This is a genomic window from Paeniglutamicibacter selenitireducens (assembly GCF_051550675.1).
GTDB lineage: Bacteria > Actinomycetota > Actinomycetes > Actinomycetales > Micrococcaceae > Paeniglutamicibacter.
In genome coordinates this window covers 1-57,671 of the sequence record NZ_JBPULF010000014.1, presented here as the reverse complement: position 1 = coordinate 57,671, position 57,671 = coordinate 1, and the positions used below count along the sequence as shown (strand labels likewise).

Sequence of the window (57,671 nt, the reverse complement as noted above, 5' to 3'; positions counted from 1 at the left end):
TCGTCGCCCAGAGCGACTTCCACGAGCCTGTTGGACCGAGCTACTGGGAGCGTGGAAAGAACTAATGAGCACCACTACTGAATACACCCCGAAGACCAAGACCGGCCGCATCGCCAACTTTGTCGACGAGCGCACCGGTGGCTCCGCCATGGTCAAGGAGTTCGGTCGCAAGATCTTCCCCGACCACTGGTCCTTCATGTTCGGCGAGGTGGCCCTGTACACCTTCGTCCTGCTGCTGATCTCGGGAACGTTCCTCACGTTCTTCTTCGATCCGTCGATGACCCACGTGATCTATGACGGTTCCTACAACCCGCTCAAGGGCATCGGCATGTCTGCCGCATACTCTTCGTCGTTGGACATCTCCTTCGACATCCGCGGCGGTCTGTTCATGCGCCAGGTCCACCACTGGTCGGCACTGCTCTTCGTTGCTGCCGTCTCGGTGCACATGCTCCGCGTGTTCTTCACCGGTGCATTCCGCAAGCCCCGCGAACTGAACTGGGTTGTCGGCGGCGTTCTGCTCATCCTGGCGATGGCTGCCGGCTTCACCGGCTACTCGCTCCCCGATGACCTGCTCTCCGGCAACGGCCTGCGCATCATCGACGGCGTCATGAAGTCGATCCCGGTTGTCGGCACGTACATCTCGTTCTTCCTCTTCGGTGGGGAATTCCCGGGTACGGCCGTCATCCCGCGTCTTTACTCGCTGCACATCATGATCGTGCCGGCAATCATCCTCCTGATGGTCGCACTGCACCTCTTCATGGTTGTCGTGCACAAGCACACCCAGTACCCCGGCCCGGGCCGCACCAATGACAACGTCGTAGGCTTCCCGGTTGGCCCGGTGTACGCGGCAAAGGCCGGCGGCTTCTTCTTCATCGTCTTCGGCATCGTTGCCTTCATCTCGGGCTTCTTCACGATCAACCCGATCTGGAACTACGGACCGTACGACCCGTCGCCGGTTTCCGCAGGTACCCAGCCTGACTGGTACATCGGTTGGGTTGACGGCGCCTTGCGCCTGATGCCCGGTGTGCTTGGCAACTTCTCCTTCGAGTGGAACATCCCGTTCCCCTGGGGCTCCAACACCCTGGTGCTGAACGTGTTGCTTCCGGCACTGGTTCCGGCCGGCATCATCTTCACCTTGATGTTCACCTGGCCGTGGATCGAACGCTGGATCACCAAGGACAACCGCGAACACCACCTGCTGGACCGTCCGCGCAACGCTCCGTTCCGTACGGCAGTCGGCGTTGCCGGCGTCATCTCCTACTGCGTGATGTGGGCTGCGGCTTCCTCCGACTTGATCGCAACGCACTTCCACGTGGCATTGAACGACGTGACGTACTGGCTGCGGACCCTGTTCGTGGTCGGCCCGATCATCGGATTCATCCTGGCCCGCCGCATCGCACTGTCGCTGCAGCGCAAGGACCGCGAGATCGTCCTGCACGGCCGCGAAGCCGGCATCATCGAAATGTCGCCTGAGGGCGGCTTCTCGGAGAAGCACGAAGAGCTCGACGTGTACAAGCAGTACCACCTGGCCACCTTCGAAGACCGCAAGGTCATTCCGGCCCAGCCGGACGCAGCAGGCCACATCTCCCGCAAAGAGAAGCGCCGTGGCGCACTGTCCAAGTTCTTCTTCGAGGATCGTGTCGCTCCGGTGACTCCGTCCGAGTTGGCTGCCGCAAAGGCTGCACACGGACATGCAGAGGTCGAGGGATCCGAACAGGATTCCATCGGTCACTAGGTTCCGGCAGGAACCAGCCCAAGCTGTGGGGCCCGTCTTCGGACGGGCCCCACAGCCGTTAACGGACAGTTCCCGTAAGCGTCGCAACCTTGCTGCGGCGGCCGGTGCAGCGCACGGCAGTTCACCCATGGCCACTCCCCCGCCCTGCTGGCTTCCCTGCCGAGCGATGTCGCCGAAGTGTCCTTTGGCCAATGACCATGCCCGGTGGCGGGACAGCCGGCACGCCGCCAAGCAGGAATCCGCCTGTTGCATCGAAAATGGGTATTTGCCACAGGCGGATGCGCTGGCGGGAAACCGTTGTGGCATTCTCCACAAATTGGCCGTCGCGCCAGGAGCCGCCGCGGCACTGCCGGCGGCTTTGATTGACTTCGCTCTTGGTGGGCAACCGGCTTCCCGACCGAGCGCCTCCAAACAGCAGGCATCTGTTGACCCGGGGAGCTCACCTCCACGCACGCGTTCTTTTCCCCGCCGGGCGCCGACATGCTGCCTCAGCGGTGTGAAGGAATGTATGTGGCATCGTGGCGACCGTGCCCGACTTCCCACTCGGCCAAGGTACTCTCGGAGCCGGTAGACACCGTGACCAGTTGGGTGGCGGGCTCCCACAGTGCGGTATGGGCTTGGTGCGCATGGTCGGACATGAGCACCAGCGATTCCCCGTCGCGGCGTGCGAGCCACACCGGGTGGTCTTCTACGGCTGCGAAGACGTCGGACGATGATCGACTCAACTCCACCGATCGGAAAACCTTGCGTCAACAATCCGATGCGCTCATGAAACAAACCATCTTCAGAACACGTTCCGAAGTCAGGTAGTGGCGGAACAGCCTGGGGACATCAGGTGCCGTCTATTGCAGCCATGGCCCCCTCGAGTTCCAGGCCGGCCCCACGGTCCTCTCTCGACCGTCTTAACTCCATCACCCGGGATCTCCCACGCGTCTGCATGCTCTAAAACGCCACTGAACGGCCGGCTAAGCGCCTTGAACGACTAAAGGGTGGTGTAGCGCGGCGTCCGGCTTCCCTGGCGCTGCAAGGGCACGAAGAGCTTGTAGCGATCCGATCGGTACAGCGACACCGAATAGTCGACCAGCCCATCCCCCACGAAGGCATACCTGGTGATCTTCAGCAAGGGGAAGCCCACTTCGACCTGAAGCAGGTCGGCGTTCACTGCGGTGGCGGCAGTGCTCTCGATCTGGTCTTCGCCCCATTCAAGGACCAGGCCGTAACGCTCGTGCAGCGACTGGTAGAGGGAAATGGGCGGCGGGTCGTTGAGGAAGCCAGGGACAAGGTCGCTGGGCATGAAGTTCTCATCGAGGCTCATCGGCTTGCCATCGGCGAGCAACAGGCGACGGAACCGTATGACCGGGGCGCCTTCGTCGATTTGCATGTGCCGTGAGAGGGTGCCGGTGGCGGGAACCTCGTCGAAGCGCAGCACATGCGCGTCGGGAACCATGCCGCGCCTGATCATTTCCTCGCTGTAGGAGTTCAGACGGACTTGCAGGTCCACCTTGGGGTGCGCGACAAAGGTTCCCACGCCGACGACCCGCTTGAGGACCTGGTCTTCGACAAGAGAATCTATCGCCTGTCGCAGCGTCTTCCGGGCCACGCCGAGCGTGGCGGCGAGCTCGCGCTCGGGAGGTAGCTTGAATCCGGGCTCGCACTCCGTCTTGGCGTGCGTGCGAAGGATCTCCCGGATCTGCCGGTACTTGCCAAGGGGTGAATCCTCAATGATGGCACCGAGAACCGGCGGCTGTGGCGCATAGGGTTTCACGTCTACTCCAAGTGTTTACGGCCCGAGAACTGCCTGCATCAATTCTCGCGCATGATGGGCAAGGTTTGTTAAAAGAAAGAGTCGGTGTCCCCCAATGGGGAACACCGACTCTTCAGAAACTGCGGTTACCGGGCGACACGATTAGTGTGCGTGGTCACCGCGGCTGTATTCGTAAACCCAGCCAACGAGACCAACGATGGTCACGCCTACACCGATGTACAAGACCCACCAGCCGACAGCCAAACCGGCGAAACCGGTAGCGGCACCGATTGCCAGGAACAGCGGCCACCAGCTCCACGGGGAGAAGAGGCCGATGGTTCCGGCGTTCTCGTGGATGTCGCCATCGACGCGGTCCTCGGGACGCGGGCCAACGCGGCGGGCGGTGTGCAGCAGGTACCAGCCGACCATCATCGACAGGCCGGCGAGCATGAACAGGCCGAGGAAACCGACAGGTTCTTCCCAGTTGACCATGATGCCGTAAACGATTCCTACCGGCGTGAAGAAGAAGATTCCGCCGAGGAAGAGCCAGGACTCAACTTTCATCGTTACTTGTCCTTCTGGTCAGCCGGGCCGAAGATCTTGGCCACTGCGTTCTCCGGGGTCGAGCGTGCGCTCAGTTCCGGGTGGTGCAGGTCAAGAGCCGGGCGCTCGGAACGAATGCGCGGGATGGAGTGGAAGTTGTGGCGCGGCGGCGGGCAAGAGGTTGCCCATTCCAGCGATGCACCGAAGCCCCACGGATCATCCACGAGAACCTTCTTGCCCTTGCGGTGGGTCGTCCAAACGTTCCAGAAGAACGGAATCATGGACATGCCGAGGATGAAGGAGAAGATCGTCGAGAACTGGTTCATGGTGGTGAAGCCATCTTCAGGCATGTAGTCGGCGTAACGACGCGGCATGCCGATGACACCCAGCCAGTGCTGGATGAGGAAGGTGCCGTGGAAGCCGATGAACAGAAGCCAGAAGTGGATCTTGCCCAGGCGCTCGTTGAGCATCTTGCCGGTCCACTTCGGCCACCAGAAGTAGAATCCGGCGAACATTGCGAACACCACGGTGCCGAAGACGACGTAGTGGAAGTGGGCAACCACGAAGTAGGTGTCCGAAACGTGGAAGTCCAGCGGCGGAGCCGAGAGGATGATGCCGGTCAGGCCACCGAAGAGGAAGGTCACCATGAAGCCGATGCTCCAGAGCATCGGGGTTTCGAAGGTGATCGATCCGCGCCAGAGGGTGCCGATCCAGTTGAAGAACTTCACACCGGTCGGTACGGCGATGAGCATGGTCATGAAGCCGAAGAACGGGAGCATGACGGAGCCGGTGACGTACATGTGGTGCGCCCAAACCGCCACGGAGAGTGCCGCGATGGAGATGGTTGCAAAGATCAGGCCCTTGTAGCCGAAGATCGGCTTGCGGCTGAAGACCGGGAAGATTTCCGACACGATGCCGAAGAACGGCAGCGCGATGATGTAGACCTCGGGGTGGCCGAAGAACCAGAAGAGGTGCTGCCAGAGAACCGGCCCGCCTGCTTCGGGGTCAAAGACGTGCGCCCCGAACCTGCGGTCCGCACCCAGTGCGAACAGCGCAGCTGCCAGCGGCGGGAAGGCCATCAGGATCAAGATGCCCGTGATCAGCGTGTTCCAGGTGAAGATCGACATACGCCACATGGTCATGGCCGGTGCGCGCAGGCAGATGATCGTGGTGATGAAGTTGACGGCGCCGAGGATCGTGCCGAAGCCCGAAAGTGCCAGGCCGAAGACCCAGAGGTCGCCACCCACGCCGGGGCTGAAGGTCGTGTTCGACAGCGGTGCGTAAGCGAACCAGCCGAAGGAAGCAGCACCCTGCGGGGTCAGGTAACCCGAGACGGCAATGATCGAGCCGAAGCAGAAGAACCAGAAGGCCAGCGCGTTCAAACGCGGGAAGGCCACGTCGGGGGCGCCGATCTGGAGCGGCATCATCACGTTTGCGAAGCCGGCGAAAAGCGGCGTTGCGAACATCAGCAGCATGACGGTGCCATGCATTGTAAACAGCTGGTTGTACTGTTCCTTGGTCTGCAGGATCTGCATACCCGGTTCAAACAGCTCGGCACGGATGACAAGCGCCATCACACCGCCGATGCAGAAGAAGATGAACGACATGATCAGGTACATGTACCCGATGGTCTTGTGGTCCGTGGAGGTGATCCAGTTGACGAAAAGACGTCCCTTGGAGACCGGGACCACGCGCGGTGCGAGGCTCTTCGCCCCGTCGGTTGCGTACTCGTAGGTAGTCACGGTGGATTACTCCCCTTCCGTCGCGTGGCCGACGGCCTGGTTAACCGTGCCCGGCTGGCGGTCGTATTCCTCGCCCAAGTGGCCGTCCTTCAAGGTGGCCAGGTGCGCCTGGAATTCGGCTTCGGAAACTACCTTGACGTTGAAGAGCATCTCAGAGTGGTACTCACCGCAGAGCTCTGCACACTTGCCGTCGAAGTCACCTTCGACCTGAGGCGTCAGGTAGATGTAGTTGGTCTTGCCCGGAATCATGTCGAGCTTCTGCAAGAACGCAGGGACCCAGAACGAGTGGATGACGTCGCGGCTGTTCAGCTCGAGCGTGACGGTCTTTCCAACCGGCAGGTACAAGGTCGGCAGGGTTTCGCGAATGCCTTCTTCACCGGTGAGGTGCGCCTGGACGGTTGCGTCGTACTTCTCCTGGCCCTTGTAGGTGTAGTTGTAGTCCCATGCCCACTGCTTGGCACGGACATCAACCACGAGCTCGGAGTCGACCTTGGTGTTGATCGACTTTTCTGCCTGGTCTGAGAACGTGAAGAACGTCAAGACCAAGACCAACGGCACGGCCGTGTAGAAAATTTCGATTGGCAAGTTGTAGCTAAGCTGGCGCGGGTAGCCAGTATCGCCCTTGCGGCGGCGGTAAGCGATGATGCACCAAAGCATCAGGCCCCACGTTAAAATGCCGATGACAAGCGCTGCAATCCACGAGTTGACCCAGAGATCCTGGATCATACCGGTGTGGTTGGTGGTGTCACGTTCGACGTTTGGGAGCCAACCTCGCTGGGCTTCCGCTGAACATCCCGTCAACAACAACGCGCCAGCGCCAGCAATAGCCAAGACTTTGGCTCTGCCTTTGCGGCGGCTGCTGGTTCGGTCTTGCGAACTCACAGACGGCCCTTCCTCTTTGTTGGTGCTGAATGAGTCTTCGACGCTCAGCGGCCGGACTCAAGTGAATCAACGCTGATGAGGTCGAAGAAAACCATAGTTTTACTACTTATCGTAGAGCTTACCCTCTCGGGCGCCCGAATGCCGACCAAAACACCGCCCACGCGTGAAGATGTCTCAACGCGTGGGCGGTGTATTTGGTTCCGACTTAGTGGAAAGAATCTCCACAGGCGCAAGAGCCGCCGGCGCTCGGGTTGTCGATGGTGAAGCCCTGCTTGGCAATGGTGTCTTCGAAGTCGATCGAAGCCCCTGCCAGGTAAGGGACGCTCATCTTGTCCACGACAACTTCTACGCCGTCGTACTCGTTGACCGCGTCGCCCTCGAGCAGGCGCTCGTCGAAGTAGAGCTGGTAGATCAGGCCCGAGCATCCCCCTGGCTGAACGGCGACGCGCAAGCGGAGATCCGTGCGGCCTTCCTGTTCAAGCAGTGAACGGACCTTGTCTGCAGCGACGTCCGAGAGCTTGACCTCGTGGGTCGGCAGCTCGGTGGCGTCGGCGGTGGTTTCGTTGGGTGCAGCTGTCATGCTTGATCCTCCATTTACTGCTCAACTTGGGCGACGCCTCAAGCGTGGCCCCTCATCTTCTATGGTACGTCGATGCCGCAAGCGATGTCGCGGCGGCCCCTGTGACTTAGAGCCCGTGGTTGTTCAAGCGTGCCAAGAGCATCGCCTCGGCCAAAATTGCATGACGGAAATCACCCAAATGAAGCGACTCGTTTGCCGAGTGGGCGCGCGAATCAGGGTCCTCGACGCCGGTGACAAGGATCTGCGCCTTCGGGAAGACTTCAAGCAGGTCCGAGATGAACGGGATGGATCCGCCGATGCCGGTTTCCACGGCCGGAACGCCCCAGGCCTCGCCCAATGCCCAGAGGCTGGCCTGTGCGGCCGGAGCGGAGGTGTCGGTGGAGAATGCCTGGCCCGCCTCGTCGGATTCGAAGCTGACCTGTGCACCTCGCACGTCCTGGGCCATGATGTGGGCCCGGACTGCTTCGACCGCTTCCTGCGGGTTCTGCCCCGGGGCAAGCCGCAGGCTCAGTTTGAAGCGCGTCGAGGGGATCATCGTGTTCGAGGAAACCGCAACGGTCGGGATGTCCATGCCGATGATCGACAGGGCAGGCTTGTGCCAGAGGCGGTCGGAAATCTTCCCGCTTCCGGCAAGCACGACGGAGTCCAGCACCGAGGAATCCGCGCGGAAGTCCTCCTCGGGGTACTCGACTTCGGCCGACTCGTTGGCAACCAGGCCGGCGATGGCCACGTTGCCTTCGGCGTCGTGGAAGGTGGAGATCAGGCGGGCGGCAATCGTGGGGGCATCAAGGACCGGTCCCCCGAACATGCCCGAGTGTACGGCGTGGTCCAGGACGCGTACCTCAACTACTCCCCCGGCCATGCCACGCAGCGAGGTGGTCAGGGCGGGGACCCCGACCTTCCAGTTGCTCGAGTCGGCAACCACGATCACGTCGGCGGCCAGGCGGTCCCGGTGGGTCTCGAGGAACCGGCGGAAGCTTGGCGATCCCGCCTCTTCCTCTCCCTCCAGGAAGAATGTGACACCCAGCCCGAATTCCTCGACCTTGGCCAGGACCGCACGCAGCGCGGCGATGTGGACCATGATCCCGGCCTTGTCATCGGCCGCGCCACGGCCGAAGAGCCGTCCGTCGATCTCGGTGGCTTCGAACGGCTTGGTGTTCCAGAGGGCCTCGTCGCCCGGGGGCTGCACGTCGTGGTGTGCGTAGAGCAGGATCGTCGGCTTGCCGTCGCGGGCGGGGCGGTTGGCGACGATGGCGGGTCCGCCCATGGCGCCGGACTCGGTGGGCACGCGCAGGATGTCGACCTGCTCCATGCCGGCATCGCGCACCAGCTGCGCCACGGCCTCGGCGCTGCGGTCCAGCTGGTTTGCGTCGAAGGATTCCCAGGCGATCCCGGGGATCGCCACAAGGTTGCTCAGCTCGGAAACGATTCGGCCGAAGTCGCTGTCGATGTGCGAGCCCAGTGCGTCGCGATCGACACCGAACGACGCCGAATCGGAGGTGTTCTTGGTAGTCATACCCGAAAGCCTACAACCGCCCCGTGTCACACGTGGGGCAGGCAGGCCGCGCGCGGGTAGACTGTACGGGTGTTTGGACGCAAGAAAGATCAGGCAGCTTCCGTAGAAGCGCCCACAGAAGAGACCATCAAGCCCGTCGGCAAGAACGCCCCGACTCCCAAGCGTAAGGCCCAGGAAGCAAGCCGCCAGCGGCCGCTGGTTCCCACGGACCGCAAGCTTGCGCGTGAAGCGGAGCGCGCCCAGCGCCTCGAGGCACAGAACCGCATGCGCCTGGCCAACGAAACGGGCGACGAGAGGTTCATGGCCGCGCGCGACCGTGGCGACCAGAAGCGCTTCGCCCGCGACTTCGTGGACCGCCGCTTCATGATCGGCGAGTTCCTGATGTTCGCCGTCTTCGGCTTCCTGATCATCTCATTGACCATGTCCAAGTTCCTGCAGGTTCAGGTGTACGTCACCTTTGCGCTGTGGATCCTCGTCGCCTTGGTGTTCGTCGACTCGTTCATCATGTCGCGCGGCCTGAAGAAGGGCCTCGTGGCCCGCTACGGCACCGTTGAGCGCGGCGTCGTCTGGTACGGCGTCATGCGCGGCATGCAGTTCCGCAAACTGCGCCTCCCCAAGCCCCAGGTACGCCGCGGCGACGACCCGCGCTAGACGCACCAGCGTTCAACAATCCACACCAGGTGTGTGGTGCACCGGAAACGGCGCACCACACACCTTTTTCATGGCCGTTTGGCGGGGACAAGACAAGGATCCGGCCAGGTGGACGCGTCGTGGACGCAGCGACCCCGCCGGACCCGTTGGCTTTAGCCTTGCGTCAGCCTACGCATGGTGGCGCAGGCTGATGCCCTTGGCAACCGCCTTGGCCAGCGTCTTGTTGATGCTGCGTGCCCACAACGGTCCTTCGTAGAGGAACGCGGTGTAACCCTGCACCAGGTCGGCTCCGGCCTGCAGGCGCTCGATGACGTCCTCGCCGGTGGTCACGCCGCCGACGGAAATGATTGCCATGCCCGCCGGGACCTTGGCGCGCAGCACCTTCAGGACCTCCAGCGAGCGTGCCTTAAGCGGTGCACCGCTCAAGCCGCCGGCGCCGATCTCCGCCACCTTGAAGGCATCCGCGGTCAGGCCCTCGCGGGAGATCGTGGTGTTAGTCGCGATGATGCCGTCAAGCTTCAGTTCCTGGGCCAGGGTCGCGACGTCGGCGATGTCCTCGTCGGTCAAGTCAGGGGCGATCTTCACGAGCAGCGGGATGTGTCGCCCGGCCACGCGGTCGGCCTCGGCACCGACGGCGCTCAGCAGTGGGCGCAGGGACTCGACGCTCTGCAGCAGGCGCAGGCCGGGAGTGTTCGGCGAGGACACGTTGACCACCAGGTAGTCGGCGTTCGGTGCAAGTTCGCGCGTGGAAACCAGGTAATCCTCCACCGCATCCTCGAGTTCGACGACCTTGGTCTTGCCGATGTTGATGCCGATGACGGGTCGGTGTGCCCCGAAGCGGCGGTTCAGCAGCGAGCGGGCGTCACGGGTGCGCGGGGCCACGGCGTGGGCACCGTCGTTGTTGAAGCCCATGCGGTTGATGACGGCTTTGTCCTCAACCAGGCGGAAAAGCCGGGGCTGTTCATTCCCGGGCTGCGCTGCACCCGTGATGGTTCCGACCTCGATGTGGCCGAAGCCCAGGTCGGCAAGGGACGTGATGCCGGCGCCTTCCTTGTCGAATCCCGCGGCCAGGCCGAAGGGCGACGGGAAGTCGATGCCCATGACGGTTCGGCGCAGGGAGGCATCCGGGGAGCAGACCATGCGGGCCAGGCCGGAAAGCCCGACCTTTTCGGCACGGCGGATGGCGTTGAAGGCAAAGTGGTGGGCCTTTTCGGGGTCCATGCCCGAGAAAAGCACACGGAAAATCGTGGGATAGATGCGCATGCTCTCCAGTCTTCCCCCTGCGGTCCGTCCAAACAACTTCAACCCGGTTATGCTCATCACATGTCGCATGCGTCTTCACAAACCTCGAGGAATCCCGAAGCCCCTGAGTACGACTTGGCCGCCACATGGCCCGATTACTGCGAAACGACGCTTCCGGGCCAGTGGCTCCCGGACATCCTGGGCACGGGATTCTCCTACACCACCTTGCCGATGGGCACCGATGAAGAGGGCGAGCTTTGCGCCACGCTGGTGCGCTACCGGCCCCAAGAGCACCCCCGGCACCTCGTGGCGCCCAAAGGCTGGATGGGCCGGCTGAGCGACCAGCTGGCCCCACTGAGGGAAGACCTCAAGCGCTTCCTGACGGACAGGAAGGCGGATCGCACCACTTCCAAGGGCTTCGTGCTGGCCATCCACGGGTGGAGCGACTACTACTACAACACGGAACTGGCCGTCTACTGGGCCTCGCGCGGCTACTCCTTCTACGCTTTGGACCTGCGCCGCTACGGCAGGAGCATGAGGGCACACCACCAAAACCCCGGGTTCGCCAACAACCTCGAGGAGTACGACGCGGACCTTGCCGCCGCCCTCGCCGCGATCCGCGACCTGGAGGGCGGCGGGGCACCCGGGATCTGCGTGGCACACTCCACCGGCGGGTTGATTGCGAGCCTGTGGGTCAACCGCAACCCCGGGGCGTTCTCCGCGTTGATCCTCAACAGCCCGTGGTTGGAAACCCAAGGCAGCTACCTGGTGCGGTACGCAACGCAGGGGGTGTTCGAGCCGATCGCCAGGGTCAGGCCGCGCGCCAAGCTGCACCTGCCCGAGTTCGACCACTACTGGCGTTCACTCAGCCGTCTCTCCCACGGGTCGTGGGACCTGCATCCGGTGTGGCGGCCGCCGGTTTCCTTCCCGGCCACCGCCGGATGGATCACCGCGATCCTTGCCGGGCACCGCGAGGTCGCCCGCGGTCTTGACGTTAAGATCCCGATCCTCGTGCTGACCTCACGCTCCACCCACCTGGGCACGAGCTTCGACGAATCAATGCTGCACACCGATTCGGTCATCGAGGTGCAGGTGGTCCGTGAACGCAGCCTGGGCCTGGGCTCGGAGGTCACCAATGCCATCATCGACGGGTCGATGCACGACGTGTTCACCTCGCTGCCGGCCCCGCGCGCCGCCGCCTACGCCGCCATCGACCGCTGGGCCGCCGGCTACCTTCCGGGCGGAGCGAACGCGGGGTAACGTGGGACGGGGCTCAGGCCCCTGCCTCCGGCTTGTCCACGGCTCCCCCGTAACGGCGGTCGCGGCGTGCGTACTGCTCCACGGCCGACCACAGCGTCGCGCGGTTCACGTCCGGCCACAGCTCGTCGATGAAGACCATTTCGGCGTACGCCGACTGCCAGAGCATGAAGTTCGAGGTGCGTTGCTCGCCGCTGGTGCGCATGAACAGGTCCACGTCCGGCAGCTCGGGCTCGTCGAGGTACTTCGCGACGGTCTTCTCGCTGACCTGGGACGGCTTCAGGCGCCCGGCCTGGACCTCAGCGGCGATGGCCTGCACGGCGTCGGCGATCTCGGCCCGGCCCCCGTAGTTCACGCACATGGTCAGCTGGCAGGTCTCGTTCCCGGCCGTCACTTCCTCGGCGGCCTTGAGCTCGTTGATGACCGACTTCCACAGGCGCGGTTCACGGCCCGCCCAGCGGATCCGCACGCCCCACTCGTTGAGGGTGTCGCGTTGGCGGCGCAGCACGTCGCGGGAGAACCCCATGAGGAAGCGGACCTCCTCGGGGCTTCGCTTCCAGTTCTCGGTGGAGAACGCATACACGGAGACGTGCTTGATGCCCATCTCGATGGCACCGGCCATCACGTCCAGCAGCGCCGCCTCCCCCGCGCGGTGGCCCTCGGTGCGTGGCAGCCCGCGCTGGTTGGCCCAGCGGCCGTTGCCGTCCATCACGATCGCCACGTGCTGCGGCACGAACTCGGCGGGGATCTGCGGCATGGCAAAGCCCTCCGGGTGCGGTGCCGGGTGGCTGCGTCCGGGGTTCCCGGTGATCTGGGTGGGTTTTCTCATCTTCTCTCCACGAGCTTGAGGGACTTGACGACACGTTCGAGGTGCCACTGCAGGTAACTTGTCACGATGCCGGCGGCCTGTGTCCGGGCCGCGACGTCGCTGGCGTTCACGGTGTCCCAGTCCCCGGCCAGCAGCGCCGCCAGCAGCTCGACGGTCTTGGGCGACGGGGACAGCGACCCCGGGGGCCGGCAGTCGTGGCAGACCACGCCGCCGAGCGGGATGTTGATGGCCTGGTGAGGGCCAACGGCGCCGCAACGCACGCAATGCGTGAAGCTCGGCGCCCAGCCGGCGGTGGCCAGGGCCCGCAACAGGTAGGAGTCCAGCACGCTTCCGGGTTCCAGGCCGCCGCGGGCCAGCGCCGCGATGGCCCCGTGCAGCAACCGGTACTGCGGCGCTATCGACTCCGCCTCCGAGTCGGTGAGACGCTCGGCGGTCTCCACCATGGCGTGGGCCGCGGTATAGGCGGCGTAGTCGGCCACCAGCGCCTGGCCGTAGGGGTTGCGCAGCTGCGCCTGGATGATGGTGTGCAGCGACTTTCCCTCGACGATCTGCGCATCGACCTCCATGAAGGGCTCAAGGGTCGCCCCCATCTTGGAGCTGGTGCGCCGGACGCCCTTCGCTGCGGCGCGAATCACGCCGCGCTCGGGGCTGAGCAGCGTGATGATGCGGTCCGCCTCGCCGAGTTTCTGGGTGCGCAGGATGATCCCGCGCGTGCGGTAGCTCCTGGCGGCAAATCCTGATCGTGACACGCTACCCATCATCTCAAACAAAAGCGCGGGTCCGGTGCATCAACCCGATGCACCGGACCCGCGCACGCCCCCGGGGGGCGGGTTGCTACTTGGTGTCGCGCACCGCGCGGTTCACCGCGGAGATGACGGCCTTCAGCGAGGACATGGTGGTGTTGGTGTCCACGCCGACGCCCCAGAGCACGCGCTCGCCCACGGCGCACTCGACGTAGGCCGCTGCCGCGGCGTTGCCGCCCTCGGAGAGGGCATGCTCGGTGAAGTCCAGCACCCGGACGTCGACTCCCTCGGCGGAGAGGATGTTCACCAGGGCGTTGATCGGGCCGTTGCCGCTGGCCGAGCGGCGGTGCGGGACGCCGTCGATGACCAGCGTGGTGGTCAGTTCGAACCGGCCGTCCTCGGCGGTGTCGGCGGTGGCCGAGCCGAGCTTGAAGCGGCCCCACGGCTCGTGGTCCGAGCCCTCGGTGACCGGCAGGTACTCGTCCTGGAAAACGTTCCAGATCGCGGCGGCGGAGATCTCCCCGCCCTCCCCGTCGGTCTTGCGCTGGATGACGCCGGAGAACTCGATCTGCGCGCGGCGCGGCAAATCCAGCGAGTGCTCGCTCTTGAGCAGGTAGGCGACGCCGCCCTTGCCGGACTGCGAGTTCACGCGGATCACTGCCTCGTAGGAGCGGCCGATGTCCTTCGGGTCCACGGGCAGGTACGGCACGGCCCACTCGATCTCGTCGACGGTCTTGCCCGCGGCGGTGGCGTCGGCCTCCATGGCCTCGAAGCCCTTCTTGATGGCGTCCTGGTGGGAGCCGGAGAAGGCGGTGAAGACCAGGTCGCCGCCGTACGGGGAGCGTTCCGGGACGGGCAGCTGGTTGCAGTATTCGACGGTGCGGCGGATTTCGTCCATGTCGGAGAAGTCGATCTGCGGGTCGATGCCCTGGCCGAACAGGTTCATGCCCAGGGTCACGAGGTCGACGTTGCCGGTGCGTTCGCCGTTGCCGAAGAGGCAGCCCTCGATGCGGTCCGCGCCGGCCAGGTAACCGAGCTCGGCGGCCGCGACGCCGGTGCCGCGGTCGTTGTGCGGGTGCAGGGAGAGGACTATCGAGTCGCGGTTCTCCAGGTTGCGGTGCATCCACTCGATCGAGTCGGCGTACACGTTGGGGGTCGCCATCTCCACTGTCGCCGGCAGGTTGAGGATCATCTTGTTCTCGGGGCTGGCCTCGAGGACCTCGGCCACAGCGTCGGAGATGCGCTTGGCGAACTCCAGCTCGGTTCCGGTGAAGGATTCCGGGGAGTACTCGTAGGTGATCTTGGTGCCAACCAGCTGCTCCTCGTACTTCTTGCACAGGCGCGCGCCGGTCAGCGCGATGTCCATGATGCCGTCCTGGTCCTGGTTGAACACGACGCGGCGCTGCAGCACGGAGGTGGAGTTGTAGAGGTGGACGATCGCCTGCTTGGCCCCGACGAGCGATTCGTAGGTGCGCTCGATCAGGTGTTCGCGGGCCTGGGTGAGCACCTGGATGGTGACGTCGTCCGGGATGCCGCGTTCGATCAGCTGGCGCACGAAGTCGAAGTCGGTCTGCGAGGCGGACGGGAAGCCGACCTCGATCTCCTTGAAACCCATCTTCACAAGCAGGTCGAACATCTTGTGCTTGCGCTCGGGGCTCATCGGGTCGATCAGCGCCTGGTTTCCGTCGCGGAGGTCCACCGCGCACCAGCGCGGAGCCTGGGTGATGTACTTGTCCGGCCAGGTGCGGTCCGGCAGGGAGATGTTGATCTGGTCCTGGAACGGCACGTATTTGTGGATCGGCATTCCGGAGGGCTTTTGCATGTTCTGCATTTCACTGGGCCTTTTCTATGTGGTGTGAGAAAGGGGGCCGGGACGTTGGTTGACTCCGCAGCGAGGGGTCGGCCGAAGGACGCTTAGAGTCCTGTCTGGGTCTCGCCGCGGCGGCTTAGTAGTAGTAGTCCGAAATGCATTTCTCCAAGATAGCACCGCGCCCGCACCGGCCGTGATTTGTTGAACAAACTGTGTCACATGGTGGACATCTTCCGTGCCGTGCGCGCCCGGAGCGGTTCCGCCAGGGCCCCGAACCCGAGCTCACGGCCGAGGATGTTCACGGCGGCCCGGTGCCCCGAGCGCAGCGCGGCAGTCACCGTCGCCGGGTCCTCGCCCCAGGTGGCCTCGCCCGCGAGGTGCAGCACGCCGGCGACCGGCGTGGCCAACAGGTCGTGGTCCTCGGGCAGCGAGCCCGGTTTCAGGTATGCGTAGGATCCGCGGGAGTGGGGGTCGTCCTGCCAGTTCGTGACAAGGACGTGCTCGGGCTGCCCGACCTTCTCCCCGTAGATGCCGCGCAGGGCATCGAGCACCGATTCCGCGATGCGGTCCGCGCCCCACCCGCGGGTTTCGACGGCGCTGGGCCCGGCGGCGAAGGTCAGCAGGGTCGGCACCCCGTGCACTTCCGTGAGGTCGTACCACGAATGCCACCACCTGCCGGCCTCGCCCTGCTGCCGGATCGCGTAGACGCCCTCGTCCCAGAACCTGGCGGGGAAGCGCAGGAACACCTTTTCGAAGTTGTTCATCCCGAACCCCTCGATCGCGTTGGCGTGGGCCTCGGGCAGGGTGGGGGAAAACTTGAACTCGCCGGATTTCAGGATCCCGACCGGAACCGTGACGACCGCCCGGGCAGCGGCGAATTCCTTCTGCCCGGCGGTCACGAGCACCCCGGCGGGCGACCACTCGACGCGCGTGACAACGTGCCCGAGCCTGATGTCCAGCCCGGCGGACAGGTGTTCGGCAAGTTCGCCGAAGCCGTCGGGGAAGACGACCTCGTCGCCCTGGACCGAATCGTCGTCCAGTCCGTGTGCATCGAGGTGTCCGGCCGGCACCCCGTACTGTTCCTCGGAGCGGTGGTGGAGGAATTCCCTCACGCGTTCGGCACGAGCCGTGTCCCAGTCCAGCGCGGCGAGGGCTTCCTCGATGGCGTCCGCGTACGTGCTGCCGGGCACCGATGCGTCGATCGCGGCGGCCAGGCGAATGTCGGCCTCGCCGATGTCCGCCCCGAACGCCAGGCTCTCCTGCTCGCCCAGCCGCTCCCCCGCCGGATCGTAGTAGGCGATCGGACGGCCGTGCGACTGGTAGCTCCCGACGGTGAATTCGACGGTGCGCATGCCGAGCTTGTCGACAAGTTCGGCCAGCGGGTTTCCGTCGATGCCGTGGATCCACGAGGCGCCGCGGTCGGTGGTGTGGCCGTCGGCGCGCTCGGTGTAGGTGCGCCCGCCGATCCGCCCGCGTGCTTCCAGCACCAGGACGCGCTGCCCGGCCTGTGCCAGCAGGCGCGCCGCGGTGAGGCCGGAGACGCCGGCTCCGATGACTATCACATCGTGGTTTTCCATGCGGCAACTGTAACAACGGGGCCGAGGGCACCACCAAGCCGGGGCCGGAATGTTGCTTCGGTTGCGCGCAGTGCCCCGGTGCGCGGCGCCGGGGACGCCGAAGGCCCCGGGGAGCAGTCGCGCTGCGCCCCGGGGCCTTCGGCGGTGGAAGCCGGGGCCCGGGCTAGAAGCCCAGCTTGCCCAGCTGCTTGGGATCGCGCTGCCATTCCTTGGCGATCTTCACGTGCAGGTCAAGGTACACGCGGGTGCCCAGCAGCGCCTCGATGCCCTTGCGCGAGCGGGTCCCGACGTCGCGCAGGCGCGCTCCGCCCTTGCCGATGATGATGGCCTTCTGGCTGGGGCGTTCCACGTAGAGGTTCACCCGAACATCCAGCAGCGGGTTGTCCTCCGGGCGGCCTTCGCGCGGCACCATTTCCTCGACGACGACGGCCAGCGAGTGCGGCAGCTCGTCGCGCACGCCCTCCAGGGCGGCCTCGCGGATCAGCTCGGAGACCATCTTGGCCTCCGGCTCGTCGGTCAGCTCGCCGTCCGGGTACAGCGGCGGGGAGAGCGGCATCTGCGCCACGAGCACGTCGGCGACGTCCTTGACCTGGAAGTCCTTGGTCGCGGAGACCGGCACCACGGCGGCCCAGCCGCCCTCGCCGAGCGTCTCCACGCCCAGCTGCGCGACGGCCAGCAGCTGCTGCATGAGCGCCGCCTTGTCCACGGTGTCGGCCTTGGTGACTATCGCGACGATCGGCTTGCGCTGCAGCTGCGCCAGCTGGGTGGCGATGAAGCGGTCGCCCGGGCCGATCTTCTCGTTGGCCGGCAGGCAGAAGCCTATGGCGTCGACCTCGGAGAGCGTTTCCGCGACAAGGTCGTTCAGGCGCTGGCCCAGCAGCGTGCGCGGGCGGTGCAGGCCCGGGGTGTCCACGAGCACCAGCTGGGCGTCCTCGCGGTGCACGATCCCGCGGATGGTGTGGCGGGTGGTCTGCGGCTTCGCGGAAGTGATGGCGACCTTCTGGCCCACCAGGGCGTTGGTCAGCGTCGACTTGCCCGCGTTGGGGCGGCCCACGAAGGAGGTGAACCCGGCGCGGAAGTCGGCCGGCCAGCCGCCCTCCGGCATCATGGCGGGGGTGGGGGTGTTCCGGGTCATGCTTGCTCCTTGTGATGCGGTGCATCGTTCACGGCGGGTTGTTCGCCGGTTGTCGTTTGTTCTTCCACCTTGCGCACCAGGATCTTCCCGATGCGGTTGCGCCGCCCGCTGAGCGAGACGACCTCCAGTTCCAGGCCGTGGACCTCGGCGTGCGAGCCGAGCACCGGCACGCTGCCCAGCCCCTTGGCCAGCAGCCCGCCGACGGAATCGACCTCGTCCTCGTCGATGTCGATGTCGAACAGCTCGCCGAGTTCGTCGATCGAGGTGCGCGCTGTGACGGTGTAGCCGCCGTCGCCCGTCTCCTCGATCTCGTGGCGCTGCCTGTCGTATTCATCATCGATCTCCCCGACGATTTCCTCAATGAGGTCCTCGAGGGTCACCAGGCCGGCGGTTCCGCCGTACTCGTCGATCACGATGGCCATGTGCGTGGATTCGCGCTGCAGCTCCGGCAGCAGTTCGCCGACGAGCTTGGATTCGGGCACGTAGCGGGTGGGCCGGGCCAGTTCCTCGACCAGCGCCGCGGAACCGGGCTCCTTGTGCAGCTTGTAGGCCACGTCCTTGAGGTAGACGATGCCGAAGATGTCGTCGGCGTCCTCCCCGATCACCGGCACGCGCGAGCAGCCGGAGTTCAGGAACAGCTCCATGGCCGCGTTCAGGCCCTGGCCCTTGTCGATGGTCTTCATCTCCGTGCGCGGCACCATGACCGAGCGCACGTAGGTGTCCTCGAGGTCGATCACGGAGTTGATGATCTCCGCGGCGTCGTCCTCCAGGCCGTCGCCCTCCGAGGCGCGGTCCACCAGGTCGCGCAGGCGCTCCTTGGAGAGGAAGCCCTCGTCCTCGGCCACCGCATGCGGGGCGATGGCCTGGCCGATGCCCACCAGCCAGGACGGGATGGGGCCAAGCACCAGGCGCAGGAAACGGATCAGCGGCGCGGTGCGGCGCACCACCGCGTCGGCGTGGGTGCGGCCGTAGCGGCGCGGGGAGACCCCGACCAGCACGAACCCGACACCGGCCATGGTGATGGTGGCCAGCAGCCCGGCAAGCCAGACGTTGCCGAGCCGGTCGTGGTAGAGGATGCCCACCGCCACGGCGGAGGCCGTTTCGAACCAGATGCGCCAGAAGCGCACGGCGTGCGTGTGGCTGGTGGTGTCGTCGAGGATCCGGCTCAGGTGGCTTGCGGAGGATTCGCTGCGCAGCACCTCTGCCTGCTGCCGCGAGAGGTAGAGGTACGCGGACTCGGCCGCGGTGAGGATTGCCGCACAGACAATGAAGAGCAGTGCACAGAGCGCGAGGATGGTCGCGGTCACTAGTTCATCGTCTCCCGGGGTGCCGGGCGGCCCAGGAATCCTTCAAGCAGCTGGCGCTGCAGGGCGAACATGATGTCCTTTTCCTCGGGTTCGGCATGGTCGAAGCCCAGCAGGTGCAGCATGCCGTGGGTGGTGAGCAGCAGGATCTCGTCCTCCACGCTGTGGCCGCCGGCCGCGGCCTGGGTGGTGGCGACCTGCGGGCAGATCACGATGTCCCCGAGCATTCCGGCCTCGGTGGGCGATCCGGCACGGCCCGGGCGCAATTCGTCCATGGGGAAGCTCATGACATCGGTGGGGCCCTCGATGTCCATCCACTCGACGTGCAGCGCGCTCATCGGCTCCTCGTCCATCAAGATGATCGAGACCTCGGTTTCCGGGTGCACGTGCAGCGCGGAGAGGATGTGGCGTCCCAACGCGCTGATCCGTTCGAGGTCGGCGTCGACCTCGGACTCGTTGTTGACCTCTACGCTCATGATGCGTTCTCCTGGTTGGCGGGATCGTGTCCCTGGGGGTTGCCGTGTTGCTTGCGCGGAGCCTGGCCGGTGCCGGCGCCCGCCTGTGCGCGGCGCCGTGCCCGGGCGGCCGAGCGGTTGAAGTTGGGGTCTTGGCGCACCGTCCAGCGTTCGTAGGCGCCGACGATGGCGCCCACCAGCCGGTGGCGGACCACGTCGGAGGCGTCGAGTTCGCAGAAGGCGATGTCATCGACCCCCTCGAGGATCTCGGTGACCACGCGCAGCCCGCTCTTGGCGCCGCCGGGCAGGTCGACCTGGGTGATGTCGCCGGTGACAACGATCTTGGAGCCGAAGCCCAGCCGGGTGAGGAACATCTTCATCTGCTCGGGCGTGGTGTTCTGCGCCTCGTCGAGGATGATGAATGCGTCGTTGAGCGTGCGCCCGCGCATGTAGGCCAGCGGGGCGACCTCGATGGTGCCGGCGGCCAGCAGGCGCGGGATCGAGTCGGGTTCGAGCATGTCGTGCAGCGCGTCGTAGAGCGGGCGCAGGTACGGGTCGATCTTGTCCGTGAGCGTGCCGGGCAGGAAGCCGAGCTTCTCCCCCGCCTCGACGGCCGGGCGGGTCAGGATGATGCGGCTGACCTCCTTGGCCTGCAGCGCCGCGACGGCCTTGGCCATCGCCAGGTAGGTCTTGCCGGTGCCGGCGGGGCCGATGCCGAAGATCACGGTGTTCTCGTCGATCGCATCGACGTAGGACTTCTGGTTCACGGTCTTGGGCCGGATCGCCTTGCCCCGGCCGGAGAGGATCTTCAGTCCCAGCACCGACTGCGCGTCGGCGGCGCCGGAGCCTTCCAGCATGCGGATGAGCTGTTCGATGGTCTGCGCGGAAATCCGGGTCCCGTTGGCGGCGAGCGAGCGCGCCTCGGTGATGACGCGCAGGGCGCGGTGGGCGGCGGCCGGTTCCCCGGTGACCCGCAGGTCGTTGCCGCGTGCGTGGAGCTCGACGCCCGGATAGGCGCCGCCGAGCACGCGCAGGAGCTCGTCGTGTGCACCCAGGGTGGCGACCATGTGGTCGGAACTCTCGAAGCTGACCAGCGCATCGGTTTCCCGTGGCTGCCCTGATTGGCTCATCTCTGGATCCATACGACTGTTGCCGCCTCCGCATTCCGGGTGGGCTACTCGGGCCCGCGGTCCTTCCGCGGCCCATGGTCCCAGCACCCCGTCCATCCTATCCTGCCCTTGTGGCAGCGGCCATTGGGTGCACGAGGTGCCTGCGCCGCAGGGTCCCCCCGAACATCTCAATCGCGCAACAGTCGTTTCGAAACCGGGATCGGGACACCCGCTGCGGCGAATTCTGTGCAAGGCTGGATGACGTCGATTCGGCTCCCCCGACGCGGCAGCACGCACGTTTTCAGTTCTTTTCCTCCCAGAAAGCCACGATTTTCGATGTCCCGTTCCCGTAGCACCGCCCGTTCCCGCATTGCGGTGCTGACGCTCACCGCGTTGCTCGGGACCACGGCATCCTGCGGGATCGGAACCGGAACGGAGCAGATCTCGATGCCGGCCGCCAAGGCCGACATCCACGCGGTGGCCCCGCTGCCGGCGGTGCAGATGGAGGCCCTGGGCACCGACCGGAGGGTGCCGGTGTACTGGCTTTCCGAGTCCGAGGGGACAGTGCTCCTCTACAGGGAATTCGAGCAGGACTCCGGGACCGGGGACCCGATCACCGTCGCGGTGCGCACGATGCTTTCCTCGAAACCCCACGACGACGACTACTTCGGCCTGTGGCGCCCCAGCCCCGAGATCGGCACCTCGGTGAGCCCGCAAAACCTGATCACCATCGACCTGGACCGCAAGGCCTTCGGCGCGTCGCTGGACCCCGGGCTGGCGGAACGCTCGATCGCGCAGCTTGTCTACACCGCCACGGCAGCCGCAGCCAACGCCGGAATCCTGACCGACGGGTTCGAACCGAGCGTGCGGATCCAGGTCGACGGGTCCAGCGACTACCTCGCTTTCGACCAGGTCCCGCTGGACCAGACCTTCACCCGGGATGCCGCACTTGCCGCGCCCCTGTGGGTCATCGATCCGCAGGCCGGAAGCACCGTGCCCGCCGGGGAAGTCGACTTCCGCGGCCTGAGCGCCAGCTTCCCCGGAGGGGAGTTCTGGGAGATCCGCCAGCATACCCAGGCGCACCCGCTGAAGACCAAGGGCAGGTCGACGGAGGTCGTGGCCTCCGGCCGGCTTCCGGAGGGCGACGGGTCCCGGAACACCAACGAGTTCACCTTCAGCCAGGACCTCGGGCCTGGCGAATACACGTTCGCCGTGTGGGGCATCGACTCGGCCACCGACCACCGGGTGTCCCTGGAGTCCAAGGACTTCACCGTCAAGTAGTGGCACGTAGAACCAAGCCGGCGGCGGGGCCCTGCCACCGGTAATGCACGAATCCCTGGCTGGTTGCCCCGTTTCGCGGGGCAACCAGCCAGGGATTCGTCGTTTGGTCACCGATGTTGCGGGATCCTCCGCGCGGAACCCGCGGCCTCAGAGCTGCCCGAGCAGGTGCCTGACCAGTACCAGTGCCGCGGGGCCGGCGGTCGAGGCGCGCAGCACGTGGCTGCCCAGCAGCGCCACCTTGGCGCCGGCGGCCAGGAACTGGTCGATCTCGCGGTCGGAGATCCCGCCCTCCGGGCCCACCACCAGGTGCACCTCGGCGCGCGGGACGGGACCCGACGCCAGCACCCCGGCGTGCTCCGCGGCCCACTCGACCACCACGTCGGCCACCGACGCGGTGCCGCGTTCATGAAGCACCAGGACGAGCACCGGCGTCCCGGATTCCGCCGCGGCGGCCATGGACTTGGCCAGGGCCGCGGTGGAGAGCATCGGGAAGACCTCCGGCAGGAAGGTGCGGCGGGACTGCTTCAGCGCGCTGAGCACCGTCGACTCCCACTTGCCCAGGGCCTTGGCGGCCTTTGCCTCGTTCCAGCGCACCACCGCGCGCTCGGACTGCCACGGGCGCACCGCGTCGATTCCGAGCTCGACCGCCGACTCGACGGCCTGCAGGTCGCGGTCGCCCTTGGCCAGCGCCTGCACCAGGGTGATGCGCACCGGCGGGAGCACCTCGTGCGCCACGGAAACCACCGTGGCGCGCAGCGAGGACTTGTCGGTGTCAAGCACCTCGACGCCGGCCCGCACGCCGGTGCCGTCGACAAGGTCGATCGTCTCACCGGTGCGCACGCGCTTGACGTTCACCGCATGGTGGGCCTCGGGCCCCTCAAGGGTGAGGACGGAACCGACGGCCGGGTCGCCGAGGGTTCCTCGCTCCATGACGAAGCACTGGTTGCTCATGAGCCCAGGTTGCCGAGCTTGCCGCGCAGCCGGGAGAACATCCCGCCGCTGTTTTCCATGCGGCCCTCGGCGAATTCCTCGCCGCGCAGCTTGGCCAGCTGTTCGAGAAGCTCCCGCTGCGCCGCATCCACCTTGGTGGGGGTCTCGACGTGCAGGTGCACGATGATGTCGCCGCGCTTGCCGCCGCGCAGGCGCGGGACGCCGTAGCCGGCCAGGCGCACGGTGTCGCCGGACTGGGCACCGGATTCGACCTCGATCACCTGGGTGCCGTCGAAGGTCTCCAGCTTCAGGTCCGCACCGAGCGCCGCGGCGGTCATCGGCACGTTCATGCGTGCGTGAAGGTCCACTCCCTCGCGTTCGAAGACCTTGTGGCGGCGCACCTCGATCTCCACGTAGAGGTCGCCGTTCGGGCCGCCGCCGGGGCCGGCCTCGCCCTGGCCGGCCAGGTGGATGCGGGTGCCGCTGGCGACGCCCGCGGGGACCTTGAGCTGCTTGGAGATGCGTTCGCGGATCCGGCCCTGGCCGTTGCAGTCGATGCAGGGGTCGGGGATGGTGGTGCCGAAGCCGCGGCAGGCCGCGCAGGTCTCCACGGTCATCATCTGGCCCAGGAAGGAGCGGACCGGGCGCTGGACCTGGCCCGCACCGTTGCAGATGGTGCAGGTGACGGGCGAGGTGCCCGGGCGGCAGCAGGTGCCTTCGCAGGTCGGGCAGGTGACGGCGGTTTCCATGTCCAGCGGGTAAACAGTTCCGGCCACCGCGTCGGCCAGGTCGATGGTGGCGGTGATCAGTGCGTCGCGGCCGCGCTGCGTGCGGGAAGCCGGGCCCTGGGACTGGCCCCCGCCGCCGAAGAACTGCTCGAAGATGTCCCCGAACCCGCCGCCGAAGCCGCCCGAGCCGAACCCGGTCTGGCCGGTGCCGTTCTCGTTGCCGGTGGCGTCGTAGTTGGCGCGCTTGTCTGCGTCCGCGAGCACCTCGTAGGCGTGGGTGACCTGCTTGAACTGCTCGGCGGCATCCTCGCCCGGGTTGACGTCCGGGTGCAGCTTGCGGGCCAGCTTGCGGTAGGCCTTCTTGATTTCCTCGCCCGTGGCGTCCTTGCTGACGCCCAGAACTTCGTAGTGAGTGCTCACAGTGCTCGCTGTGTCCTTTCGTACTTCAAAAAATTGACAATGGCCCGGCGGTCAGCTGGCCAGGATTCGGGAAAGATATCTGGCGACGGCGCGCACCGCGGCCATCGAGGTGGGGTAGTTCATCCGGGTGGGGCCCAGCACGCCGATCATCGACTGCTCCCCGGGGCCGTAGCCGGTGGCCACGACGGAGGCCTCGGTCAGCGCCCCGTACTGGTTCTCGGTGCCGATGCCGACGGCGATGCCGTGGGAGTCCTGTTCGAGCTCGGAGAACAGGCGCAGCAGCACGACCTGCTCCTCCAGCACCTCGAGCACAGGGGTGATGCTCAGCGGGAAGTCGCGGTTCGCCCGGGCCAAGTTGGCCGTCCCGGCCATGACCATGCGGTCCACGGTGTTGTTGCGCGCCAGGGCGGCCAGCACCTCGGCAATGGAGCGCGCCGCCGGCAACATGCGCGGTTCGACAAGGTCGGTGGCGCCGCCGCAGAGCTTGGCAACGTCGGCGATCGGGCGGCTGCCCAGCACGCCGAGGAACACCGCGCGCAGGCGCTGTAATTCATCCTCGCCGGTTTCGGCAGGGAGCAGGATGACCCGCTGTTCGACCTTGCCGCTGGAGGCGATGAGCACCACCAGGGTCTGGCCGGCGCCGAGGCCCACGAGCTCGATGTGCCGGACCGTGGCGTTGGAGTAGTGCGGCACCTGGATCAGGGCCACCTGTTGGGTGATGTTGGCCAGCAGCCTGACGGTGTTCTCCAGGACCTCGTTGAGGTCGTGCGAGCCCTCGATCAGGGCGGCGATGGCGCGCCGTTCGGCCGGGGAGAGCGGTTTGATGTCGCCGATCTGGTCGACGAAGTGGCGGTAGCCCTTCTCGGTGGGGATGCGGCCCGAGGAGGTGTGCGGGGCCACGATGAACCCCTCTTCCTCGAGGGAAGCCATGTCGTTGCGGATCGTCGCCGCGGAGACGCCGAGGTTGTGCCGTTCCAGCAGGGCGCGGGACCCGACGGGTTCGCGTGACTGGACGTAGTCCTCGACGATGGCCCGGAGGACCTCGAGCCTGCGTGGTTCGGTCATGATCCCCTCCCGAGTGCCGGTTTGATGTGGTCGAGGACGTCTCGTGGTGCCTGGGCCGCACATCCGCCGCCGGTTAGCACTCGACACGTCCAAGTGCTAAGTCTAATACCTTCGGCCGGGTTGTTAGCATGGTTTGTTCAAACACCATGGTGCCGCGTTCACCACACCGCACCGCCGCAGCACACGGACCCACGCACCGGAAGGTGAAACCATGACCAACTACACGTGGGGCGCCCAGGACATCAGCGCCCCCGCACGACGCCAGCTTCGCAAGGTCCCGCTGAGCCTGGGGCTGCTGCTCGAGGACGTCGAGAGCGGCTGGGTGGGCGAAGTGGTCCGCATGGAGAAGTCCGGCGGCATGCGTGTCATGGCGCTTGAGGACCGCAAGGGCAGGACCAAATCCTTCCGCACCGGTTTCGGATTCCTGCTCGAGGGGGAACCCGTGGAAATCACCGAACCCGTGGCGGTCCCGGCCGCGGCCGCCGGCACGGCGCGCAGTGCCTCCGGATCCCGGATGGTGGAGAACCTGCGGGCGCGCACCGCCCGGGCCAGCCGCATTTGGGTCGAGGGAAAGCACGACGCGCAGCTGGTGGAAAAGGTCTGGGGCCACGACCTGCGGGTCGAGGGCATCGTCGTCGAACCGCTGCACGGCGTCGACGACCTGGCCGCCGCCATCCGCGACTTCTCCCCCGGCCCGCAGCGCAAGCTCGGAATCCTGGTCGACCACCTTGTCGCCGGGACCAAGGAGGCAAAGATTGCCGCCGAGGCCATGCGGGTTCCCGGCGCCGCCGGCAACGTGCTGATCGTCGGCCACCCGTACGTCGACGTCTGGCAGGCGGTCCGCCCCACGGTACTGGGCATCAAGGCCTGGCCCGTGGTTCCCCGCGGGACGGACTGGAAGACCGGCATCCTCAAGGGGCTGGGCTGGCCGTACCGGGAGCAGATCGACGTCGCCCAGGGATGGGAGCGCATCCTGGGCCAGGTGCGCAGCTATGCGGACCTGGAGCCGTCGCTCCTGGGCCGCGTCGAGGAAGTCATCGACTTCCTCACGGCGGGCGACCCCGGCCACGTCTAGCACGCCAGCGGCAGGGCGCGACGCGCCCGAAGGGCACCTGTCGGGTCTCGTGAGAATGGTCACTCGCCGCGTCGGTTGAAGCACGTGGGAAGCCCGTTGACGGTGCCCGGGCCCCGAAAAGCACGTGGCACACGCCCCCGGCTCGCCCACGGCGGCTCCCGGGTGCCGTGATGGACGCGGATCAGCGATAAACTGTCCATCGATCAAGCAACAGCAACGAAGAGGACACCAGCAGTGGTCAACGAGGCACGAAAGTCACCCGGCTCAGGCGAAGGCCAGCCGGACCGATTCGAAGGTTCCTCGGACGCACCGCTGCCACTGACGCCGTCCGAGGACCGCCAGTGGGCCACCATTGCACACTTCGGCGCGATCCTGGGGTGCATACCCTCGGCCATCATCTACTACGTGTACCGTACCCGCGGACCGTTCACCGCCCAGGAATCCAAGGAAGCGCTGAACTTCACCTTCCCGCTCACAGTCCTGGCCATCGTCCTGAACCTGCTTTCGTTGCTCCCCGCGATCGGCTGGATCTTCGCGGTCCTGGTCGTGGCCACCTGGATCTTCCTCACCGTCAGCGGCGTCAAGGCCGGCATCAACGCGAACAAGTCGCGCCCCTACCGCTACCCGTTGAACCTGCGGATTTTCAAGTAGGAAACGTCACGGGCCCCCTCACACCGAGGGGGCCCGTTTCCATATCCGGACACCGTCCGAGCACGAAGGGAGCCGCAGCCATGGCAGACCCCCCGGTACCGGTGGATTGGGCTTCGCTGCTCACCGCGTTGCTCGTTGACAGCGCCGTGCAATGGCTTCCGGCCCTGGCGGTCTTCCGCTTGTCACAGCCCTCGGCATGGCCCCTGTCCTTGGTGTGCCTCGGGGCGGCCCTGGTATTGAACCTTGTGCTCTATTCCCGGGGAACGAGCCTGGGGATGGCGCTGTGCGGGTTCCGCCTGCGACGGCGCGACGGCAGGCGTCCCGGTTTCAAGGCCGGATCCGTCCTGGTGGGCCTGGGCGTGCTGGCCGTTGCCGTCTTTGCGGTCATGGCGCTTCTCGAGTACAACTCCTCTTCCCCGCTCACCGCAGAGCTGCGAGGCTACCCCATACGCGCCGAGCGCACGCACCGCCGGCGGTTCCTCGAGGCGGCCGACACCTACTGGCGTCGCTGGTCGGGCTAACGCGGGCGCAAGCGCGCACCCGTGTCCCGACGCCACCTGTGCCTTAACGCGACGATGGGTGCGGCGCCGGGAAAACCCCAACACCACACCCATCCAATCCGTCCGGAGACCGATTCGTCTAGAAATCCAGCAGCCGCCGCAGCACGGCGTCGGCCAGGAGCCTGCCCTGCAACGTCAGGACGATCCGCTTGGCAAACGCTGCCTCGGGGACAACAAGTCCGTCGGCAATCAACCCGGCAATGGCCGTTCGGCCTTCCGGCTTCAACTCCGAGGTGTCCATGCCGTCGACGATGCGGGTCAACAACATGGCCCGTTCAAGGTAGCGTGCATCCTCGTCCGGGGTTTCGCGTCCCGCCGCGGGCGAGGTGCCGGCGTCGATGCGCTGCTGGTAGGCGGCAGGGTGCTTGACGTTCCACCAGCGCAACCCACCCACGTGCGAGTGGGCCCCGGGGCCGGCTCCCCACCAGTCCCCTCCCCGCCAGTAGGCAAGGTTGTGCAGGCACCGGCTGTCCTCGTCCTTGGACCAGTTGCTGACCTCGTACCACTTGTAGCCGGCAGCCGCGAACAGCTCGTCGGCCAGCAGGTACTTGTCGGCGTGGTCGTCGTCGTCGATGTTGGCCACCTCGCCGCGGCGGATCTGCCCGGCAAGCCGGGTACCCTCCTCGATGATGAGCGCATAGGCGGAAATGTGGTCCGGTTCGTAGCTGAGCGCGGTGTCGACGCTGGTGCGCCAGTCCTCGATCGACTCCCCAGGTGTTCCGTAGATCAGGTCCACGCTCACTTGCAGGCCCGCGTCCTTGGCCCACTGGACCGCCAGGCCGACCCGTTCGGGGTTGTGCGTGCGGTCGAGGGTCTTCAGCACGTGTGGCACCGCTGACTGCATGCCGATCGAGACGCGGGTGAACCCGCCCTCGGCGAGCACGCGCAGCGACTCGGGCGTGATCGAGTCCGGGTTCGCCTCGGTGGTGACTTCGGCGCCGGGAGCCAGCACCCACTGGGTGCGGATTTCCCGCAGCACACGCACCAGGTCCTCGGCGGGCAGCAGCGTCGGGGTTCCGCCACCGAAGAAGACGGTTGAAACCTCGCGGCGCGGCACTCCGGACTCATCCAGGACCCGCGCACCAAAGGCGATCTCCGAGGAGACTGCCTCCGCGTACGTGTCCTGGCTGGAACCGGAGCCCAGCTCGTGCGCCGTGTAGGTGTTGAAGTCGCAGTATCCGCAGCGCACGGCGCAAAACGGAATGTGGACGTAGACGGAAAACGTCCGGTCCCCGGCACCGCCGGCGCAGGTTGCGGGAAGCAACCCGTCCGATGGTGCCGGATCCCCGAGGGGCAAAGCAGAGGGCATTCTTACTTCTTCTTGGGCTCGTCGGATGACAGGGCTGCGATGAATGCTTCCTGCGGGACCTCGACGCGGCCGACCATTTTCATGCGCTTCTTGCCTTCCTTCTGCTTTTCCAGCAGCTTGCGCTTGCGGCTGATGTCGCCGCCGTAGCACTTGGCAAGCACGTCCTTGCGGATCGCGCGGATGGTTTCGCGGGCGATGATGCGCGAGCCGATGGCTGCCTGGATCGGCACCTCGAACTGCTGGCGGTTGATCAGCTCGCGCAGCTTCACCGTCATCATGGTGCCGTAGGCGTAGGCCTTGTCGCGGTGGGTGATGGCGGAGAAGGCATCTACCTGCTCGCCCTGGAGCAGGATGTCGACCTTGACCAGGTCCGAGACCTGCTCGCCGTCGGCCTTCCAGTCCAGCGATGCGTAGCCGCGGGTCTTGGACTTCAGCACGTCGAAGAAGTCGAAGACGATCTCGGCCAGCGGAATCCAGTAGCGGATCTCCACGCGTTCCTCGGAGAGGTAGTCCATGCCGCGCATGACGCCGCGACGGGACTGGCACAGCTCCATGATGGCGCCGACGAATTCGTTCGGTGCCAGGATGGTGGCGGCAACCATCGGTTCGTGGACCTCGAGGATCTTCCCGTCGGGGAACTCGCTCGGGTTCGTCACCGTGATCATCTTCTTGTCTTCGCCCATGACCTCGTACACCACGTTCGGTGCCGTGGAGATCAGGTCGAGGCCGAATTCCGCCTCGAGGCGCTGGCGGGTGATTTCCAGGTGGAGCAGGCCGAGGAAGCCCACGCGGAAGCCGAAGCCCAGGGCGACGGAGGTTTCCGGAACGTAGGTGAGTGCGGCGTCGTTGAGCTGGAGCTTGTCCAGTGCGTCACGCAGCGCCGGGTAGTCCGAGCCGTCGATCGGGTACAGACCCGAGAACACCATGGGCTTGGGGTCCTCGTAGCCGCCCAGGGACTTCTCGGCGGGCTTGGCGAAGTTGGTGACGGTGTCGCCCACCTTCGACTGGCGCACGTCCTTCACACCGGTGATCAAGTAACCGACCTCGCCGACGCCAAGTCCCTTGGAAGGGACAGGTTCCGGGGAGGAAACGCCGATTTCCAGGAGGTCGTAGGTGGTGCCGGTGGACATCATCTGGACCTTTTCGCGCGGCGAAAGCTTGCCGTCGACAACGCGGACGTAGGTCACCACGCCGCGGTAGGTGTCGTAGACGGAGTCGAAAATCATGGCACGTGCCGGCGCATCGGCGTCGCCGACGGGCGCGGGCAGGTCACGGACGACCTTGTCCAGCAGCGCTTCGACGCCGGCACCGGTCTTGCCCGAGACCTGCAGGATGTCCTCGGGATCGCAACCGATGAGCTTGGAGATCTCGGCTGCATACTTCTCCGGCTGCGCAGCCGGGAGGTCGATCTTGTTCAGCACAGGAATGATCGTCAGGTCGTTTTCCATGGCCAGGTAGAGGTTGGCCAGCGTCTGGGCCTCGATGCCCTGGGCGGCGTCCACCAGCAGGATGGCACCCTCGCAAGCCGCAAGGGACCGTGAGACTTCGTAGGTGAAGTCCACGTGGCCCGGGGTGTCGATCATGTTCAGTGCGTAGGACTGGCCGTCGACCTCCCACGGCATGCGTACGGCCTGGGACTTGATGGTGATGCCGCGCTCGCGTTCAATGTCCATCCGGTCCAGGTACTGGGCCTTCATATCGCGTGAGGAGACGACTCCGGTGAGCTGCAACATGCGGTCGGCCAGGGTCGACTTGCCGTGGTCGATGTGGGCGATGATGCAGAAGTTTCTGATGATCGCCGGATCAGTCGCGGCAGGCACCGGTGCGGTGCGGGCCATGGGTGACACGTAAGGGACCTCGCTAATAAGGGAGTGGAAAAGTAAGTTGGCAGCGAATTGCTTCGCAAAGGCCATTCTCCCATGCCGCAGCGCCGGTGTCGCACATCCGGTGAACGGTGTTGCTGCTGGTAGTTTGGCCAGATGAAGTTCAACGCCAACAAATTCTTCGGGTTTCTCGGTCGGGTCCTCGACGGGTTCCTGAAATCCCAGGACGACGCCAAGGCAAAAAGCGGTGCGAAGCCCTCGCCCACTCGGACGAGAAACACCGGGTCGGGGACGAAAGTCGCACCCAAGCCCAAATCCCCCGCCGGAGCCAACAGGCACCAGGCATCCCGCCCGTCGCACACCGGGACCTCCGGCGTTTCCGGCTGGGAAGACGGCGGCTACCCCGGAGACTTCCACGGGGCAATCAAACCCGCCTACAACCCGGTTGCCAACGGCGAACAGGATCCGGGGGAAATCGTATGGGCCTGGGTCCCCTACGAAGAGGACTACAGCCAGGGCAAGGACCGCCCGATTCTGCTGGTGGGCCGCGATGGGAAGTACCTGTTGGCGCTCATGCTCACCTCGAAGGACCACAACAACGCCGGTCACAGCGACCGGGGCTACGTGGATATCGGAGCCGGCCCATGGGATAAGCAGGGACGCCCCAGCGAAATCAAGGTGGACCGCGTGATACGACTTAAGCCGTCGGGCATCAGGCGCGAGGGGGCCGTCTTGGAGAAGCGCCTCTTCTCGCGTGTCGCGGCCCGGATCGAGTCCTAGAAGCCGTCGGATTCCGGGGAAATGACTGGTTGAAGTGCCGTTTCCGGCGCCCAACGACTGTGGCGTTTGGAAAAACTTGACCCGCATCACGTCCGGGATTCGCCAAATGAATCGTGACATGGGTGCGAACCTGCTAGTATTACTTCTTGTGTGTCCGCGCAGGTCGACGGGCACTTCTCCCGGGTCGCCATAGGTATCCCCACGCCGCTCAGTCGATGGCCCGGAAGATATCCCTCACCGACCATATAAGCGATGAGCAAGAGAGTTTAATACAGTGGCAAATATCAAGTCCCAGAAGAAGCGCATTCTCACCAACGAGAAGGCACGCCAGCGTAACGCTGCAATCAAGTCCGAGCTGAAGACCGCAATCCGTGCAGTAAACACTGCCGTTGTGGCCGAGGACAAGACCGCAGCCGATACCGCTCTGGTAGCTGCAAGCCGCAAGATCGACAAGGCTGTCACCAAGGGTGTGCTGCACAAGAACAACGCAGCAAACCACAAGTCGGCCATCTCCAAGAAGGTTAACGCCCTCTAAGGATTGCTTCACTGCATTGACAAGGCCCCCTCCCTTTCGGGAGGGGGCCTTGTCGTTGTCCCCACCCCAGCAGGAAATGGACTCGACCGCCAGGGACGGGCCAGGGGACATACGGCTCCAATCCGAGGAATCTTTCCTGCGGCGTTCCCGGCCGGATGTAACACGCGGCCATTGATCGGAAGCTCGTGGGCAGCGTCCGTGGAGGCCACTGCACGGCTGCCCGCAGGGTCGGGGATCAGGCGTCGCGTGGCGATCCCCGCCAACGTTGCCGACCTCGGAGGGCTCCCGCGGCCCTGAGCCCTGGTGAACCAGGGCCCGATCGAGACTACCGCCGAGCGGCCAAGGCGATCTGCGTGACAGCACGTTCCACCGCGTACTCCGGGTCGCGCGAGGCGCCCTTCACCTGCGCGTCCGCCTCGGCGACAAGCCTGATGCAACGTGCAAGGTCGTGGGCGCTCCAGTAGCGTGCCTGCTCCTGGGCTTGCTGAACCTGCCACGGCGGCATACCCAGCTCGCTGGCGAGCTGGCCAGAGGACTTCCGGGCCCCCGCCACCTTGGCAACCTGGCGCAGCTTCATGGCGAGCGTCGCCACGATCGGGACCGGATCGGTGCCCGTGGCCAGCGCGTGACGCAGTGTGGACAGCGCGACATCGGCGCGACCCATCATTGCCGCGTCGGCAACCTTGAAGCCCGTGGCCTCGACCCGGCCACCGTAGTACTTGTCGACCACGTCCTGGTCCACGGCACCCGTGGTGTCCTGCAGCAGTTGCGAACATGCCGCTGCCAGTTCGGACAGGTCGCTGCCGAGGGCAGCAACCAGGGCACGGGCACCTTCGGAACTCAACCGCCGCTTGGCGGCCTTGAATTCCTGGGAGACGAAGTCGATCTTCTCCGCGTCCTTCTTCAGCGGCTGGCAGTCGACGAGCACGGCCCCTGCGGCCTTAAGCGCGTCGAGCAGCTTCTTTCCGCGCACTCCCCCGCTGTGGTGCAGCACAAGTGTGGTCTCGGGTGCCGGGGCCTTGGCATACGCGAGCGCGTCGAGCAGGAAATCCTCGTTCATGGCAGCCAGCTGGCGCACCTCGATGAGTTTGGTCTCGCTGAACAGGGAGGGGCTGGACGCCAGCAGCAGTTCGCCGCGCTCGTACGAGTTGGCATCGAAGCGCGTGAGCTCGACTTCGCCTCCGGCACGCAGTTCAGCCCGCACTTTTTCGAAGGAACGCGAGGCAAGCAGATCCTCGGGACCCAGCAGCAAGATGATGGGAGCCGGGGAGACGTCCCGCCAGGATATCCCGGCACTCTTAGATGTTCCTCGTGCCGCAGCCATGACCGAACCCTTACGTAGTGAATGGAGAACCCCATAAATACTATCCGCATTGCCGGCCCGGGGAATTTCCCGTTCCCGGTGCCCACGGGCTACTGCCCGGGGCTCAGCGATTCCAGCGACGCCACCTGGAGCCCGCCGTTCGCCCAGCCGATCACGAGCGTTCCGTGCTCGTCGGTGCGCAGGCCCGGAACACCACGCTCACGTAGGGCGGCCGTGATCCTCGGGCTGGGGTGCCCGTAGGTGTTCTCGCGACCCACGCTGATCAACGCCACCGCCGGACGCACCGCATCGATGATGTCCGTTCCGCCGTTGGCGGCACCGTGGTGCGCGATCTTCAGGATGTCGGCCTGCTGCACGTCGCCCGACGCAAGCAGCGCAGCCATGGGGGTTTCCTGCATATCCCCGGTTGCCAGCATCGAGACGCCCCTGGTGCTCCCCGGCACCTCGATCTCGACACGCACCACCAGCGAGGCGTCGTTCTCATCGAGAAGGACATCGCCGCGGTGCGGGGCAAGCACGCGCCAACTGAGGGTCCCGGCGCGTCCGGTGTCGCCGGCGGCCAGTTGCGTCCCCCGCAGTCCGTTGACGGCAGGCGGTTGCGCTGGGTCATCCAGTACCGAGTAGAAGAGCTCCCCCACCTGCCTGCCCTTTCCGGCGCCGGCGATCCCTCCGTCGTGGTCAGCATGCCGGTGGGTGATGAACAGGGCAGCGATCTTCCGGACTTCAAGCCGCCGCAGGCAGGCATCGATGTCCGGAGGCTCCCGCCCGGTGTCGATGACGACAGCCCCCGCCGGGCCGGCGTTCAGGACCAGGCCGTCCCCCTGGCCCACGTCGCAGGCGGCCACCAGCCAGGGGACGGCGGGTGCCGGAACCAGGGCCGTCACCGGAAGCGTCAGGCCCAGCAGCAGCCCGGCTGCCAGGCCCTGCAACCCCGAGGGGATTCGCGACCTCCAACTTCCCGTGCGTCCCGGTGCAAGCCCCACCGAGAGGAACACGGCGCCGAACAGCGCCCACGCCAGGACGATTCCGAGTATCCCCGCGGGCCACGGCCTGAGCGCACCGGGCAACCCGGCAACCCACAGCCCGGCCATCCCGACGGCGGTCGCCGGAAGCCCGGCGGCCCAGACCAGCAACGCACCCAGCGGCGCCCACAGCATGCCCGCCACGACACCCAGGGTTCCGGTGACGGTGATCCACGGAATCAGCGGCGCCACGAGCAGGTTTGCCGGCACCGAATACAGGGAGAACGTCGGGCTGAGGGCCACCAGCACGGGCAGGCAGGCAACCTGCGCCGCGACGGCGATGGCCGTTCCCTCGGCAAGGAACCGTGGCAGCCAGCGACCGAGCTTCGCGGCGAGCCTGCGCCCGACGAGCACGATGCCGGCGGTTGCGAGCACGGACAGCTGGAAGCCGGCTTCACCGGCCAGGTACGGGTCGACGGCCAGCAGGAGGACCACGGCGAGGCAGAGCGCGGAAAATGCGTTGCGGCCGCGGGAGGAATGCACGGAGCATGCGGCGATGGCACCCATCACGGCGGCGCGGAGCACGCTGGGCTCGTAGCCGACAAGCAGCACGAACCCGTACAAGGCCGCCAGCCCGGCCAGAAGCGTGGCTGCCCTCGGTAAGCCGGCGAGCCGGCACAGGGCGACGACGGCGCCAAGCACCATGGCGCAGTTCGCGCCGCTGACGGCGCCCAGGTGCGAAAGGCCCGCCGCCTTCATGGCCTCGGAGAGTTCCTCCCCCTGGCCCCCGCGGTCGCCGTAGACCATCGCGGGTAGCAGTGCACGGCCCGGTTCGGGCAGCGCCTGCGCCTGCTGACGGAAACCGCTGCGCATCTGCTCGGCCAGCCCTGGTGCGCGCTCGGCATCCAGGACCGTGAGCGGGGCGAGGGCCGTAAGCCGGAAGCCGTTGCGTTGCCCGGGAGGTGCCGAGGAGATGCGCGCCAGCACCTCCACCCGGGTCCCGCGTCCGGGCGTCGTGCCTTCGGGGGCGAACGCCCCGGCGAATCCCAGCAGCACGCGGGAGTCTGCGGCACTCCACGCGCCACCGACAAGCACCGACTCGACGTGGCCGTCGGCCTGGTGGCGGAGGGTTCCCTGGGCGCCCCCGGAGAACCTGTCGGCCACCAAGGTGGTCCGCGCCGAGCTTTCCACCTCCACGCGCACCCGCACGACGGACCCCTCGTCGGCGGCCCGGCGAAGGGCTTCGGGCGCCGTGGCGGACCCGCCAAGCAGGAGCTGGGCGAACACCAGGCCGGCGGCCGCGCAGAGCAGCGTCGGTGCAGCGAAGACCGGTGTGGTTTCGCCGCCGAAGCGCGCATGCCGGGGCCGCAGCAGCAACAACACGCCGAGCCCGGAGAGCCCGAGTGCCGCCAAGGCCGCCACCCCCTGCTGCGCTCCGGTCAGGCGGACCCCGCCCAGCGCGGCGCCCCACGCCCCGGCCAGGGCCCACAGGCCGCGCAGGTCGAGCCGGAGCCCTTCCACGTCCTCCGTTGCGTCCCCGGACACGGCGGCGTGGCGGTTCGCCAGACTCCGAAGCAGCGTGCCGGGCACATGGCGCCACCGCGGCACGCCCCGGGCGCGCCCGCTCACCTGAACTCGACCTTCGTACGCAGCGAGGCAAGCATCGCCGGTCCGATGCCGCTGACCGCGTCGAGCTCCGCCAGGTTCTTGAAGGGGCCGTTCGACTCCCGGAACTCGATGATGCGGCCGGCCAGCGCCGGCCCGATGCCGGGCAGTTCCTCGAGCTCGACGCCCGTGGCCTTGTTGATGTCCAGCAGGCCGCCGGCGCTCGCTCCCCCGCCGCTTCCGCCTGCGCTGTTTCCGCCGACCGGTGTCCGTGTGGCCGCGTCGCTGCGCTCGCCCCGGACGGGAATGCGCAACTGTGTCCCGTCGGCGATCTCCGCGGCCAGGTTCACGGACTCGGGTGCCGCGTCCTTGCGCAGGCCCCCGGCCCGTTTGACGGCATCAAGCGCCCGCGACCCCGGCCGCAACTCGTACACCCCCGGCTTCCTGACCGCGCCGATGACGTGGACGACGATGCCGGCCCCCGGGTCCGCGGCGCCGTCCGGAGGCGACGTGGGGGCGCCGGGTTCCTGCGCCCCTACCTTGCCTTCCGGGGTCCTGCCCTCCACGGCCTTGCCCCCGCCGGGTGTCTGGCCCGCGCCGGTGGACAGCGGCAGGGACTGGATCTGCTGCGGCCCGCCGGGCGGCGGGTTGAAGAGGATGGAGACCGAGATCCAGGCCAGCGCCCCGACCACCAGGACGACGACGGAGGAGCGGCCGACCAGCACGCGCAGTCGCCCCGGTGCCGGCGCAGGCTGCCGGACGGGTTCGGGCCCCTGTGCGCGATCGGCCCAATCGTGTCTGCCCATGCCACAAGTCCAACGCACAACCGCGACCCCGGGCCGGTCGCCGGCGCCGGGTGTGGAGAAGTGTTTCCGGCGGCACACAGGACCGGGGACCTGCCGGATTCCTGCTGTCGTTGACACGGCCCCCGCGCGGTCCTACCGTCGGTCGTGGAAGGCAGGAAACCGCACCGGGAGGGACGAGTGCAACGCCGCATGACATCGCATGAGCGGGTGGTGCTGTGGGTGGCTGTCCTCGCCTCCTTCGTCGCCTTCCTCGACGGGTCGATCGTCAACGTCGCACTACCGGCGATAGCCGCCGACCTCGGCGGCGGCCTGGTGCTGCAGCAATGGGTGCTCGACGGGTACCTGCTGACGCTCGGTTCGCTGATCCTCCTGGCGGGTTCCCTCTCCGATGCGCACGGCCGCGTGCGGGTGCTGCGGGCCGGCCTGCTGCTCTTCGGTGCGGCGTCCCTGCTGTGCGCCGCGGCACCGAACGGCCCGGTACTTGTTGCCGCGCGGTTGTTCCAGGGCGCGGCTGCGGCGCTGCTGGTTCCCGGTTCGCTGGCACTGATCACCGATTCCTTCGCGCCGGAACCCCGCGCCCGCGCCATCGGACTGTGGACGGGGTGGACCGGAACCGCGTTCATCCTGGGCCCGGTGCTCGGCGGGGTGCTGGTGGACACCATCGGCTGGCGCTGGGTCTTTGGCATCAACGTGGTGCCGATCGCCGCGACGATGCTGCTGCTGGGCCGGCTGCACGAGCCCGCGCGCACCTCACCCGCCACGCCCATCGACCTGGCGGGCGCCCTGCTGGCGGCGACCGGCCTGGCGGGCACCGTCTACGCGCTGGTCATGCAGGAAACCCTGGGCTGGGCCAGCTGGCTGGTCTGGCTGCCGTTCACGGCCGGGCTGGCAGCGCTGGCCGGCTTCATCCGATGGCAGGCACGCGCCGCACACCCCATGATGCCGCTGGGGCTGTTCGGGATCCGGAACTTCGGCGTCGGGAACCTGGCCACCGCCGCCATCTACGCCGGGCTGTCCCTGGGGTTGTTCATCATACCGATCTTCCTGCAGGAGGCCGCCGGCTACCCGGCGCTTGCCGCGGGCCTGGCGACGCTGCCGCTGACCATCCTGTCCCTGTGCTTCTCCGCGCTCTTCGGCACCCTCGCCGGGAAGCACGGGCCGCGCCTGTTCATGGGCCTCGGCCCGTTCCTGGGTGGGTCCGGCTTCCTGCTGATGCTCACTTCGCGGGAGCCGCTGGACTACTGGTGGCAGGTCCTGCCGGGGGTGCTGCTCTTCGGGCTGGGCCTGTCCGTGACAGTCGCCCCGCTCACCGCCGCGGTGCTCGGGGCCGTCCCGGCGGACCGCGCAGGGATCGGCTCGGCCATCAACAACGCCGTGGCGCGGGTGGCGGGGCTGCTCTCCGTGGCTGCCACGGGCACGATCGTCGGCGGGGTGCTTGACTATGCCGCGTTCCACAGGGTCCTGCTGGTCACGGCCCTGCTGTTGTGGGCCGGGGCGGCGGTTTCCGCGATCGGCATCCGGAACCCCGGCGAACCCGGCCCACGCGTGGCACCGGAGGCCTCGGCGGCCTGCCACGACCGCAACATCAACGGAGGGCCCAAGCCCTGAGGGCACCGCTCCGGCCACTGGCCGGCCTGCCTATCGTTCCGGCCCGCCTATCGTTCCGGTCCGGCCGGTGGTTCCCGGTGCTGTTCGTTTCCGGGCTCGTTTCCGGCTTCGGCGCCGGCGCGTGGCCGCTGGTCGCGGCGCGCGGAGGAGGGGCGGGATTTGCCGTCGGCAGGTCCCGGCGGCCAGGGCGCGTTCCCGCCGCCGATGGCCACGGCCAGCACCCCGGCCCCCGTGTGGGCGCCGAGCACCGCCGGGACCGGCACAGCAAGCACCTCGAAGCGCGTGGCCCCGGCGAGTTCGTGCACGATCTCCTCGGCGGCGGCCTCGTTGCCGAAGTAGTGCACGGCCAGGCGCGCCTCGGGGCCGCGGGCCTCTGCCTCCCGGCGGGCTATGGCCACCAGCCGTGCCACGGTGCGCGACTGCGTGCGCACCTTTTCGTGGGCGACGATGTGGCCGTCGCTCACGCCCAGGATCGGCTTGACGTTCAACAGGGTGCCCAGCATGGAGGCAACGGTGCCGATCCGCCCGCCGCGGCGCAGCTGCTCCAGGGAGGGTACCGCAAAGAAGACGTGGTTTTCCGCGGCGCGGCCGGCGAGCTGCGCCAGCTCCGGGGCCCCGGCGCCGGCTGCCGCGGCCTCCACGGCAGCCATGACGGCGAACCCCTGGGCCAGGGCGACGGTCAGCGAGTCGACGACGGTGACGGGCACCGGGGACTGGGCAGCGGCCAGCCGGGCGGCATCGACGGTTCCGGAGAGGGCCCCGGAGAGGTGGATGGAGACGATGTGCCTGACCCCGGCGTCGGCAAGTTCGCGGTAGGCGCGCAGCAACTGCCCGGGAGCCGGGCGCGAGGTGCGCACGGACTTGCCCATGGCCAGGCCCAGGGCGAGCTCGTGCGGGACGTCGTCGGTCCCCTCGGAGTAGATCTGGTGGTCGATCATCACCGGCATGGGCACCACCCGCAGGTAGCGCCCATGCCGGGCGACCCATGGTTCGGGCAGCGCCGCGGCAGAGTCGGTGACGATCCCGACGGGGACGGATCCGCGCCCTGGCGCGCCCTCGGGTCCGGGGCGGTCGAGGCGCTGGCGCAGCCTGCCCACCCAACCGCCGGTGCGGGTGTGCCGCGGCGGTCGGGCGGGCAGCTGGTCGGGATCCATAGGGTTAGGTTACAGCCCCTGACTAGGAGGCGGGAACCACGTTCACCAGCTTCGGCGCACGCACGATCACCTTGTTGATGGCCGCGCCGTCCAGGTACCGGATGACCTGCTCGTTGGCCAGGGCCAGCGCCTCGAGCTCCTCGGCGGTGATGTCCACGGGCACCTCCAGGCGGGCGCGGACCTTGCCCTTGATCTGCACCACGGCGGTGACGCTGTCCTCGACCAGCAGCGACTCGTCGACGGCCGGCCATCCGGCGTTGGCGACGGCCGGCTCGTGGCCCAGGGCCGCCCACATGTCCTCGGCCGTGTACGGGGCGAAGAGCGAGAGGATGATCGCGGTGGCCTCGGCGGCCTCGCGGACTGCGGGGTCGCCGGCGCCGGCGCCGGAGTCGATGGTCTTGCGGGTCGCGTTGACCAGCTCCATGGCCTTGGCGATGACGACGTTGAACTTGCCGCCCTCGAGCAGTGCCGTGGCTTCGTGCACCGTCTTGTGGGTGACGTGGCGCAGCGCCTTGTCACCCGTTGCGGCGTCGGCACCCGGTGCGCTGGTGACGTCCTGGGCCACGCGCCAGGCGCGGGCCAGGAACTTCTGCGAGCCGCCCGGGGACACGTCGGCCCAGTCCACGTCGTCTTCCGGCGGGGAGGCGAAGATCATGGTCAGGCGCACGGCGTCCACGCCGAACTTGTCCAGCTGCTCGCCCAGGTCCACGCCGTTGCCCAGCGACTTGCTCATGGCCTTGCCGCCGTTGAGCACCTGGCCCTGGTTCAGCAGCGCGGCGAACGGCTCGGTGACGTCGATCAGGCCCAGGTCGAAGATGACCTTGGTGAAGAAGCGCGAGTAGAGCAGGTGCAGGATCGCGTGCTCCACGCCGCCGACGTACTGGCCGACCGGCATCCAGTTGCGCACGGCCTCCGGGTCGAACGGTCCCTCGGTGTACTTCGGGGAGACGAAGCGCAGGAAGTACCAGGAGGAGTCCACGAAGGTGTCCATGGTGTCGGTGTCGCGCTTGGCTGCGGCGCCGCACGTGGGGCAGGAAACATTGACCCAGTCGCTGGCGGCCGCCAGCGGGCTGGTGCCCTTGGGGGCCAGGTCCTCGCCGCGCAGGTCATCCGGCAGGCGGACCGGCAGCTGGTCGTCGGGAACTGGGACCTCGCCGCAGTGCTCGCAGTGGATGATCGGGATCGGGGTGCCCCAGAAGCGCTGGCGGGACAGCAGCCAGTCGCGCAGGCGGAAGTTCACGAACTTCTCGCCGGTGCCGGCAGCCTCGACGATCTCGATGGCGCGGGCGATGCCCTCGGCCTTCGGCAGGCCGTCAAGCTCGCCGGAGTTCACGAGGGTTCCCCCGCCGGCCGCGGCAACGCCGGTCTCCGCCGGGTCCTCGGCGCCGGTCTCAACGACCACGCGCACCGGCAGGCCGAAGGCACGGGCGAAGTCGAGGTCGCGCTGGTCGTGCGCGGGCACGGCCATGATGGCGCCGGTGCCGTACTCGGCCAGCACGTAGTCCGCGGCCCAAACCGGCAGCTTCTCCCCGTTGAGCGGGTTGATGGCGTAGCGGCCGGTGAAGACACCGGTCTTTTCGCGCTCGGTGGCCTGGCGTTCGATCTCGCTTAGCGCCTTGACCTGCTCCTGGTAGGCCTCGAGGGCCTCGCGGTGCTCCTCGGTGACGAGCTCGTTGGCCAGCTCCGCATCGGCGGCGATGACGAAGAACGTGGCGCCGTGCAGGGTGTCCGGGCGGGTGGTGAAGACCGTGGTCTTGTGCGCTTCCTGCGCGTCGGTCGCCTCGATGACGAAGTCCACGTGGGCGCCCTCGGAGCGGCCGATCCAGTTCTTCTGCATGGCCAGCACGCGCTCGGGCCAGTGGCCCTTGAGGTCTTCCATGTCATCGAGCAGGCGGTCCGCGTAGTCGGTGATCTTGAAGTACCACTGGTTCAGCGACTTCTTGGTCACCTGGGTGCCGCAACGCTCGCAGGCGCCGTTGACGACCTGCTCGTTGGCCAGCACCGTCTGGTCCTTCGGGCACCAGTTCACCGGGTGGTTCTTGCGGTAGGCAAGGCCCTTTTCGTAGAAGCGGGTGAACAGCCACTGGGTCCAGCGGTAGTACTCCGGATCCGAGGTGTGCAGGCGGCGGTCCCAGTCGGCGGAAATCGCGTAGCGCTTGAAGCTGGCCGCCTGGGTGTCGATGTTGGCATAGGTCCACTCGGCGGGGTGGGCGTTGCGCTTGATGGCGGCGTTCTCGGCCGGCAGGCCGAAGGAGTCCCAGCCGATCGGGTGCATGACGTCGAAGCCGCGCTGGCGCCAGTAGCGCGAGACGACGTCGCCCATGGCGAAGGCCTCGGCGTGGCCCATGTGCAGGTCGCCGGAGGGGTACGGGAACATGTCCAACACGTAGCGGCGTTCGGCGCTGCCGTCGTCCTTCGGGGTGAAGACACCTAGGTCGTCCCACACCGGGGCCCACTTGGCTTCCATCTCCTGGAAGTTGTAGGCCGCTGCGGTGGACTCGTTGTCCGCGGTTTCTGTGCCGGTGGGCTGGGTGCTCACTATCGTGTTTCGCCTTCTCGTAATCGTGCGCGTATGTTGGAACGTTCCCGGTGGCCGGGCCGCCTGTGCGCCGGGGAGAAAGACCCCGTGACACACAAAAGCCCCTTGCATGCAAGGGGCGGCCGCATGGGGGTGAAAACCATGCGGCTAGGTTAGCAGGAGCTCAACGTTCATGTTCTGCATTCTACCCCAAGGCCCGGGCATTGCCCCACTTCATCGCGGGGGTCAACGCCCGGGCACCGGATACCGGTCCGGGGGTGCGGTTGCGGGCAGTCCTAGCGGACGTCCTCGTCAACCCAGTCGAACGTGCGGGTGACGGCCTTCTGCCACAGGCGCATCTGGCGTTCGCGCTCGGCGTCGTCCATGTTCGGCTCCCAGCGCTTGTCCTCGGACCAGTTGGACCGCAGCTCGCCGAGGTCGTTCCAGAATCCGACGGCCAGGCCCGCGGCGTAGGCAGCGCCCAGTGCCGTGGTCTCGGTGACCTTCGGGCGGATGACCGGGACGCCGAGCAGGTCCGCCTGGAACTGCATCAGCTGGTCGTTGGCGACCATGCCGCCGTCGACCTTCAGCTCGGTCAGCGGGACGCCGGAGTCGGCGTTGACGGCATCGAGCACCTCGCGGGTCTGGAACGCTGTGGATTCCAGGGCGGCGCGGGCGATGTGGTTCTTGTTCGCGTACCGGGTCAGACCGACGATTGCGCCGCGGGCGTCGGAGCGCCAGTACGGGGCAAAGAGGCCGGAGAACGCCGGGACGATGTACACGCCGCCGTTGTCCTCGACGCTTGCGGCAAGCTGTTCGATCTCCGGGGCGGTGGAGATCATGCCGATGTTGTCGCGCAGCCACTGCACCAGAGATCCCGCCACGGCGATCGAGCCCTCGAGCGCGTAGACCGGTGCCGCGTCGCCGAGCTTGTAGCCCAGCGTGGTCAGCAGCCCGTTCTTGGAGCGCACGATCTCCTCGCCGGTGTTGAAGATCAGGAAGCAGCCGGTGCCGTAGGTGTTCTTCGCCTCGCCGGCGTTGAACGCGGCCTGGCCGAAGGTCGCTGCCTGCTGGTCGCCGAGGATGCCCGAGATCGGGACCTCGCGCAGCAGCTGCGAGGAGTGCACCTGGCCGTAGACCTCGGAGGAGGACTTGATGGCCGGGAGCATGCTGCGCGGCACGCCGAAGTCGGCGAGGATCGCGTCGTCCCAGGCCAGCGTCTCCAGGTCCATGAACATGGTACGCGAGGCGTTGGTGACATCGGTGATGTGCACGCCGCCGTCGGTGCCGCCGGTCAGGTTCCAGGTGACCCAGGTGTCGGTGTTGCCGAAGAGCAGGTCGCCGGCTTCCGCGGCCTCGCGTGCGCCGTCGACGTGGTCGAGGATCCACTTGACCTTGGTGCCGGAGAAGTACGGTGCCAGCGGCAGGCCCACGCGCTCCTTGTAGCGTTCGACGCCGCCGTCGGCGGCGAGCTCCTCGACGATGTACTGGGTGCGGGTGTCCTGCCAGACGATGGCGTTGTAGACCGGGACGCCGGTGTTCTTGTTCCAGACCACCGTGGTTTCGCGCTGGTTGGTGATGCCGACGGCCGCGATGTCGTGGCGGGTGAGGTTCCCGGCGGCCAGGGCCACCGCGATGACCTCCCGCACGTTGTCCCAGATCTCGGTGGCGTCGTGCTCGACCCAGCCGGCCTGCGGGAAGATCTGCTCGTGTTCCATCTGGCCGGTGGAAACGATGCTGCCTGCGTGGTCGAAGACGATGGCGCGGGAGCTGGTGGTGCCCTGGTCAATGGCGATGACGTACTTGGACATGCTGTGGGGGTCCTTTCGGTGGTTGGCCCGCATGGCGGGCCCTGTGGTGGGTGCCGGGCCTGGGGACGTCCTCGTTCTTGGCCCGGCGAAGGTGGTGCCGTGGGGGCGCTGCTCCGGCGCGGTGCCGGTGGCGGGGTGCCGGAGCAGCGGGGTGTTTCTGCCGGTCGTGTCCGGCTTTAGTACAGTGCTGCCGCGCCCAGGCCGCCGATGAGGCCGCCGATCAGCGGACCGACCACCGGTACCCAGGAGTAGGACCAGTCGCTGCCGCCCTTGCCCTTGATCGGGAGCAGTGCGTGAACGATGCGCGGACCGAGGTCACGGGCAGGGTTGATGGCGTACCCGGTCGGGCCGCCGAGCGAGGCGCCAATGCCGACGACAAGCAGTGCAACGGCCAGAGGGCCAAGGCCGTGGGGCGTCTTGCCCAGTCCGGCAATGACGAACACCAGGACGAAGGTGCCGATGATCTCGGTGACGAGGTTCCAGCCGTAGTTGCGGATGGCGGGACCCGTGGAGAACACGGCCAGCTTCAGCGAGGCATCTTCCTCGGCATCGAAGTGCTGCTTGTAGGTCAAGTAGCAGAGGACCGCGCCCAACATTGCGCCGATCATCTGTGCCCCGAAGTAGGCCATTGCGTTGACTACGGTCTTGTCGACGCCCGGAGCGAACTCCGCGATGTCTCCGTTGACCCAAAGTCCGACGGTCACGGCCGGGTTGAGGTGGGCTCCGGAAGCGGCGGCAACCCAAACGCCGGCGAATACGGCAAGGCCCCAACCGAAGTTGATCATCAACGTGCCGCCACCCAGGCCCTTGGACTTGGCAAGGAGCACGTTGGCGACGACACCTCCGCCCATCAGGAGCAAAAGCATGGTGCCGAGCATCTCGGCGGTAAAGATGTGCATTGTCATGGGTTCAGCCTCTTTCGTGTGTGAGTGAAATGCGTACAGCGAACTACATACAACAACTTTCCGGTGACGCGGACTCCCCCAAGGGCCAGGCTGCGTCATGGAATACGCCACCTACCGCCATGAGATTAATCACAGTGCATTTTGGGCACACTTTACCCACGTCTGAAAACGTGGGTAAAGGGGTAGGTGGAAACTAAAAGGGCAGGTGAGGTACGGGTGACGGGCGCCTAGGCGCCTGCGGGGGCAAAGCGCACCCCGTGTTCCTGTTCCAGCACCCGCGTGCATTCGGCGACCTGGGCATCGACTTCGGCGGAGTCCCAGCCGAGTGCCGGTGCGAGGATCCCGGCGCAAGCGGCCATGAGATCCGGGGTGACCAGGCCGCGGAAGGCCAGGGAGGTGCGGCGGATGAAGAGGTCGACGAGGGTGCCGATCTGCTCGTGGTCGGCCAGGTATCCCAACTCAGCCGCCGAAAGTTCGGAGCATTCGACCAACACGGGATCGTTCGGGCCGATGGCATCGAGCACGGTGTCCGCGCGGCTGCCGTAACGTTCGAGCAGGACCTCGAGGCGCTCTCGGGGTGCCCGCTCGCTACGTGCGGCCAGCCAGGCGTTCTTTTCCTGTGAGCTCTTGGGGTAGTTCTTGCCGCCGCCGATGGCCAGGCCGCGAGTGCTGCGCACCTCGCTGACACCGAGTTCCGCGAGGACCTTGCCGCCGAGGTTTTCGGCCAAGGCGCGGAACGTGGTCCATTTGCCGCCGACCAGCGACAGCATGACCGAGCTGTCCTGGAGCTCCGTGCGCTCGACGCGGTAATCGCGGGAGACGAAGCCTGGGGCCGTATCGTCGTGGCGCGGCAGCGGGCGGACGCCGGAGAACTTGTAGACGATCTCGTTCTCCGTGACGCGGATGCGCGGGAAGACGTGGTGGACCAGGTCGAAGAAGTACTGGACCTCGGCGTCGGTGCAGCGCGCCGGGACGCTCATGTCGGCATCGATGTCGGTGGTCCCCACCAACACGCGGTCACCCATCGGGTAGATCAGCACGATGCGGCCATCGCTGTGCTCGAAGAAGATCTCGCGGCCGCCGGTTGCCGCAAGGAGCTCGGGGTGGTCAAGGACGATGTGGCTGCCCTTGGTGCCGCCCATGAACGTGCTGGGGCTGCCGATGGACTGGTTGGTCAGGTCGACCCAGGCGCCGGTAGCGTTCACGATGACCTGTGCGTCGAAATCGAATTCCTCGCCTGTCAGCTCGTCGCGCAGGCGCGCGCCCTGGGCGCCGTGGCCCACGAGCGATACGTAGTTGCTGGCACGTGCATTGGGGTTGGCGTGCAGGCCGTCGCGCAGCACGTCGAGGGTGAGTCGCTCGGGGTTGTGCACCGAGGCATCGAAGTAGGTTGCCGTGTACTTCACGTCGTCGCGCAGCTGCGGCAGCTCGGCCAGCGAGGCCTTGGCCCCGCGGAACTTGTGCCACGGGGTGTTGCGCTTGGAGGCCCCGGCCCCGGCAAACAGGTCGTAGAGCACCAGGCCGGCCTTGATCAGCACCGCACCGCGCTCGGTGGGCTTGCCGCTGCGGTGTGTCAGGAAGCGGATGGGGGCAGAGAGGATGCCGGAGAACGTGGAGAAGATCGGGATCGTCGTCTGCAGCGGCTTGACGTAGTGCGGGGCGATTTCCAGCAGCGAATTGCGTTCCTGCACGGATTCGTGGACCAGGCGGAACTCGCCGTTCTCGAGATAGCGGATGCCGCCGTGGATCATGTGCGAGGAAGCGCCGGAGGCTCCCTGGCAGTAGTCTCCCCGTTCGACAAGGGCGACGTCGACGCCCTGCATGGCGAGGTAGCGGAACGTGGCGACACCGTTGATGCCCCCACCCACTATCAGGACCTTGGCTCCCGGGCGTTCGCGCAGGGCGGCGAGTTGTGAACGATGTGGGGTTGCGGCTTCCACTGTGAGGCCCTTCCATGGTGCTGTACTGCTTGGCTCAAACTACATAGAACCCGGGAACAAGGAGGTTCACACCCCGGGATTCCACTCTTGCACCGAAACCGAACGAGCAACAGAGCAGAGCCTCCCCGGATGATTGCCAGCGGGCTCTGGGAGCCGCATTGCACCGGATACGAGCTAGTCTGGTCAGTGCAGAACCATCCCGTCAACCCCAATGCACATATGTGCACGAAAGGCCGTTTCAGCCGATGAAACAGCACCTAACCAGTGACTTTCCGCCCTTGCCGGGTGCACAAAACGTGCACGGGAAGCAACAGGCCCAGCACCCGGGGCCGACAGTGCCCCGGGAACGCGATGCCCTGCGCGCCGCCCAGCTCTACTACCTGCAGCACTTGACCATGGAGTCGATCGCCCGCGAGCTCGGCGTCTCCCGTTCCACCGTCTCCCGGTTGCTTGGCATGGCCCGGCGCACCGGACTGGTGAACATCGAGATCAACGCCACCGGTGACCGAACGCCTGTGCTGGTGCGTGAACTCGAGCGTGCCTACGGGCTCCAGGTGTTCGTGGTACCGACCGACGGATCGCTGAGCGACAGCGAGGTCCTGGAGCGCGTCTCCTCGCACGCCGCCCACGTGCTGAGCACCCTGATCTCCTCAGGCATGACGGTGGGGGTGGCGTGGGGTTCCACGGTGCAGGCGCTGTCCACGTCGCTGACCCGCAAGCCGACCCACGACACCGTGATTGTCCAGCTCAACGGGGCGGCCAACCCGCAGACCACGGGCCTGACCTACGCATCCGACATCCTGCAGCGCTTCGGCGCGGCCTTCACCGCACGCGTGGAGCAGTTCCCCGTCCCGGCCTTCTTCGACCGGGCATCGACCCGCGAGGCAATGTGGCGCGAGGGGTCGGTGCAGCGCGTGCTGAAGATCCAGCGCAACATGACCCTGGCTGTCTTCAGCCTGGGCGCCACTGCGGCAGCCGTGCCATCGCAGGTCTACCGGGGCGGCTACCTGACCCACGAAGAGGACCGGGCCTTGCGCGAACGGGGCGTGGTGGGCGATGTCGCCACGATGTTCTTCGATGCCAACGGCAGCGACGAAGGCATCGAAATCAATGAGCGCGCCACAGGGCCGAGCCTGCAAACATTGCGCGAGGTGCCGCGGCGGCTCTGCGTCGTCTCCGGACGCGGCAAACTCCCGGCTTTGCGCGGGGCACTTGCCGGTGGCCTGGTCACAGACCTGGTCCTCGACGAAGGTACAGCGCTGGAACTGCTGAACTCCCCCGGTCCGCAGGGCACCTAAACGCGCGTCATGCCCGGCAGGCGGCCACCACCAGGCATGACGCGCGTTTCCGGACCCCCGGGGCGGGCCCGGAAACGGCGGTGCCGGTTTGGGTACGCAGAATCCATGTGCGCCCAAACCGGCACCGTGGTTCCGGCCTGGCGGCCGGCCTTGCTGTTGTTGAAGGGAAGCCTACTGGCCTGCGCCGGCGGCCCCGTCCACACCGGCAGGATTGCTCGGCTCCGCCGCCCCTTGGTCCGAGCCGACTTCCGGCGCTGGGGTTTCTGCCGGTCCCGGGTCCGTGGCCGGGGTTGGGTCGATTTCGGGAGCGGGTGCCGTGGGCGCGGTTTCGCTGGCTCCGCCCGTTCCCTGCCCTGCGTCCTGGGAATCTCCGGTCGCCTCGTCACCCGAGGTTCCTTCCTCATCCCGGGTGCCGTTTCCCGTTCCGGCGTTGTCACTGCGTTGCCTCGTCTGCTCCGAGGACTCATCCGCGGGCCCTGTCGGTTTCTCGGCGTTGTCTTCCGAGGATTTCTCCCCCGTGAGCACCCGCCCCAGGGTCGTGGACTTCTGCTTGCTCGCCGTGGACTCGATACCCGTTGTCGATGAGACCAAGCTGGAGATCGGCTGCTGGGTACCGAACTCGACGGCGGTGATGCCAATCATCGCGATGGCGAACGCGCCTGCACTAACCGACCCGATCTTGATCCAGGCCTTGGGAGTGAGCTTCCTTCGAGTGCGTGCCTGCTTGGGATCGGTAGCTTCGGCGGCCTTGTACGAAGCGCTGGCATCCACTGCGTCGCCCGAATTGGTTGCACCGGAATCGGTGCGCCCTGCAGTGGTTCCGGGCCGATTCCGGCCGGGAATCCTCACCTTTGCCACGTCGGCTGCGGATTTGAGGGTGCGGGAATACAGGGCGCCACCCACCGTTGCGACGACGGACCCGAGGGCGGCGCCCAGCAACGTCCCGGCAACCCCGAGAAACGAACCCACCAGTGCCGCCGTTACGGCCGCCATGGCAGAGCCGATGGTCTGGGTTCCGCTGAGTCCCAACATTGGTTTTGGCTTGTCGCCGGTAGAAGAATTGTCAGCCATGTTCACACGTGTTTCAGTCAGGGAATGTTACGAATGGGTAACGCTACCAGCCGATCCTACAAGCCAGCCCGGACACGAAGTGGACTGTGAGTCGATTCACGCCCCCGGAAATTCACGCATTTTCATCCAGCCAGGTGACCATTGGATACCCAGTTCACGAACCGCCGGCCGCAGCTTGAGTCCGGCGCTTCTTTTGGCACTCGTCAGGTGGCAACGATGGAGTTGCCCCATTTTCTCCTCCAGATGTATTTAATTGATCGCATGTCCGAGCTAGACCTTCACCCTCAGACCTGGCGCCATCCTCGTCATTTTCACGCACCTCACCCCAACGCTGCGCTGGGGATGCCGGCCCCACCAATTCAGGGGTGGTGGACGGAGATTTGCCAGGTGTTCCCCACGTAGCACCCTGTCAGTGTTCAGGGGGGGTATCCCAAGGGAGCCAGCCGTCATGGCCCCCGGCCCGCCCGTGGAGGATCCTCGGGCGGGTGACAGGGAAACCGGGCGGAACGCCAACGTCCTCAGTGTCGGACACCTTGGCGTCGGCAGGGAACCCCGGATGCCGCATGCCTGGAGACCGACCTTGCCGCTAGGCTTGGAAACATGCCAGCCGAAGTATTCAGCCCACAGCGCCCCAGCCTGCACAGCGTCCTCGAGGTGCACGGATCCCAAGTCCACTGCTGGACCTACCCGGCGCGGGAAACCAGCCGAGGGGTGATCCTCGCGGTTCACGGCTTCCGGGGTGACCACCACGGGCTCGTCCGGATGATTGAAGAGCTGCCCGAATACACCGTGGTTGTCCCGGACTTGCCGGGCTTCGGTGTTTCCACGCCTTTCACTGCAGAGCCGGGCAGGAAGGCGCCCACGCACGATGTCGCCGGCTACGCCCAAGTCATCCACGCGCTGCGCGGGGACCTGGACCTCGGCCCCGAAACAATCCTCCTGGGCCACTCGTTCGGCAGCATCGTCGCCTCGGCATACCTGGCGAGGCACCCGGATGCGTTCTCCCGGCTGGTGCTCATCAATCCGATCTGCGAGCCCGCGCTCGAGGGCGACCAGGCATTCATGTCCCGTGTTGCCTCCCTGTACTATCGGGCCGGGGCCGCGTTGCCGGCGAAACTCGGTGAAGGGTTGCTTCGCTCGCGTTTGATCACCGATGTGACAAGCCTGGCGATGCTGAAGTCCAAGGACCCGTCGATGCGTGCCTACGTCTTTGACCAGCACCGCCGCTACTTCTCCGGATTCACCTCGCGGACGACATTGCGCGAAGCGTATGCGGCTTCGATCACCGAGACGGTGCGCGACTATGCAGCGCGCATCCAGCAACCCACGTTGCTGGTGGTCGGCGAGCAGGACGAACTGGGGTCCGTCCCGGGGCAAAAGGCCCTGGCTCGCAGCTTCCCGCGTGGCTACATGCGGGTGATTCCCGGGGTTGGACACCTGGTCCACTACGAAAAGGCCCCCGAGGCGGGAAGCTTGATCAACGACTTCCTCGCGTCGCAGCACCCCTACGTTCCCAAGCCCGTGCCGCGCGTGCTTCACGGGAGCAACCCGGCCGCGTAGCACACCGCGCCCGGCCCCCTCGATCCCGCAAGGGGGCCGGGGTCGGCTGAGGCTAGAGGATCCCGTCGGGGTCCACCCGAATCGCGAGGATCGGCTCCTTCGCAGCGCTGAAACTCGCCCGCAGGCTCCGCAGCTTCCTGGTGACCTTCGACCCCAAGGCATAGGGGTAGAAGAGCAGCCAGCGATGTTCGCCCTCTTCCTCCAGCACCGGCCCGTGCAGTCGCACGTCTTCCCCTAAACCCAGGGCCGCCACGAACTTGTCGGCGGTCGCCGCCGGGCCCTTGACCAGGGCCGTGCGCACGGCCGGGGGCAGGCCCAGCGCACGGCGCTCCCCCAATTCGGCGTCCGCGTAGGCCCCTGCGTCGAACCGGACCAAGGCGCGCATCGGCTCGCTGGGTTCCCCGGCCACCACCACCGTTCCCCCGCCGGGCTGGCCCGGCGCCCCCTGGTGGCCCCGGGCCAGCTGCGCGGCACCCATCCACCGGTTGAGCACCTCCTCGCCGGTGCGCAGTCCCTCGCGGGCCATCATCCTGTCCCCGTCCAGCAGCAGGACCGCCGCGTAGCCGTGCTCGGCCACGGGTTCGGCGCCGGGTGTTGCGACGATCAGCGCCGGGGCGTCGGGTACATGGTGCAGCGGCTTGGCGCCGGTGGCCGCCACCACGTTGACGTTGGGGAAGGCACGCCCGAGTTCTTCCACTGTCCGGTCTGCGCCGATGCTTGCCGCACGCAGCCGCATGAAGCCGCACTCGGAGCATGACCAGCCCGCGGCGACCTGCCCGCACCAGCCGCAGGAGGGTGAAGCGTGGGAGTCGCCCAAGGCCAGCGGGCCGGTGCACGTGGTGCAGCGCGCCGATGTCCTGCAGCGTTCGCAGCGCAGGGCCGGCATGAAGCCGGTGCGCGCTACCTGTACCAGTACCGGGCCCCGCTCCAGCGCCAGCTTGGCCTCGCGCCAGGCCGCGGCCGGCAGACGGGCAGCGTGCAGCAGCGGATCGCGGTTCTGCTCGAACTCGTCGGAGGCGGCAATCACGCGCGGCGCGTGTGCTCGCAGCAGTGCGCGGTTTGCCCGCAATTCCACGGCCCAGTTGCTGCGGACCAGGCGCTGGGCCTCTGCGCTGCGTCCGGGGGCGGCGACGAGCAGGGCCGCCTTCTCGATCTCGCTGCGCAGCAGGAGCACTTCGCGGGCGTGGTGGTAAGGGGCCCGCGGTTCGGCATGCGAGGTGTCCGCGTCGTCCCACAAGATAGCCAGGCCCAGGTCCTTCACCGGGGCGAAGGCCGCGTTGCGTGTACCGACCACCAGGGTGGCCTCGCCGCGGGCCACCCGCAGGAAGCTCCTGTAGCGCGGGGTCTGCCCGTCCTCGGCGCTGAGCCGCACGTAGTTTCCAGCACCCAGGCGTTCGTCGAGCAGCGCGCACAGACGGGCCAGGTCCCGGGCGTCGGGCACCACGATCAGCGCGCCGCGCCCCGACTCCTTGGCGGCAAGCGCTGCCTCCAGCAGCAGGGCGGGCCAGTGCCCCGGGCGGTTGGGCACGGCGCTGAGCACCGCGCGCGGGGATTCGCCCGCGGCGAGCCCCGCCGCAAATTCCACCCCGCCCTCGTACTCGGCGAGCAGCGGACTGTGCAGGGTCCCGTACGCGCGACGGGTTTCGGCGTGTTGCCCGGCGACACGCCGTCCTCCGGCATCGGCGAGGGCCTCCCGGATGTCGTCTTCGGGTGGCTTTTGCCCGGGCCCGCTTTCAGCGGTCTCCCCGTTTTCCGGTTCGCCGTCCTCCCGGGTCTGCGCCGCAGCGGCCCGGGGTTCCTTCTCCACCCGCGCCATGCGTGGGGGAACCGCCGAGCGCAGGACGTCCCACAATGTCCCTGCGTAGCGTTCGGCCACGGCGCGCGCCGTGGCAAGGACCGGCGGGCTGAGCACCACCTCGGGTGAGACCACCGCCCCGAGGGGCTGCAGCTTCACACCGGCCTCGCCGTGTTCCAGCCGTTCGGCCAGGAACCCGGCGAGTTCCTGGCCGCCGAATCGCACCTTGACCCGGACTCCGGGTTGCGCCGCCTCGTCGAGTTCCGCGGGGACCAGGTAGTCGAAGGGGCGGTCGAGGTGCGGCAGCGCGGAGTCGATGATCACCCGGGCCACGGGCAGGTGGCCAGCGGTCCGCGGCGTTCCCGGCAGCTGGGAGCCCAGGTCGAAGCCGGCCAGCAGCGATGGCTGAAGTGGTTCGTTCACGGTGCCGGCGCGTTCCCTTCGGCTCGTCCTGTGTAAATCTGTGTCATCGGTGTAATTGGCGTGCGCATCAATCCGGGCCGGGCACGCGTGCCGCCCCGCCGCGAGCCGACGCCCACCAGCATTCTGGCACGGCATGCCGCCACTTGGGCAAACGGCGCGGCGAAGCCCGCCTGCCGGCCGGGCCAACAGCGAGGCCCCCGCGGCGCCGCCCGGTGGGCTGGCGGCACGGGGGCCGGCGTCTGTGCAAGCGCCGGGGCGCCCGCGCAGCGGGGTTCGGGGGGCTCTATGCGCCGAAGTACGCCTTGAGCGCATCCACGCGGTCCAGGGCTTCCCAGGTGAACGCGGCTTCCTCGCGGCCGAAGTGGCCGTGGGCGGCGGTCTTCTGGTAGATCGGGCGCTTCAGGTCCAGGTCCTCGATGATGCCCAGCGGACGCAGGTCGAAGACCTCGTTGATCGCCGCGGTGATCTTCGCCGGGTCCACGTTCTCGGTGCCGAAGGTCTCCACGTAGAGGCCCACCGGACGCGCCACGCCGATCGCGTAGGCGACCTGGACCTCGACGCGGCGCGCCAGGCCTGCTGCCACGACGTTCTTCGCGACCCAGCGCATGGCGTAGGCGGCGGAGCGGTCGACCTTCGAGGGGTCCTTGCCGGAGAAGGCGCCGCCACCGTGGCGGGCGAATCCGCCGTAGGTGTCGACGATGATCTTGCGGCCGGTCAGGCCGGCATCGCCCACGGGGCCGCCAATGATGAAGGGGCCCGACGGGTTCAGGATGATGCGGGTGTTGGAGGTGTCAAGCGGCGCGTTTGCCAGCACCGGGTTCACCACGTGCTCCAGCAGGCCTTCCTTGAGGTCCTCCAGGGAGAACTCGGCGGCGTGCTGGGAGGAGACCACGACGGTCTCGACGGACACCGGGACGTCCCCGTCGTAGCCGACCGTGACCTGGGTCTTGCCGTCGGGGCGCAGCAGGTCCAAGAGGCCGGACTTGCGTACGTCGGTGAGCCGCTCGGAGAGGCGGTGGGCCAGGTGGATCGGGGTGGGCATGAGCGTCTCGGTCTCGTTCGACGCGTAGCCGAACATCAGGCCCTGGTCGCCGGCACCCTGTGCGTCGCGTGGGTCGACGGCGGTGCCCTCGCGGACCTCGAGGGAGTTGAAGACGCCGTCGGAAATCTCCTGGGACTGCTGGCCGATCGACACCGACACGCCGCAGCGCGCGCCGTCGAACCCGTTGGCCGAGGAATCGTAGCCGATGTCCAGGATGGTGCGGCGCACGATCTCCGGGATCTCGACGTAGCCGTCGGTCGTCACCTCGCCGGCCACGTGCACCAATCCGGTGGTGGTCAGGGTCTCCACGGCAACGCGGGAGTTGGGGTCCTGTGCCAGCATGGCGTCGAGGATGGCGTCGGAGATCTGGTCACAGATCTTGTCCGGGTGGCCCTCCGTAACCGATTCGGAGGTGAAGAGGCGCAGCTGCGGGGTTTCTAAAGTCACCCAGCTACTCTACCGTCAAGTTGGCGTCCGGTCAGATTCCTGCGTCCTGCCCGTGAACCGCTTGTGACGCACCGGCAGCGTCGGTGTGACGCCGCGTGACGAACGATGACGGCGTGCGCCGGAGGTGCTTGGACCTACCCTGCTTGGACACCCAGTGCCGTGGCGACCGCCTGGATGACCGCGGTCGCGACGGCGTCCTTGGAACCCGCGGCATGGATGGGCTCGGCACCACGTGCGGAGAGGATCGTGACGGAGTTCTCATCGGTGCCGAAGGTGAGGTTCTCCCCCACCTCGTTGACCACCAGCAGCTCGCAGCCCTTGCGGGCCAGCTTCGCGGCGCCGTATTCCAGCACGCTGTGCTCGGCGTCCCCGGTTTCCGCCGCGAAGCCAACCACCAGGTCCGGCAACTCGGTGGCGGGGCCCTGCGCCGCCCGGTCCGCGACAAGTTCGGCGAGGATGTCGGGGTTGCGCACCAGGGTGATGACGGGATCCGCGTGCTCATCGGACTTCTTGATCTTGGCGCCCACGTATTCGGCGGGGCGGAAGTCGGCGACGGCTGCGCTCATGATCAGCACGTCGGCGCCGCGCGCTGCCTCGTTCACCGCGGCCTGCAACTGCCGCGCCGTGGAAGCGGTGCTCAGCTCGACGCCCGCGGGCGCCGGCTGGTCCAGGTGTGCCGCCACGAATCGGACGCTCGCGCCCGCGGCCATCGCGGCCTTGGCCAGCGCGATGCCCTGGCGCCCTGAGGAACGGTTGCCCAGGTAGCGCACCGGGTCAAGCGGTTCGCGGGTGCCTCCGGCGGAGATCGCCACGATCCTGCCCGCCAGCGGCTTGTCCCCCGCCGGGGAATCGACATCTGCCAAGTAGGGCCGCAGCAGCGCGTAGATGTCCTCGGGTTCGGGAAGCCGCCCGGGGCCGGAGTCCTTGCCGGTGAGCCTGCCGACCGCCGGGTCGATGACGTGGACGCCGCGCGCACGCAGCGTCGCGACGTTGGCGACTGTCGCGGGGTGCTCCCACATCTCGGTGTGCATCGCCGGGGCCATCACCACGGGCGCCCCGGTGGCCAGCAGCGTGCCGGTGAGCAGGTCGTTGGCCATCCCCGCGGCGGCACGCGCCAGCACGTCGGCCGTGGCGGGGACGATGACCACGAGGTCCGCCTGCTGGCCGAGCCGCACGTGGTTGACGGTGTCGACGGCCTCGAACACCCCGGTGCGCACGGGGTTGCCGCTGAGCGCCTCCCAGGTAGCGATGCCCACGAACTGCAGGGAGGACTCGGTGGGTATCACATCCACGTGGTGGCCGGCCTCCTTAAACAGCCGTAGCAGCAAAGCTGCCTTGTAGGCGGCGATCCCTGCGGATACACCAAGAACAATGCGCTTCACTGCTACCACCGATACTCTCGTTCGGAGCCGGCCGCTTCCGGGCCCAGGCTCCCTGTGTTCAAAAAAGCCTGGGAGACCCGGGTAATTACTCTGCTGCTTCTTCGATCTTCGAGACGTTGAGCATGCCCTCGTTGATTTCGCGCAGTGCGATCGACAGCGGCTTCTCGTTGAGGCGGGTGTCGACCAGCGGGCCGACGTACTCGAAGAGGCCCTCGTGCAGCTGCGCGTAGTAGGCGTTGATCTGGCGTGCGCGCTTGGCGGAGTTGATCACCAGGGCGTACTTCGAATCGGTGGTGGTCAGCAGCGAGTCGATGGACGGGCTGATGATGCCTTCAAGGTTCGTGGTCAACGAAGCCTCCAAATAACTAGTCGGTGGGTCAATCGGGGTGCGAGCGGGGTTTGCGCGCCGCGAAGGCGCGCAAGGATCCCACCGGCAAAAAAGCTTTAGTGCTCGTGCGGGGTCAAACCCATGTGGGTAACCAGCTCGTTGGCCGCCCGCGAAATCTCGTCATTGACGATGGTCACGTCAAATTCGGATTCGGCAGCGAGTTCCAGTTTAGCGGTTTCCAGCCGTCGCTGCTGCTCTTCCGGCGATTCGGTGCCGCGCCCGATGAGCCGGCGGACCAATTCGTCCCAGCTTGGCGGGGCCAGGAACACGAATTTCGCCTCGGGCAGGTTCTCCTTGACCTGCCGTGCACCCTGGAGGTCGATCTCCAGCAGCACGTGCTTGCCTGCGGCTACGGCCTCTTCCACTTTGGTGCGGATCGTGCCGTAGCTGTTCTGCCCGTGCACGACCGCCCATTCCAGCATTTCCCCGTCCTTGACCAGTTCCGCAAACTTTTCCGGTCCGACGAAGAAGTAGTGCACACCATCCGTCTCACCCGGGCGCGGGTCGCGCGTGGTTGCGGAGACCGAGAGCCATACCTCCGGGTAGTTGTCTCGAATGTAGGTCGAGATCGTCCCCTTGCCAACGGCCGTGGGGCCGGCAAGTACTGTGACCGAAGGATGGGCACTAAGCGTCATGGTGTGCTTCATTACTCTTTCGTTTTGGGAGGCGATTGCTGGAAATGTTCCACCAATGCGATGCGCTGTTTGCGCCCCAGTCCGCGCAAGCGCCGGCTGGGTGAGATCCCTAGTCTATCGATAAGGGTGTGGGCCCGGATTTCCCCGACCCCGGGCACCGACTCCAGGAGGTCCATCACGCGCAGACGCCCGATGGCCTCGTCGTCCGGAACAAGATCCAGTACCTCGGTGATGCTGAGCTTTCCGGCGCCGAATTGGTTCTTGATGTCGGCCCGACGTGTGCGCGCTGCAAGCGCCTTCGCCCGTGCCCGAATACGATCCTCGTCCGAGAGTTCTCGCAATACCATGCTCTTGCCGCCATTCCATCTGTAGGGTTCAGCACTAGGGCTTTGCGCCCTGAACCGAAGATAGCCAAACTTGGTGCCCGATGCAATGGGTATTTGCGCGGTGGCTACCACGAATGCAAGAAGGCGTCAAAACCTTGAATTGCACGCCATTTCTGGCGATGCGGCTGTAAGCAAGATCATGCCGTTCGTGTCGATTGCGCGCCCACCTGCGCGAACGCGGAATTCTCGTGAAAACCAGGGGAATGCGTGCCCGATGAAGGGAAAGTCCCGGAAATTCGCGTCCCTCGGGCGTGTCGGCCGCTGGATCCGCAATTGCCGATTTTGTCGCGAAAGTCCCAGTCGGCGCACGGTTTATGCCTTCCCGTGAGCAACATCGCACCGAAACCTCCGGCGGGCCGGGGTCTGGCAAATTGCTGTAGGAATCCGGAGGACACGCGTCATGTTGGCTCGACGCTGTCCGCGAGTGAGCGATTTCACGGGGAAACCTCCCTCCCGGGGGCACTTCGCCCGGCACATCGGGGTCCGCAAGACCCCCTGGCCCCGACTCCGCTTGGCAACAGCACGGTTCCTGGTGGTGGTTCCTTAAGGCGGACGTGGGGGGGGGGGGGTGGGGGGGGGGGGGGGGGGGGGCCCCCCCCC

48 protein-coding genes (1 of these 48 running past the window's edge) are annotated in these 57,671 nt (G+C 66.9%); 13 read left to right on the top strand and 35 right to left on the bottom strand.

Annotated features, from left to right (window positions below; all coding sequences use genetic code 11):
• Both qcrA and qcrB read left to right on the top strand, forming a co-directional pair.
• Positions 1-65, top strand: the 3' end of a protein-coding gene (gene qcrA, locus ACSYDW_RS18395) for a cytochrome bc1 complex Rieske iron-sulfur subunit (protein ID WP_438340186.1). It extends 985 nt beyond the left edge of the window; only the last 65 of its 1,050 coding nucleotides appear in the window; the start codon falls outside the window, past its left edge; it ends in the stop codon at positions 63-65.
• Positions 65-1,735 carry a cytochrome bc1 complex cytochrome b subunit gene (gene qcrB / locus ACSYDW_RS18390; protein WP_438340185.1) on the top strand — a complete coding sequence of 557 codons (1,671 nt, stop codon included), beginning with the start codon at positions 65-67 and terminating at the stop codon, positions 1,733-1,735. The genes qcrA and qcrB overlap by 1 nt, the downstream gene beginning before the upstream one ends.
• 982 nt (positions 1,736-2,717) lie before the next feature.
• Here the strand turns inward: qcrB and ACSYDW_RS18385 are convergent.
• From ACSYDW_RS18385 to ACSYDW_RS18360, 6 genes are all read right to left on the bottom strand, one after another.
• Positions 2,718-3,500, bottom strand: a complete 783-nt coding sequence (locus ACSYDW_RS18385; RefSeq protein WP_438340184.1) for a GntR family transcriptional regulator — start codon at positions 3,498-3,500, stop codon at positions 2,718-2,720.
• Positions 3,501-3,641: 141 nt separating this feature from the next.
• Positions 3,642-4,043, bottom strand: a complete 402-nt coding sequence (locus tag ACSYDW_RS18380; protein ID WP_438340183.1) for a cytochrome c oxidase subunit 4 — start codon at positions 4,041-4,043, stop codon at positions 3,642-3,644.
• 2 nt (positions 4,044-4,045) lie between these two features.
• Positions 4,046-5,764 (bottom strand): aa3-type cytochrome oxidase subunit I, encoded by a 1,719-nt coding sequence (ctaD, locus tag ACSYDW_RS18375; RefSeq protein WP_438340182.1) that lies wholly within the window; start codon positions 5,762-5,764, stop codon positions 4,046-4,048.
• 6 nt (positions 5,765-5,770) lie between these two features.
• Complete coding sequence (gene ctaC / locus ACSYDW_RS18370) at positions 5,771-6,646, bottom strand: aa3-type cytochrome oxidase subunit II (RefSeq protein WP_438340181.1); 876 nt, start codon at positions 6,644-6,646, stop codon at positions 5,771-5,773.
• A gap of 205 nt (positions 6,647-6,851) precedes the next feature.
• A complete protein-coding gene (locus ACSYDW_RS18365) occupies positions 6,852-7,226 on the bottom strand; it encodes a HesB/IscA family protein (RefSeq protein ID WP_209997008.1) in 375 nt (124 codons plus the stop codon).
• A gap of 106 nt (positions 7,227-7,332) precedes the next feature.
• Positions 7,333-8,742 carry a dipeptidase gene (locus tag ACSYDW_RS18360; protein WP_438340180.1) on the bottom strand — a complete coding sequence of 470 codons (1,410 nt, stop codon included), beginning with the start codon at positions 8,740-8,742 and terminating at the stop codon, positions 7,333-7,335.
• A 69-nt stretch (positions 8,743-8,811) separates the two neighbouring features.
• On the opposite strand from ACSYDW_RS18360, the gene ACSYDW_RS18355 reads away from it, so the two are divergent.
• Positions 8,812-9,393 carry a DUF3043 domain-containing protein gene (locus ACSYDW_RS18355; protein WP_438340179.1) on the top strand — a complete coding sequence of 194 codons (582 nt, stop codon included), beginning with the start codon at positions 8,812-8,814 and terminating at the stop codon, positions 9,391-9,393.
• 168 nt (positions 9,394-9,561) lie between these two features.
• On the opposite strand, the gene ACSYDW_RS18350 is transcribed toward ACSYDW_RS18355, so the two are convergent.
• Positions 9,562-10,656, bottom strand: coding sequence for a quinone-dependent dihydroorotate dehydrogenase (locus ACSYDW_RS18350; protein WP_438340178.1), 1,095 nt, complete (start codon positions 10,654-10,656; stop codon positions 9,562-9,564).
• A 60-nt stretch (positions 10,657-10,716) separates the two neighbouring features.
• On the opposite strand from ACSYDW_RS18350, the gene ACSYDW_RS18345 reads away from it, so the two are divergent.
• The gene (locus ACSYDW_RS18345; RefSeq protein ID WP_438340177.1) at positions 10,717-11,895 is read left to right on the top strand and encodes an alpha/beta hydrolase; all 1,179 of its coding nucleotides are present in this window, start codon (positions 10,717-10,719) and stop codon (positions 11,893-11,895) included.
• Positions 11,896-11,908: 13 nt separating this feature from the next.
• On the opposite strand, the gene ACSYDW_RS18340 is transcribed toward ACSYDW_RS18345, so the two are convergent.
• The 8 genes from ACSYDW_RS18340 to ACSYDW_RS18305 form a co-directional block, all read right to left on the bottom strand.
• Positions 11,909-12,721 carry an isoprenyl transferase gene (locus ACSYDW_RS18340; protein ID WP_438340176.1) on the bottom strand — a complete coding sequence of 271 codons (813 nt, stop codon included), beginning with the start codon at positions 12,719-12,721 and terminating at the stop codon, positions 11,909-11,911.
• Complete coding sequence (recO, locus tag ACSYDW_RS18335; protein WP_438340175.1) at positions 12,718-13,470, bottom strand: DNA repair protein RecO; 753 nt, start codon at positions 13,468-13,470, stop codon at positions 12,718-12,720. Before recO ends, ACSYDW_RS18340 begins: the two co-directional genes overlap by 4 nt.
• 85 nt (positions 13,471-13,555) lie before the next feature.
• Entirely contained in the window at positions 13,556-15,295 is a 1,740-nt protein-coding gene (gene leuA / locus ACSYDW_RS18330; RefSeq protein WP_438340174.1) for a 2-isopropylmalate synthase, read from the bottom strand.
• A gap of 194 nt (positions 15,296-15,489) precedes the next feature.
• Complete coding sequence (locus tag ACSYDW_RS18325; RefSeq protein WP_438340173.1) at positions 15,490-16,851, bottom strand: flavin monoamine oxidase family protein; 1,362 nt, start codon at positions 16,849-16,851, stop codon at positions 15,490-15,492.
• A gap of 163 nt (positions 16,852-17,014) precedes the next feature.
• Positions 17,015-17,986, bottom strand: coding sequence for a GTPase Era (era, locus tag ACSYDW_RS18320; RefSeq protein WP_438340172.1), 972 nt, complete (start codon positions 17,984-17,986; stop codon positions 17,015-17,017).
• Entirely contained in the window at positions 17,983-19,293 is a 1,311-nt protein-coding gene (locus ACSYDW_RS18315; RefSeq protein WP_438340171.1) for a hemolysin family protein, read from the bottom strand. Before ACSYDW_RS18315 ends, era begins: the two co-directional genes overlap by 4 nt.
• Positions 19,293-19,766, bottom strand: coding sequence for an rRNA maturation RNase YbeY (gene ybeY, locus ACSYDW_RS18310; RefSeq protein WP_438340170.1), 474 nt, complete (start codon positions 19,764-19,766; stop codon positions 19,293-19,295). Before ybeY ends, ACSYDW_RS18315 begins: the two co-directional genes overlap by 1 nt.
• A complete protein-coding gene (locus ACSYDW_RS18305; RefSeq protein WP_438340169.1) occupies positions 19,763-20,875 on the bottom strand; it encodes a PhoH family protein in 1,113 nt (370 codons plus the stop codon). The genes ybeY and ACSYDW_RS18305 overlap by 4 nt, the downstream gene beginning before the upstream one ends.
• Positions 20,876-21,190: 315 nt before the next feature.
• On the opposite strand from ACSYDW_RS18305, the gene ACSYDW_RS18300 reads away from it, so the two are divergent.
• Complete coding sequence (locus tag ACSYDW_RS18300; RefSeq protein WP_438340168.1) at positions 21,191-22,135, top strand: GerMN domain-containing protein; 945 nt, start codon at positions 21,191-21,193, stop codon at positions 22,133-22,135.
• A gap of 147 nt (positions 22,136-22,282) precedes the next feature.
• On the opposite strand, the gene ACSYDW_RS18295 is transcribed toward ACSYDW_RS18300, so the two are convergent.
• The 3 genes from ACSYDW_RS18295 to hrcA are packed head-to-tail and all read right to left on the bottom strand — an operon-like array spanning position 22,283 to position 25,278.
• Positions 22,283-23,086: a 16S rRNA (uracil(1498)-N(3))-methyltransferase gene (locus ACSYDW_RS18295; protein ID WP_438340167.1), complete on the bottom strand. Its 804-nt coding sequence runs from the start codon at positions 23,084-23,086 to the stop codon at positions 22,283-22,285.
• On the bottom strand, positions 23,083-24,213 hold the full coding sequence (gene dnaJ, locus ACSYDW_RS18290; protein ID WP_438340166.1) for a molecular chaperone DnaJ: 1,131 nt from the start codon (positions 24,211-24,213) through the stop codon (positions 23,083-23,085). Before dnaJ ends, ACSYDW_RS18295 begins: the two co-directional genes overlap by 4 nt.
• Before the next feature lie 51 nt (positions 24,214-24,264).
• Positions 24,265-25,278 carry a heat-inducible transcriptional repressor HrcA gene (gene hrcA, locus ACSYDW_RS18285; RefSeq protein WP_438340165.1) on the bottom strand — a complete coding sequence of 338 codons (1,014 nt, stop codon included), beginning with the start codon at positions 25,276-25,278 and terminating at the stop codon, positions 24,265-24,267.
• Positions 25,279-25,489: 211 nt separating this feature from the next.
• Here hrcA and ACSYDW_RS18280 point away from each other — a divergent pair, with 211 nt between their 5' ends.
• The 3 genes from ACSYDW_RS18280 to ACSYDW_RS18270 all read left to right on the top strand — a co-directional run bounded on the left by ACSYDW_RS18280 (position 25,490) and on the right by ACSYDW_RS18270 (position 27,525).
• Positions 25,490-26,353, top strand: a complete 864-nt coding sequence (locus ACSYDW_RS18280; RefSeq protein WP_438340164.1) for a DUF3097 family protein — start codon at positions 25,490-25,492, stop codon at positions 26,351-26,353.
• Positions 26,354-26,587: 234 nt separating this feature from the next.
• The gene (locus tag ACSYDW_RS18275) at positions 26,588-27,004 is read left to right on the top strand and encodes a DUF4870 domain-containing protein (protein WP_438340163.1); all 417 of its coding nucleotides are present in this window, start codon (positions 26,588-26,590) and stop codon (positions 27,002-27,004) included.
• 80 nt (positions 27,005-27,084) lie between these two features.
• Positions 27,085-27,525, top strand: coding sequence for a hypothetical protein (locus tag ACSYDW_RS18270; protein WP_438340162.1), 441 nt, complete (start codon positions 27,085-27,087; stop codon positions 27,523-27,525).
• A 118-nt stretch (positions 27,526-27,643) separates the two neighbouring features.
• Here the strand turns inward: ACSYDW_RS18270 and hemW are convergent, their stop codons facing one another.
• Together hemW and lepA are read right to left on the bottom strand one after the other, a co-directional pair.
• Positions 27,644-28,873: a radical SAM family heme chaperone HemW gene (gene hemW / locus ACSYDW_RS18265; protein ID WP_438340161.1), complete on the bottom strand. Its 1,230-nt coding sequence runs from the start codon at positions 28,871-28,873 to the stop codon at positions 27,644-27,646.
• 2 nt (positions 28,874-28,875) lie between these two features.
• Positions 28,876-30,720, bottom strand: a complete 1,845-nt coding sequence (gene lepA, locus ACSYDW_RS18260) for a translation elongation factor 4 (RefSeq protein WP_438340160.1) — start codon at positions 30,718-30,720, stop codon at positions 28,876-28,878.
• A gap of 132 nt (positions 30,721-30,852) precedes the next feature.
• On the opposite strand from lepA, the gene ACSYDW_RS18255 reads away from it, so the two are divergent.
• A complete protein-coding gene (locus ACSYDW_RS18255; protein ID WP_438340159.1) occupies positions 30,853-31,476 on the top strand; it encodes a type II toxin-antitoxin system PemK/MazF family toxin in 624 nt (207 codons plus the stop codon).
• A 274-nt stretch (positions 31,477-31,750) separates the two neighbouring features.
• On the top strand, positions 31,751-32,011 hold the full coding sequence (rpsT, locus tag ACSYDW_RS18250) for a 30S ribosomal protein S20 (protein WP_438340158.1): 261 nt from the start codon (positions 31,751-31,753) through the stop codon (positions 32,009-32,011).
• 325 nt (positions 32,012-32,336) lie between these two features.
• Here rpsT and holA read toward each other — a convergent pair whose 3' ends face one another.
• The 3 genes from holA to ACSYDW_RS18235 form a co-directional block, all read right to left on the bottom strand.
• Positions 32,337-33,335 (bottom strand): DNA polymerase III subunit delta, encoded by a 999-nt coding sequence (holA, locus tag ACSYDW_RS18245; protein ID WP_438340157.1) that lies wholly within the window; start codon positions 33,333-33,335, stop codon positions 32,337-32,339.
• Between the two features lie 89 nt (positions 33,336-33,424).
• Positions 33,425-35,926, bottom strand: a complete 2,502-nt coding sequence (locus ACSYDW_RS18240) for a ComEC/Rec2 family competence protein (RefSeq protein WP_438340156.1) — start codon at positions 35,924-35,926, stop codon at positions 33,425-33,427.
• Positions 35,923-36,708 (bottom strand): helix-hairpin-helix domain-containing protein, encoded by a 786-nt coding sequence (locus tag ACSYDW_RS18235; protein WP_438340155.1) that lies wholly within the window; start codon positions 36,706-36,708, stop codon positions 35,923-35,925. The genes ACSYDW_RS18240 and ACSYDW_RS18235 overlap by 4 nt, the downstream gene beginning before the upstream one ends.
• 189 nt (positions 36,709-36,897) lie before the next feature.
• Between ACSYDW_RS18235 and ACSYDW_RS18230 the strand changes: the two genes are divergently transcribed.
• Positions 36,898-38,316 (top strand): MFS transporter, encoded by a 1,419-nt coding sequence (locus ACSYDW_RS18230; RefSeq protein WP_438340154.1) that lies wholly within the window; start codon positions 36,898-36,900, stop codon positions 38,314-38,316.
• Between the two features lie 47 nt (positions 38,317-38,363).
• Here ACSYDW_RS18230 and ACSYDW_RS18225 read toward each other — a convergent pair whose 3' ends face one another.
• The 5 genes from ACSYDW_RS18225 to ACSYDW_RS18205 all read right to left on the bottom strand — a co-directional run bounded on the left by ACSYDW_RS18225 (position 38,364) and on the right by ACSYDW_RS18205 (position 46,644).
• Positions 38,364-39,470: a DegV family protein gene (locus tag ACSYDW_RS18225; protein WP_438340153.1), complete on the bottom strand. Its 1,107-nt coding sequence runs from the start codon at positions 39,468-39,470 to the stop codon at positions 38,364-38,366.
• A gap of 22 nt (positions 39,471-39,492) precedes the next feature.
• On the bottom strand, positions 39,493-42,009 hold the full coding sequence (gene leuS, locus ACSYDW_RS18220; protein WP_438340152.1) for a leucine--tRNA ligase: 2,517 nt from the start codon (positions 42,007-42,009) through the stop codon (positions 39,493-39,495).
• Positions 42,010-42,284: 275 nt separating this feature from the next.
• The gene (gene glpK, locus ACSYDW_RS18215) at positions 42,285-43,799 is read right to left on the bottom strand and encodes a glycerol kinase GlpK (protein WP_438340151.1); all 1,515 of its coding nucleotides are present in this window, start codon (positions 43,797-43,799) and stop codon (positions 42,285-42,287) included.
• A gap of 176 nt (positions 43,800-43,975) precedes the next feature.
• Entirely contained in the window at positions 43,976-44,704 is a 729-nt protein-coding gene (locus ACSYDW_RS18210) for an MIP/aquaporin family protein (RefSeq protein WP_438340150.1), read from the bottom strand.
• A gap of 227 nt (positions 44,705-44,931) precedes the next feature.
• Complete coding sequence (locus ACSYDW_RS18205; protein ID WP_438340149.1) at positions 44,932-46,644, bottom strand: glycerol-3-phosphate dehydrogenase/oxidase; 1,713 nt, start codon at positions 46,642-46,644, stop codon at positions 44,932-44,934.
• Positions 46,645-46,979: 335 nt separating this feature from the next.
• On the opposite strand from ACSYDW_RS18205, the gene ACSYDW_RS18200 reads away from it, so the two are divergent.
• The gene (locus ACSYDW_RS18200; RefSeq protein WP_438340189.1) at positions 46,980-47,942 is read left to right on the top strand and encodes a sugar-binding transcriptional regulator; all 963 of its coding nucleotides are present in this window, start codon (positions 46,980-46,982) and stop codon (positions 47,940-47,942) included.
• Between the two features lie 171 nt (positions 47,943-48,113).
• Here ACSYDW_RS18200 and ACSYDW_RS18195 read toward each other — a convergent pair whose 3' ends face one another.
• Positions 48,114-49,013 (bottom strand): hypothetical protein, encoded by a 900-nt coding sequence (locus tag ACSYDW_RS18195; protein ID WP_438340148.1) that lies wholly within the window; start codon positions 49,011-49,013, stop codon positions 48,114-48,116.
• Between the two features lie 600 nt (positions 49,014-49,613).
• Here ACSYDW_RS18195 and ACSYDW_RS18190 point away from each other — a divergent pair.
• Positions 49,614-50,573 carry an alpha/beta fold hydrolase gene (locus ACSYDW_RS18190; protein ID WP_438340147.1) on the top strand — a complete coding sequence of 320 codons (960 nt, stop codon included), beginning with the start codon at positions 49,614-49,616 and terminating at the stop codon, positions 50,571-50,573.
• Between the two features lie 52 nt (positions 50,574-50,625).
• Here ACSYDW_RS18190 and ACSYDW_RS18185 read toward each other — a convergent pair whose 3' ends face one another.
• The 6 genes from ACSYDW_RS18185 to mihF all read right to left on the bottom strand — a co-directional run bounded on the left by ACSYDW_RS18185 (position 50,626) and on the right by mihF (position 57,032).
• Positions 50,626-52,791 carry a primosomal protein N' family DNA-binding protein gene (locus tag ACSYDW_RS18185; RefSeq protein ID WP_438340146.1) on the bottom strand — a complete coding sequence of 722 codons (2,166 nt, stop codon included), beginning with the start codon at positions 52,789-52,791 and terminating at the stop codon, positions 50,626-50,628.
• 283 nt (positions 52,792-53,074) lie between these two features.
• A complete protein-coding gene (metK, locus tag ACSYDW_RS18180; protein WP_438340145.1) occupies positions 53,075-54,280 on the bottom strand; it encodes a methionine adenosyltransferase in 1,206 nt (401 codons plus the stop codon).
• 134 nt (positions 54,281-54,414) lie between these two features.
• Entirely contained in the window at positions 54,415-55,662 is a 1,248-nt protein-coding gene (coaBC, locus tag ACSYDW_RS18175; RefSeq protein ID WP_438340144.1) for a bifunctional phosphopantothenoylcysteine decarboxylase/phosphopantothenate--cysteine ligase CoaBC, read from the bottom strand.
• An 85-nt stretch (positions 55,663-55,747) separates the two neighbouring features.
• Positions 55,748-56,011, bottom strand: a complete 264-nt coding sequence (rpoZ, locus tag ACSYDW_RS18170; protein WP_438340143.1) for a DNA-directed RNA polymerase subunit omega — start codon at positions 56,009-56,011, stop codon at positions 55,748-55,750.
• A 95-nt stretch (positions 56,012-56,106) separates the two neighbouring features.
• Entirely contained in the window at positions 56,107-56,697 is a 591-nt protein-coding gene (gene gmk / locus ACSYDW_RS18165) for a guanylate kinase (RefSeq protein ID WP_438340142.1), read from the bottom strand.
• The gene (gene mihF / locus ACSYDW_RS18160; RefSeq protein ID WP_209997048.1) at positions 56,697-57,032 is read right to left on the bottom strand and encodes an integration host factor, actinobacterial type; all 336 of its coding nucleotides are present in this window, start codon (positions 57,030-57,032) and stop codon (positions 56,697-56,699) included. The genes gmk and mihF overlap by 1 nt, the downstream gene beginning before the upstream one ends.
• Positions 57,033-57,671 lie beyond the last annotated feature (639 nt).

What these genes read in the sequence shown, in the direction of transcription:
- qcrB (WP_438340185.1), top strand. Translation starts at nt 65, where the DNA reads ATGAGCACCACTACTGAATACACCCCGAAGACCAAGACCGGCCGCATC.
- ACSYDW_RS18380 (WP_438340183.1), bottom strand. Translation starts at nt 4,043, where the DNA reads ATGAAAGTTGAGTCCTGGCTCTTCCTCGGCGGAATCTTCTTCTTCACG.
- ACSYDW_RS18365 (WP_209997008.1), bottom strand. Translation starts at nt 7,226, where the DNA reads ATGACAGCTGCACCCAACGAAACCACCGCCGACGCCACCGAGCTGCCG.
- ACSYDW_RS18360 (WP_438340180.1), bottom strand. Translation starts at nt 8,742, where the DNA reads ATGACTACCAAGAACACCTCCGATTCGGCGTCGTTCGGTGTCGATCGC.
- ACSYDW_RS18350 (WP_438340178.1), bottom strand. Translation starts at nt 10,656, where the DNA reads ATGCGCATCTATCCCACGATTTTCCGTGTGCTTTTCTCGGGCATGGAC.
- ACSYDW_RS18345 (WP_438340177.1), top strand. Translation starts at nt 10,717, where the DNA reads ATGTCGCATGCGTCTTCACAAACCTCGAGGAATCCCGAAGCCCCTGAG.
- ACSYDW_RS18340 (WP_438340176.1), bottom strand. Translation starts at nt 12,721, where the DNA reads ATGAGAAAACCCACCCAGATCACCGGGAACCCCGGACGCAGCCACCCG.
- leuA (WP_438340174.1), bottom strand. Translation starts at nt 15,295, where the DNA reads ATGCAGAACATGCAAAAGCCCTCCGGAATGCCGATCCACAAATACGTG.
- ACSYDW_RS18325 (WP_438340173.1), bottom strand. Translation starts at nt 16,851, where the DNA reads ATGGAAAACCACGATGTGATAGTCATCGGAGCCGGCGTCTCCGGCCTC.
- era (WP_438340172.1), bottom strand. Translation starts at nt 17,986, where the DNA reads ATGACCCGGAACACCCCCACCCCCGCCATGATGCCGGAGGGCGGCTGG.
- ybeY (WP_438340170.1), bottom strand. Translation starts at nt 19,766, where the DNA reads ATGAGCGTAGAGGTCAACAACGAGTCCGAGGTCGACGCCGACCTCGAA.
- ACSYDW_RS18305 (WP_438340169.1), bottom strand. Translation starts at nt 20,875, where the DNA reads ATGAGCCAATCAGGGCAGCCACGGGAAACCGATGCGCTGGTCAGCTTC.
- ACSYDW_RS18300 (WP_438340168.1), top strand. Translation starts at nt 21,191, where the DNA reads ATGTCCCGTTCCCGTAGCACCGCCCGTTCCCGCATTGCGGTGCTGACG.
- ACSYDW_RS18295 (WP_438340167.1), bottom strand. Translation starts at nt 23,086, where the DNA reads ATGAGCAACCAGTGCTTCGTCATGGAGCGAGGAACCCTCGGCGACCCG.
- hrcA (WP_438340165.1), bottom strand. Translation starts at nt 25,278, where the DNA reads ATGACCGAACCACGCAGGCTCGAGGTCCTCCGGGCCATCGTCGAGGAC.
- ACSYDW_RS18280 (WP_438340164.1), top strand. Translation starts at nt 25,490, where the DNA reads ATGACCAACTACACGTGGGGCGCCCAGGACATCAGCGCCCCCGCACGA.
- ACSYDW_RS18270 (WP_438340162.1), top strand. Translation starts at nt 27,085, where the DNA reads ATGGCAGACCCCCCGGTACCGGTGGATTGGGCTTCGCTGCTCACCGCG.
- hemW (WP_438340161.1), bottom strand. Translation starts at nt 28,873, where the DNA reads ATGCCCTCTGCTTTGCCCCTCGGGGATCCGGCACCATCGGACGGGTTG.
- ACSYDW_RS18255 (WP_438340159.1), top strand. Translation starts at nt 30,853, where the DNA reads ATGAAGTTCAACGCCAACAAATTCTTCGGGTTTCTCGGTCGGGTCCTC.
- holA (WP_438340157.1), bottom strand. Translation starts at nt 33,335, where the DNA reads ATGGCTGCGGCACGAGGAACATCTAAGAGTGCCGGGATATCCTGGCGG.
- ACSYDW_RS18235 (WP_438340155.1), bottom strand. Translation starts at nt 36,708, where the DNA reads ATGGGCAGACACGATTGGGCCGATCGCGCACAGGGGCCCGAACCCGTC.
- ACSYDW_RS18230 (WP_438340154.1), top strand. Translation starts at nt 36,898, where the DNA reads ATGACATCGCATGAGCGGGTGGTGCTGTGGGTGGCTGTCCTCGCCTCC.
- ACSYDW_RS18225 (WP_438340153.1), bottom strand. Translation starts at nt 39,470, where the DNA reads ATGGATCCCGACCAGCTGCCCGCCCGACCGCCGCGGCACACCCGCACC.
- glpK (WP_438340151.1), bottom strand. Translation starts at nt 43,799, where the DNA reads ATGTCCAAGTACGTCATCGCCATTGACCAGGGCACCACCAGCTCCCGC.
- ACSYDW_RS18210 (WP_438340150.1), bottom strand. Translation starts at nt 44,704, where the DNA reads ATGACAATGCACATCTTTACCGCCGAGATGCTCGGCACCATGCTTTTG.
- ACSYDW_RS18195 (WP_438340148.1), bottom strand. Translation starts at nt 49,013, where the DNA reads ATGGCTGACAATTCTTCTACCGGCGACAAGCCAAAACCAATGTTGGGA.
- ACSYDW_RS18190 (WP_438340147.1), top strand. Translation starts at nt 49,614, where the DNA reads ATGCCAGCCGAAGTATTCAGCCCACAGCGCCCCAGCCTGCACAGCGTC.
- gmk (WP_438340142.1), bottom strand. Translation starts at nt 56,697, where the DNA reads ATGAAGCACACCATGACGCTTAGTGCCCATCCTTCGGTCACAGTACTT.
- mihF (WP_209997048.1), bottom strand. Translation starts at nt 57,032, where the DNA reads ATGGTATTGCGAGAACTCTCGGACGAGGATCGTATTCGGGCACGGGCG.